The following is a 56,283-nucleotide window of genomic DNA, read 5'->3' as shown; positions in this document are numbered from 1 at the left end:
TGACCAGGTCCACGACGAGGAAGGCCACGGCCATCATCACCAGGCCGAGCAGTCCGAACGCGGCCGTGGAGACGAGTCCCTTGCCGAAGTTCTCGTACGTCGTCCAGATCGAGGTGAACACGATGCCGCCGATGCCGAGGAGCGCCGAGCTCAGCAGGATCGAGGCATTGCGGTTGCGGTCCTCCCAGATCTGCCGCCGGAGCTTCCCGGGGGTCAGCAGATCCACGAGGACTATGCCGAGGATCAGCAGGACCACGCCGAGGGCGCCGTAGGCGCCGGCCCGGCCGAGGCCGTTGACGATGTCGCTCATGGTGTGCCGGTCTCCGGGAAGTCACGATCACGGGGGATCGGTGGTCAAGGACCGGCAAAATGTAGCGCACGCGTCAACAGCGCTCGCCGTCCGCCCGGGGATCGGGCGGACGGCGAGGGGCCGGACGGGGGAGGCGCGGACGCCGTCAGGCGCCCGGCGGCAGCGACTTGGCGCGTGAGCGCACCTGGAAGGCCGTCACGATCTCGACCGCGCCGACGGCGAGGAGCCAGATGCCGCCCAGGACCATCAGCACCGCCGCCGACTCCAGCGGGGAGACGATGAGGACCACACCGGCGAGCGCGTTGACGATGCCGAGGAAGATGTGCCAGCCGCGCGCCGGCATCGCGGCGTCGGAGGCCGCCGCGATGGTCTCGGTGATCCCGCGGAAGAGCCAGCCGATCCCGATCCAGAGCGCGAGCAGCAGAATCGACTGCGTCGCGCCCCGGAAGCAGAGCAGGCCGAGCAGGATCGAGACGGCGCCGCTGATGAAGGCCATGACACGGTGCGCGGTCGTGGTGTGCGTGCCGAAGGCCGCGACCAGCTGCAGCACACCGCTGAACAACAGGAAGAGGCCGAAGAGCAGTCCGGCCACGAACAGTGAGGCGTCCGGCCAGACCAGCACGATGACGCCGAGGACCAGCGACGCGATTCCGGCGACGAGGAGCGCCTGCCAGGCGGCGCCCGCGAGCGCGCTCAGCGGGCCGGGCGGTATGTCCTGGTGTCTCGGGCCGTCTTGAGTCTGTGCCATGGACGGTTCCCGTCCTTCCGTGCATGGGGTGGGCGGAGCTGGGGCCGGTCAGAGCGGGGTGGCGTAGGTGCTGAGGAAGAGCGCCTCGGCCAGCGCCATGTGCTCGATCTCGGAGGGGTCGACACTCTCGTTGGGCGCGTGGATGAGACAGCCGGGTTCCTCGACGCCGATCAGGGCGATCTCGGCGGTGGGGAAGTGGTCGGCGAGCACGTTGCAGAGCGGGATCGAACCGCCTTGTCCCGACTGGACCATGTCCTTTCCGTACGCCTCGCGGAGTGCCGCCGCGAGCGCCCGGTAGGCGGGGCCGTCGGTGCGCGCCCGGAAGGGCTGGCCTGAGCTCTCCGGCTCCACCTCCACCCGGGCACCCCACGGCGCGGTGCCGACGATGTGGTCGGTGAGGGCGCGCAGGGCGTCCTCGGCGTCGATCCCGGGCGGGATCCGCAGGCTGACCCTGGCGCGTACCTTCGCCTGCACGGCGGCCGAGGAGCCCACCACCGGCGGGCAGTCGATGCCGAGCACGGTGACGGCGGGCCGCGCCCACAGTTCGTCGGCGACGGTGCCCGTCCCGACGAGGGACACCCCGTCGAGGACGCCCACATCGGCGCGGAACTGTTCGGCCGGGTAGTCCACGCCGTCCCAGACGCCGTCGCCGGGCAGCCCCTTGATCGCGGTGTTGCCGTCTTCGTCGCGGAGGCCGTCGAGGATCCGGACGAGAGCGGCCATGGCGTCGGGCGCGGGGCCGCCGAACATGCCGGAGTGCATCGCCCCCTTCAGGGTGGAGACGGTGACGACGACGTTGGTGAGCCCGCGCAGTGAGGTGGTCGTGGTGGGCAGGCCGCGCGCGAAGTTTCCGGTGTCGCAGATCAACAGGGTGTCGGCGGCGAAGAGTTCGGGCTGCAGGGGGACGAGCTGCTCCAGACCGCCCGTGCCCTGTTCCTCCGAACCCTCCGCCACGAACTTGATGTTCACCGGGAAGCCCCGGCCGTCCGGACCGCCCAGCGCGCGCAGCGCCGTGAGGTGCATGGCGATGTTGCCCTTGCAGTCCGCCGAGCCGCGCCCGAACCAGCGCCCGTCGCGCTCGGTGAGCTCGAAGGGAGGCGTCTCCCAGGCGGCGTCGTCGAGCGGCGGCTGTACGTCGTAGTGGCAGTAGAGGAGCACGGTGGGCGCCCCCTCGGGGCCCGGCGCGTGTCCGACGACCGCGTCCGTGCCGTCCGGGGTCGTCACCCGGCGCATGTCGCGGAGTCCCGCCTCCGTGAAGGCCCGTACGAGGAAGTCGGCGGCCTTCGCGCATTCCTCGGGCGGGAACTGCCGCGGGTCGGCGACGGAGCGCATCGCCACGAGCGCGGCGAGGTCCTCCTTCGCCCGGGGCATCAGCGCCCGGACCTTCTTCCGCAGGGCTGCGGTCTCGGTGGACTCGGCGGTCATGCGTACCCACTTCCCTAGGGCCGCCGCGGGGGCGCGGCACGCGAAACCCCGGACGGCGAAAGCCCTCCCACCAAAGCATCGGCGGACAACCGCCGCAAAACGTGACTCGTCCGGAGTATTCGCCGGGGTCCCGGGCGGCGCGGACCGGAGAGGGCGACGACAGTGGAGGCGTACGTGTCCGCCCCCTCAGCCTCCCCGCACCTGGAGAACCACATGGGCCACCTCAACCGACGCGACCTCGGGCTCCTCGTGCTGCGGGTCGGCACCGGAGCCGTACTCGCCGCCCACGGCACCCAGAAGCTCTTCGGCTGGTTCGGCGGCGGGGGCATCGAGGGCACCACCAAGGGGATGGAGGCCATGGGCTTCCACCCGGGCCGCGAGAGCGCCATCGCCGCCGGTCTCGGCGAGGCGGGCGGCGGCGCGCTGCTCGCCCTGGGCCTCGCCACCCCCGCCGCCGGAGCCGCGGCGGCCGGGGCCATGACCGGCGCCGTCGCCGTCCACGCCCCGGCCGGATTCTTCGCCCAGGCCGGCGGCTACGAGTACCCGGCATTCCTCGGCTTCGTCGCCGCGGCCATCGGGGTCACCGGCGCGGGCCGGTACTCCCTCGACCACGCCACGAACCACGTCCTCGACCGTCCCTGGGTGGTGGCCACCGCCTTCATCGGTACGGCGATCGCCGCCGCGGCCGTGGTCAACCGGCGCGCCGACGAACAGGCCGCCGGCCGGGCCGCCGCGGAGGAGGCGGAGCCGGAAGCCCAGTGACGCCGGCCTCCGGCGGGGGTCCGCACGCGTCCGCCGCGCGGGAGGGTTAGGCTCGCCGCAGAGGAAGGGACGGTCGCCGCGCATGAAGATCGATCTGACGGACACCAACTCCAGCAAGATCAACAAGGCGATCCTGGAAGGCCGCAGGGCCGTCGGCACGCCCGCCGCCGGCGCCGTGCTCACCCTTGTCGTCGTCACCGACGAGGAGAACGCCTACGACTCGGTCAAGGCCGCCAACGACGCCTCACGGGAACACCCCTCCCGTACCCTCGTGGTCATCAAGCGCCACGGCCGCACGCCCCGCGATCGCCATGAGACCCGGCTCGACGCCGAGGTGCGCCTCGGCAGCGACGCCGGTTCGGGCGAGACGGTCCTGCTGCGGCTCCACGGCGAACTCGGCGCCCGCGCCGACTCGGTGGTCCTTCCGCTGCTCCTGCCGGACGCGCCGGTCGTCGTCTGGTGGCCCGTCGACGCCCCCGAAGTACCGTCCCGCGACCCGCTGGGCTCACTCGCCCAGCGCCGCATCACCGACATGTACGCGGTCGAGGACCCGCTCGCGGCCCTGGAGGCCCGGGCCGGCTCCTATGCCCCCGGCGACACGGACCTCGCCTGGACCCGGCTCACGCCCTGGCGCTCGATGCTGGCCGCCGCACTCGACCAGGCCCCGCTCGCCGTGACCTCCGCCGCCGTCGAGAGCGAGGCGGAGAACCCCAGCGCCGAACTCCTCGCCCGCTGGTTCGAGGTCAGGCTCGGCGTGCCGGTGGACCGGATCGTCACCGACGGCCCCGTCGTCACCGCCGTCCGCATGGGCACCGCGGACGGCGAGATCCGCATCGACCGGCCCGAGGGCCCGGTGGCCCGGCTCGCGATCCCCGGCCAGCCCAGCAGGGTCCTCGCCCTGAAGGTCAGGACCACCGCCGAGCTGATCGCCGAGGAACTGCGCCGCCTCGACCCCGACGAGGCCTACGCGGCAGCCCTGCGAGGCCGGGCCTGACCCGGGGCCCGACGGGCCCGCCGCCGCGGGACCTGCCGCGGCCACCCGCTCAGGGCTTCTCGAACTTCATGACGTAGTCGGCCATTTCCCGTACGCGGGGAACGTCCGGGTCCGGCAGCGCGAGGAGCCGCTCCTGGGTCTCGGCCACCAGGCGGGTGGCATCGCCCGTGACCGGCCAGGCGCCGGTGAAGAGGCCGCCCGACAGGGAGCGGGCCATCGCCCGGGGCGACACCCGGAAGGTCATGGGCCGTTCGGAGGCCCTGCCCAGGTAGACGAGCCCCCGCGCCTCGGCGATCGGCGCGAGGGTCCACGGCCCGTCCTGGCGGGTCCTGCCCGGGTCGAGCAGGTCCTCCAACTCGCCCACCACGACCCCGATGTCGTCCGTGGGACGGGTGCCCCCGGCCGGGATGACCAGATAGCGGCCGCCCGGGCGCAGCACCCGGGCGACCTCGTCGAAGACCCCGCCGTGGTCGGGCCCGGCGTGCAGCAGCCAGGTCGACACCGCCTGGCTCACCGAACCGGTCCGCACCGGAAGCCGGCAGGCGTCCGCCACCGCCACCCGCGGACCGAGCCGGTCCAAGGCGTGGGAGAGCATCCCGGACGAGAGGTCCAGCCCGTACACCACGTGCCCGCGTGCCGCCAGTTCGGCCGCCACGATGCCCGTGCCCACACCGATGTCGAGCACCGGGCGGGCGGGGTCGAGCAGCGGCGCGAGCTGCTCGGCGAAGCCCGCCGCCCGCGCCGTGCCCCCGCGCGAGGCGTCGTACCCCGGGGCGATCGCGTCGAACTCCGCGGTACCGGAGGCCGATGTCATCCGTATGTCTCCGTTCGTCTCTCCGCCGTCGGTACGGCGGTTCGGGTCCAGGCGGTTCAGCCTCGGCCGGTTCGACCTCGGCCGGTTCGACCTCGGCGGTTCAGGCCTCGGGCGTGAATGCCACGGGCAGGGTCGCCATGCCGCGCAGGATGCCCTCGCGCCGGCTCAGATCCGCGTCCGGGTCGGCGAGCCGCAGGTCGGGGAAGCGGCGTAGCAGGCTGCCGATGGCGATCCTTGCCTCGGCGCGGGCCAGCGGCGCGCCCAGGCAGAAGTGCACACCGTGGCCGAAAGCGAGCTGTTGCGGAACCTCGCGGCGTGCCACGTCGAGGATGTCGGGACGGTCGTAACGGCCCGGGTCGCGGTTGGCCGCGGCGAGCCCGATGATGATCATCTCGCCGGGCGGGACGGTGACCCCGCCGATCTCGTACGCGTCGGTGGTGAAGCGGGCGACGCCCCGGCTCACCGGGCCCTCGTAGCGCAGGAGTTCCTCGATCGCGCCCGGCAGCAGCGAGGGGTCGTCGCGCAGGGCGGCGAACTGGTCCGGGTGGCGCAACAGGGCGTGGACGCCGTTGGCGATGAGGCTCGCCGTCGTCTCGTGTCCGGCGAGCGTGAGCAGGATCGTCATCGCCGTCAGTTCGCGGTCGCTGATCCGCTCCTCCGCCTGTGCGGCACACAACGCGCTCAGCAGATCGTCCTTCGGCTCCTTCTTGCGCTCGGCGATCAACGGCTCGAAGAACTCCGTGAGTTCGGCGCGCGCCGCGGCTCCCTTGGCCAGTCGCTCCGGGGTGTTGGGCGGCATGATCAGGCCGACCGCGAGACGGGCGAAGTCCGGCTGTCCCTCGGCCGGGATGCCGATGAGTTCGCTGAGCACGGCCATGGGCAGCGGCAGGGCGAACTCCGCGACCAGATCGGCGGTTCCGCGTGCCGCGATCGCGTCGAGGAAGGCGTCGGTGTGCGCCTGGACGCGGGGTGCGAGCTGCTCCACCCGTCGGGCCGTGAAGGCCTTCGAGACGAGGTTGCGCAGCCGGGTGTGGTCCTCGCCGTTGGCGACGAGCATGCTGGCCATCAGGACGTTGGTGCGCTCCTGATGGGCCATCTCCTCCTCGAGTCCGGTCACCCCGACGGGACTGCTGCTGAGCCGGGGGTCGGTGAGGGCGGCCACAGCCTCGTCGTAACCCGTGACCATCCAGACTTCAAGGGTGGGATTCAGCCGCACGCGCTGGACGACACCGTGCTCGCGGATGCGCTCGAAGAGCGGGTAGGGGTTGGGCTGTTGAGCAACGTTTACCGGGACATCGTGAACGATTGTCTGCTCTTGACCGGTCATCTTCCGTAACTCCCCGAAGCTTTGTGAAAGATCTCTGGCAAGTAGTCATACCAGCCACCCAAGTTGCGTGGTAGCGTCACCGGCGCTCGGCTCGAACGATGTACGGCGAAGGACCGGCGAACAGTCGGTGACAAGATCGACGAGGCGCTCCACCCACCGGTGTCCGGTGCCTCGTAAGGCTCGACTCGGTAGCAGCCAAGGCCTCAACCAGGCCCTATGCGCAGGGGGAGACGTTTCGTGGAGCAAGCGGCAGCCGTGGACCCGATTCTGGATCTGGCCCGCCCGTCGATCCTGCGGAACCCCTACCCCTCGTACGCCCGGATGCGTGAGACCTCACCCGTCTTATGGCACGAACTGCTCGGTTCCTGGGTCCTGACCCGGCACGCCGACTGCCTCGCCGTGCTCACCGACAGCAACCGTTTCGCCTCCGACTGGCGCCGCGCCGGGGAGGACATCCCCGCACCGCTCCTCAGCGTGCAGACCCTCGACCCGCCCGAGCACACCGCCATCCGGCATCTGCTGCTCGACGGCTTCCGGGCACAGGACCGCCGGGCGCTGCACGACGGTCTGGAGGGGCAGATCGACGACCTCCTCGCCGAGTTGGCCCGGCGTCCCTCCTTCGACCTCGTCGGGGAGCTCGCGGAACCGGTGGCCCTCCGCTTCGTGACCGCGTTCCTCGGCGTTCCGGCCCCCGAGCTCGACTGGTTCGTGCCCATGTCCCGTACCGTCGTCGACGGCATGGACGCCGGGCTCTGGCCCGAGAAGCACGAGCCGGCCGTCGCGGCCCGCGCCCGGCTCGCCGAGTACGCGGGCGGGTGGCTGGCCGATCCGCCCAAGGCGGGTCTCATCGCCTACGTCGCCGAGCACGCGGCGGACACCGGCGTGGCAGAAACGGTTCTGCGCAACAGTCTGCGCGCCGTCCTCCACGCGGGCTACGAATCGGCCTCCCGGCTGCTCGGCAACGCGGCGGCCGCCCTCCTCACCACCCCCGGAGCGCTCGGCGCGTTCCGGGCGACCCCGGCCACGGCCGTGGACGAACTCATCCGGTACGACGCACCGGTCCAGGCGGACGCCCGGGTCTGCGTCACCGACACCGAACTGGGTGGCGTCACGATGAAGGCGGGTGATCCGGTCACGCTCTTCCTGGGCGCGGCCAACCACGACCCGCTCCGTTTCGACCACCCCACAGAGCTGCGACTCGACCGCGCCCCGAACCCGCACCTCGGGTTCGGCCGCGGGGCCCATGCCTGTCTGGGCGCGTCCATGGCGATCCGGCTCACCGGATCGGTCCTCGGATCCCTGGCCAGGGACTATCCCGACGCACGGGCAGTCGCGGAACCCGACCACCGGCGCAATCTGACCCTTCGCGGTCTCGACCGCTTCGAGGTCACCCTGCGTCCACACACGGGGGAGGAGGTACGACCATGAAGTACTGGCACTGAAACCGGTGAGCGTGCGGCCCGTCCTGGAGGCGGGCACCACGCCCGTGCACGACACCCGTGCACCCCGCCGGAGCCCGAGCCCGCTGCACGGCTCGGGCTCCGGCCCATCCGCTCCGTGCCTCGACGAGGGCCGGGTCGGCGCGTCAGGTCGTCCTCGGCACCACGCGCGCGTCGTCGACGAACAGGCTCAGCGCGCCGTCGGCGGGACACCGCAGGCCGACCGACAGGCGCCGGACGTCCCCGTCCGCACCGAGCGTGTACGCGGCGGCCACCTGGAACAGGTCGTGGCCCGCAGGACACCTGACCATCGCCGGTGACGGGCCCGGTTCGGGAAGGGCGGAGGGTTCGAGGCCCCAGGCCGTGGTCTCGGAGCGGACGTCACCGTCCCGCACGCCGATCGGCAGGCAGCAACCGTCGCAGAAGCACTCCCACGCGGTCACCTCGAACCGGTCCGCGCCGCAGTACCGGCAGACGAGGGCGCCGGTCACGATCCGCCGGTCCGGCACCCCGGGTCCCGCCCCGCCCAGCAGCCGGGACAGGCCGCCGTCCGCCGCCTCGTCGCCCACCGGTCCGTCGCTCCACCCACGCACGCTGTTCACGCCGGTGATCATTTCACCCGGAACACGGCGGCACCGCCGGGTCAGCCGCGCAGCTTCCCGGGCAGCCAGCGGAGCTGGGCCGCCTGCTGGAAGGCGCCGCCGCCCTCGTGGTCGTTGAAGTCGTACACCTCGATCGCCTTCTCGTCCCCGGCGTACGCGTTGAAGGCCGCGAAGACCGTCGACGGCGGGCACGTCTGGTCCTCCAGGGCCGTCGAGAACAGGGCCGGGGCCGTGGCGCGGGCCGCGAAGTGGACCCCGTCGAAGTAGGAGAGCGTCTCCTGGACCTGCCGTACCCGGCCGCGATGCGTCTTGAGGTAGTTGCCTATCTCGCGGTACGGCGCGCGGTCCGTGATCGTCGTCGCACGCGGGAAGTCGCACAGGAACGGCACGTCCGCCGCGACCGCCACCAGGTTCCGTGCGAGTCCCGCCACGGCGAGCGTGATCCCGCCGCCCTGGCTGACGCCGGTCACCGCCGTGCGGCTCGCGTCCACCAGCGGGTGCGAGCGGGCGGCCTCCACGGCGCGGACCGCGTCCGTGAACAGCCGCCGGTAGTAGTAGGCGTACGGATCCTCGACGCCCCGGGTCATGAAGCCGGGGAACGAGGGCGCGCTGCCCACCGGGTCCGGGGTGTCGCCGGTGGCCCAGCCGCTGCCCTGCCCGCGCGTGTCCATCACGAAGTGCGCGAATCCGGCCGAGGCCCAGAGCAGATGGGTGTGCGGAAGGCCGCGCCCGCCGCCGTAGCCGAGGAACTCCACCACGACCGGCAGCGGTTGGGAGGCGCCGGCGGGCAGGACGAACCAGCCCTTGACCGGCTGCCCGTCGAATCCGGCGAAGGTCACGTCGAAGGCCTCCACCGTGGCGAGCCCCGTCGGGACGGCCACGAAGCGCGCGTCCAGCTCATGCGCGCGGGCCTCGCCGAGGGTCTTCGCCCAGAAGGCGTCGAAGTCCTCGGGCTCCACGGACGCGCTCCGGTACGTCCGGAGTTGGTCGAGGGGCAGGTCGAACTGGGTCATGAACACCGCCTGGTGGGTCGCCCGGTGAGGGGAGGTCACGTTCGAAATACCGACCGGTTCACCCCGGCCTGCTTCACCCTAGTCTCCGGGTCGCCCGGATTCATATACGTGAATTCGAGGTGCCCCGGGCGGACACTCCACGCCGTCGGCGCCACGAGAGCGCCACCGGACCGGTCCCCGTGACATCCTCGGACGAACCGCCCACAGCGTGTCCAGTTGTGGGCCTTCGTCGTCCTGCGCGGAGGGACACCATGCTCATCAGTCACGCCGTACGTCACCATGCCCTGCACGTGACGCTCCACCGCGACCTGGACGTCACCAACCGGGCCGCCGCCGCCCTCCAGATCCAGGCCCTGGTCCAGGCGCACCGGCCGACCCGGGTGGTCGTCGCCGTCCCCACCGCCGAGCCCACCCCGGCCACCCTCAGCGCACTCGCCCGCGCCCACCGCATGTGCGCGAGCCTGGGCATCCCGCTCGCACTCAGCGGGGCGAGCGCCCGCACCCGCCGACTCCTGGACGTGACCGGCGAGTGAACGGCCGCCGCGTCTCCGACCGGGCGGACGGCCGCCGCGCTTCCGACCGGGCGGACGCAGGCCCGTGTCGAGGAAGGGGTCGCGCTGCGGTGACCTCACATCGTCATCAGCATGGTGAGCATGCCGACGCCCATCGAGAGCCGGCAGGCGTACGCCAGGTCCGCCCCCACCAGCCGGAATCCGGCCCACAGCACGTACCCGGCGTAATAGGCCAGCAGCAGACCGGTCAACAGCCTTGCCCCGCCGGGCCCGTGCCCGGCGTGGGCGCCGTCTGCGGACGTGGCCATCACGACGGCCATGTAGACCATCGCCAGGGAGCCGACGGCATGGTGCAGATGGCGCCGCTCGCCGCGCGCCGACCACAGGGCCCTCAGTGCCGCGCCGCCGAAGACCACCCCGTACGCCGTCCAGACCCACGCGGGCGGCGTGAACGCCAGGGCGGGTACCGCCATGGCCGCCATCCCGAAGCCCATGAGGGCCTCGTCGCCCGCCCTCGCGGGGCTCTCCCCGCCGCCGCGCCACCGCAGCAGACAGGCGGTGGTCCCGACCACCGCGCACAGGGCCACCAGCAGCCAGCTCGCCGTCACCGGTCCGTGCATCACGCACCTACCCGTCCGCCGACGAGCCGAGGTGTTCGGCGGCGTGCAGATCCTGGAGCAGGGAGGTGCGGGCGCGCGACACGCGGGAGCGCACCGTACCCACCGGGCAGCGGCTGACCAGCGCCGCCTCCGCGTACGGCAGGCCCAGCAGCTGGGTGAGGACGAACGCCTCGCGGCGTTCGTCGGGCAGCGTGGCGACCAGGGCGGAGAGCGCGACGCCGTCGTCGAACCCGGGGACGTTGCGCGGCTGGGCCCGCTCGGCGGCGGACTGCCAGTCGTCGGCGGGGGAGAGGCGGGGCAGGGTGGCCGAGCGCCGGTAGCTGTCGACCACGGCGCGCCGGGCGATGGACAGCACCCAGGTCCGCGCGGACGAGCGGCCCTCGAAGCGGCGCAGCCCCACGAGCGCGCGCAGGAAGGTCTCCTGCGTCAGGTCGTCGGCCGACTGGGCGTCGGAGCTCAGATGGGCCACGAACCGCCACACGTCATGGTGCACGGCGCGGAAGAAGCGGTCGACGGCTTCGGGATCGCCGCCGCGGGCGGCGAGTGCCCAGCCCGTCACCGTGGCATCGGGCGGCGCCGTGGCGGTCTCGCGCGGACCGTGGGTCACGGGCATGACAGCTCCTCGTCGTACGAACGTGCGGGAGGGGAGGCGGGAGGGAGGCATGAGGAAGGCGGTAGGAAGGCCTGAGGGAGGCGGAAGGGGCGACGGGAAGGGCTCCCGCTTGGGTCAGCGCTCGGGCTCCCGCGCGTACAACCGTTGCTGCAGGGAGAGTTCGACCTGGCTCAACGGCACATCGGGGGTGAGTCGTTCGGGGTGGCACGCGGGCGGCTCGGCCATGAGGACGGGTTCCGCCGCCGGGGGTGGCCAGGACGGCTCCAGGAGCTCCGGCACCACCTGGGGGGTCCACAGGCTGCCGTAGCCGACCAGCGCTCGCATGACCGGCCGCCAGCAGCGGGAGAGGAGGGCCGGCAGGCGGCCCATGGCGTGATGCCTCTTCCACGTGCTCATCGACGGGGTCCCGTGGAGCCGTGGCCCGGGACGCCGCCGAACGGCGCCAGCACGCCCTCCACCCCCAGTTCCCGCAGCACCACCTGTCCCGGCGCCGTGCCGCGCACCGCCGCGGCGACATGCGCCGTCCCCACGGGCAGGTCCGTCAGCTGCCAGCCGGCGGGCGGGGCCGGTGCCCCCGGATCCCCGCTCGTGCAGTCGAGGTTCGGCGCACGCCCCAGACCGCTGCCGAGGCCTTTGAGATAGGCCTCCTTGCGCGCCCACAGCCGGGTGAAGACCGCGGCCCGCCGCTCCGGGGCGGCCGCCGCGATCCCGTCGCGTTCACAGGGATGCAGCAGCCCGGATACGGCGTCGACCGTGTGCGCCTGGGGACGGCGTTCGACGTCGACACCGATGGGCACCCCCGCCACCCCGATGAGCACCAGGTCACCCGCGTGGGAGAGCGAGAAGTACGGCGGGGACGAGGCGAGCAGCGTGGGCCGGCCGTGCGGGCCGCCGCAGCACGGGCACGGGTCCCTGCGATAGCGCACCGACCGGGCGGAGACGCCGAGATAGGCCCCCAGGAGCCGGCGCAGGGCGACATGGGCGGCCACGTATCCGGCCCGGTCGGCCGGGTGGATGAAGGCCGCCGCGCGCCGCCGCTCGGTCCCGTCCAGGACGGCGTCGTTCAGCGGGGTCTCCGTCAGCCAGGCCGACGGCACCCGGAGCAGCCAGATGTCCGCGTCGCTCCCCGTGGGGACGGCCAGGGCGCCAGGCCACGCGGCGGGCTCGAACACGCCGACCGTCTCCTCCGCGGCCGCGCAGACGGGCTCGAACACGCCGACCGTCTCCTCAGCGGCCGCGCCGACGGGCGCGGCCGCGGCGACCGACGGCCCGGCCTCGAAGTTCTGCAAGGTCATCGACGGCTCCTAGGGGGTGTCTTGTCGATCAGGCCGGGCTCGCCGGGACCCCCTAGGCGTCCGCGCCCGGGGCGGTCGGCCACTCGCCCAGGCGCCGGCCGAGGGTCTTCTCGGAGATGCCGCTGTCGTCCAGACGGGGCGTCACGCCGCCGAGATGGAAGGGCCAGTCCCCACAGGTGAGCAACGCGAAGTCCACGTCCCGGGCGTCCGCGACGACGCCCTCGTCGACGAGCAGCCGGATCTCGTGGGCGAGGGCGGCCAGCGCGCCGTCCAGCGGGGCGCCGGGCGTGATTCCGCCACCGGGAAGGTCTCCGGGCATGGTCTCCAGGAGCCGGCCGACGGTCTCCTCGCCCAGCTCCCGCAGCACGCGCGACGGCGGCACGGGCAGGGCCAGTTCCTCGCACGCCCCGTCGATCGCGGCGGCCGCGTCTCCGGTCCCGGCCGACTCCCCGGTCGCGGCGAGCAGGGTGCCGAGGAATCGGGCCCGCAGCCGGTTCACCACGAGCCCGGGGGAGTCGGCCACCGGAAGACACTGCATGCCGAGCTTGCCCGCAAGCTGCCCTGCGGTGGCCCGGGCGGCCTCGTCCACCTCCCGCGAGCCGGCCAGTTCGGCCAGCGCCCCCGTCTCACCCACGTTCGGGAAGTGCAGCCGCACCAGCCGCTCGGGGGACTTCAGCCCCGCCGCCAGTTCGCTCCGGGACCACACGGGCGTGGTGGACACCAGCGGACACGTCACGGCGACCGCGTTCTCGGCGCGGCGTAGCGACTCCCGCACGGCCTCCAGGTCGCCCGGCGTCGCCTCGATCACCGCGTCGGCCGCCGCCAGAGCGGTCGCAGGCTCCGTGCTCGCGCTGATCAGCCCGGCGCAGCCGTCGGCTCCGTCGGCGCTGATCCTGCCCTCGGCGGCCAGCCGGTCCAGCTCCTTCCGTACGTGGGCGAGCGCGGCGTCCACCGCCTCCTGCTCGTCGTCGACCAGCACGACGGGGATGCGGAGCTTCGTCAGGCACAGCAGAGCGAGACGCCGGGCCGTCGCTCCCGAGCCGAGGATCCCGATCCGCCCCACAGGTCGTGCCCGGCGCGGGTCGGGCTGCCCGGGATGGCCGGCGGCGTGCGTCTGAGTGAGCCGGAGGGCGTAGAGGCTCGCACGGAACTCCCGGCTCATGAACAGTTCGGTGGCCGCTTCCTCGGCCGCGGCGAACACCTCGTCCCGCTCGCCGCGGCGGGCGAGTTCCAGCAGTTCCAGCAGGTGTCGCGGCGCGGGCAGCACGTCGTGGGTACGGGCCGCGACCACCTCGCGGCCGCGGTCGAGCGCGCTGTCCCAGGCCGCGTCGTCGAAGGTGCCCGCGCGTTCGACGACGGTGGTCCCGGACAGCACGTCCGCCGCCCACTGCAGCGAGAGCTGGAGGAACCCGCCGGGATCCACCAGCGTGTCGGCGAGACCGAGGCCGTGTGCGGTCGGCGCGTCGAGCATCCGGCGGCCGGCCAGGGGGTGGTCGAGCAGGAGGGTGACCGAGGTGTCCGGACCGACCAGCCGCGGCAGCAGCCAGGCGCCGCCCCAGGCCGGGACGAGACCGAGCGAGCACTCGGGCAGCGCGAGGGCCGGAGCGCTGCGGGACAGGGTCCGGTACGTGCAGTGCAGCGCCAGTTCGAGCCCGCCGCCGATGGCCACGCCGTTGACGAACGCGAAGCTGGGCACGGGGAGTTCACCCAGCCTGCGGAAGACCCGGGTGCCCTGGCGGAGCGTCGCGGAGGCTTCCTCGCGGGAGGTGACGCCCGCCGCGAGAGCGAGATCGGCGCCGGTGCTGAACACGAACGCCTTGCCGGTGATCCCGACACCGGCGATCTCGCCCGCACGGGCCGCGGCCGCCACGGTGTCGAGCGCCGCGTCGAGGGCGGCGAGTCCTTCGGGGCCGAACGTGGCCGGCCGCATCGCGGGACCCATCGGGGGAAGGCCGTTGTCGAGCGTGATCAGCGCGAGACGTCCCGCCTCCCCGGGAAGGTCCAGGAAGCGGACATGGGCCGCGGTGACGGTCTCCACCGCGGGCTGTCGCATGGTCGTCACTGATCCTCCAGGGCTGATGTGGGCGAGGACTGCGCACGTGCACCGGCCGCGAGGAACTCCCCGATCAGGGACAGGAGTTCGGTCGGGCGCTCGACCGGCGGGGTGTGGCCGGTGTCCGGGAGCTCGACGAGCCGGGCGTGCGGGAGGAGCGCCGTGTAGCGGGCGGCGACCGGAGGCCGGATCGGTACGTCGCCGCTCCCGTGCACGACCAGCGTCGGGACGGTGATGCCCGGCAGCAGGTCCGCGATGTCGCCGCGCGTGTAGACCGAGTTGCAGGCCTGCTCGATCCGCTCACCCGTCAGAGTCTGGAAGTGATCGATCCAGTACCGGGCGGAGTCGCTGCCCTGGAACGAGCGGTGGAAGTTCAGCCGAGCGACCATCCGGGCGAGATCCTCGCTCATCCCGTAGCTGAGGACGGTCTCGACCATCGCCAGGAACGGCCGGGCCGTGGACTCCGGCTCGGAATACGGCTGTGTGTCGACGAGCACGAGTCCCGAGACCAGGGAGGGATGCCGCAGCGCCATCCGCAGCGCTTTCATCCCGCCCATCGAGTGGCCGACCCAGACGGTGGGGCGGCCGTCCCCGAACGCCCGGTAGGCATCGGCGAGCCGGTCCACCTCCTCCTCCAGGGTGTACGGGGTGTCACGGGCCGGGGCGAGACCGTGCCCGGGCCCGTCGATCGCGACGACGGGGTGCTCGTGACGGAGCCCGGCCATGACCGGGAGCCAGACCCTGCTGTCGGTGAGCAGCCCGTGCAGCAGCACCACGGGCGTCCCGGTGCCCTGCCGGTGGACCCCGAACGACCAGTCGCCGGAGGCGACGACCTCGGACACGGTCCCGGGGCCGAGGGGTTCGAAGGTCCTCGACGGATCAGCCGCATCCACCCGCATGGCCGATGTCACCTCCCGGGCGGACGTCCGCCTCCGCCAGGACCGACTCGGAAGCGGAAGCGGAGCCGGAACCGGAACTGGGACCGGGACCGGGGCCGCCGCCCGCGTCGCCGTCCGGGGCCAACGAGGCGAGGAAGGCGGAGAGCCGGTCGACGCCCCAGTACTTGTCGTGACCGTTGACGAAGAAGGGAACCCCGAACACGCCTTCGCGGATCGCCGACCGCAGTGCCTCGGCGCCTTCCTCGCGCAGCCCCGGATCGTCGACGGCCTCGGTGAGGACGTCCCGGGCCAGGCCCAGCCGGTCCGCGATGCCGGCCATGGTCGCCCGATCGCAGATGTCCAGCCCCTCCTGCCAGCGGGCCTGTTGGGCCTGCTCCACGAAGGCCGGTCCGAACCCCCGGCGGCGGGCGGCGAGATACGCCAGGTGGGGCACCTCCCACACCGGTGTGTGATCGACCGGCCAACTGACCTTCAGACCACGGGAGGTCGCAAGTCGACGCACATCGGCGAGGATGTAGAAGTGCTTGGCCCGCGACATCTGCGTGTACACGAACGTGCTGCCCGTGTCCGCGAGAAGCGCCGTGGTCCGTTCGTCGGGCTCCCAGTACGGCACCCACTCCAGGGTGTCGGCCGACCCGGCATGGCGGTTCATCAGATCATGGTGGGCGAGCCAGGAATAAGGGCTGCGCAAGGAGAAGTAGAAGCGGCGCTTCGGTACGGCCGTCCGGCCCGCACCGCGGTCGGGTGGTGCCATCACCGTCCCCTTTCGGAGGTCAGAGAGAGATGCCGCCGTCGATCTGGACGACCTGGCCCGTGATGTACGCGGCACGGTCGGAGACCAGGAACGACACCAGGTCCGCGACCTCTTCGGGCTCGCCGAAACGGTCGAGCGCGATGCGCTCCCGCATCTGCTCGGCGACGGCACCGCTCAGTTCCGCGGTCATGTCGGTGGCGACGAACCCCGGCGCGACGACGTTCGCGCGGATCCCGTAGCGCCCCAGCTCCTTGGCCACGGACCGGGTGAAGCCGATGATCCCGGCCTTGGTGGCGGCGTAGTTGGACTGCCCGACGTTGCCGTACACACCGGCCACCGAGGAGAGGGTCACCAGGGATCCGGCGCGGCGCTTCATCATCGGGAAGACCGCGGCCCGGCAGATGTTGTAGGTGCCGTTCAGATTGACGTCGACGACGTCCTGCCAGTCCTCCTGGGCCATCAGCACCAGGGGCTTGTCGCGGATGATCCCCGCGCAGCTGACCACCGTGTCGACCGGCCCCACCTCCTTCTCCGTCAGCGCGACGAAGGCCCGGGCGGCGGCCGGATCGGCGACGTCGGCCCGATGGGCGAGGACGCGCGCCCCCGTCGTACGGGCAAGCTCCGCGGTCTTCTCGGCCGACTCGGGCTGGGAGCGGTAGCAGAACGCGATGTCGTAGCCGTCCTGGGCCAGCCGTTGTACCACCGCGCGCCCGATCCCCCGGGATCCACCGGTGACCAGGGCGACGGGACGGTCCTGTCCGGGCATGCTCGTGACTCCTCAGTGAAGGGGCTGGGGATGGGCGAGATCGGAAAGCGGGCGGAGGGCGACGATGAAGTTCCCGACCTCCAGCGCCGTGGAGCCGCCGACGAGGGTCCGTCCGGCGAGCAGGGTGGTGTCACCGACCGCGCGGACGACGTGCACCTCGTGTTCGAGCACATCACCCGGATACACGGGGTGGCCGAACCGCATCCGGTCCAGCGCTCCGGCGAGTTCCACCTTGCCGGTGGTCACATCGGGGTTGGGGGTGTCCCAGACGGCCAGCAGGACCGCCGCCTGCGCCCAGGACTCCACGAGCAGCGGCAGCGGATAGCGGAACCCGGCCGACGGGGCACCGGCCGGCACCCTGCGGTAGTGCGGTTCGTTCACCGTGACGGCCTTGACGGCGGTGAGCCGCTCCCCGGGCACGGCGGCGGTCACCCGGTCGACGAGCAGCATCGGGTACCGGTGCGGAATGATCCGGGTGATGCCGGCGACGTCCGCCGACTCCGGCTGCCTGGTCACACCGCACCTCCGGGCCCGGCCGCCGGCCGGTGCTCGTGGACGATCCGCAGGTCGGCGGCTCGGCCCCGCCCCGTGTCGATCGCCACCGTGGAGCGCACCCCGGAGTCGCCCGCCGGCGGTGCCTGGTACGTCACCCGGATCGTCAGTTCGTCGCCCGGGAAGACGGGTTCGCGGAACCTGCAGAGCTCCACGCCGACGAGCTCCACGGTGCGGCCCCGGCGCTCCTGGTCGGCCGTCACCGTGCCGTCGGCCAACTCGAGGAGGCCGACCCCGGGGAACACCGGGAACCCGGGATAGTGCCCCGGGAACGCCTCGTACCCGGGATCGACCGTGGCCAGAGCCGTCACCGTGTCGTCCGTGAACTCCACCGTCCGCGAGGCCAGTCCGAGCAGCGAGGGCGCCGTCGCCGTCATGAGGCGGCCCGCAGCGTCTCTTCGAGGAGTGCGTGGGTCGTCGCCAGGGTGGAGATCTTCTGCAGCTCCTCCTCGGCCAGCGTGACGGAGAACTCCTGCTCCAGGCGGACGGTGATCTCCAGGGCCATGAGCGAGTCCACGCCCAGGTCGTTGACGAAGTGCGCGTCGTCGGAGACCTCCGCGACGTCGACGTCCAGGATCTCGGCGATCAGGACGCGCAGCGCTTCCAGGTCCAGTTCGGTGCCGGTCTGCTCGGACATGGGCTTCCTTTCCGGGGGAGGGACGATCGGGGGTGCGGTGGGCGGGCCACGGCACGGTCGGGGGTCACAGCAGGCGCAGGACCGTACAGGCGACGAGGCCGTCCCCGTCGAGGGAGGTCACCAGGGCGACGCCGCCGTCACCGGGCCCGGTCGGGCCGACGGCGAGCACGGCGGCCAGCTGCAGGGCGGCCGACGCGGCGGAGGCGTCGCCGAACAGGTCGCGGACCCGCACGAGTTCGGCCTCGGTGCCGTCCATCGCCTCGGCGAGGGCTTCCGCCTCGACCCCGGGCGGGCCGCCGGTCGCGTCCGACGGAGCCGCGAGACGTACCTCGGCGGGACTCACTCCCGCGTCCCGCAGGGCGTTGCGGATGCACCGGACGAGCGTCGGGCGCAGGTCCTCCGGCGAGTGGAACGCGGCGAACCGCGCCGAGAGGATCTCCGCGCGCGGCCGACGGCCCTGCCGCGCCGCGGAGTCCGCGTCCTCCAGGAGGAACATGGCGCAGCCCTCGGCGAGCGGGGTCGCGCCCCTGTCGCGGGGATCGCCGGTGTGCCAGTCCAGCCAGGCGCGCTGCACCGAGAACTCCTCGACCGCACCGCACAGCACGGCCTCGCAGTGCCCCCGCTCGCGCAGCCGTGTCGCGTAGCGCAGGGCCTGCAGGCCGGTCAGCGGGCCCCCCGCGAGGGTGGCGTTCGGTCCCTTGAAGCCGTACCAGATGGCGCTCTGGCCGGCGGCCCGGTTCATCACCGTGTTCGGGAAGCGCGCCGGGTCGACGTAGAAGGGCTTGGCGCCGGTGAGGGAGTCCCGGGTGAAGTCCATGGTGCTCTGCACGCTGCCGGAGCCCGTGCCGAGGACGAGCCCGACCCTCTCGGGGGCCGAGGGAAGCGGCTTGCGCGACCCGAACGGTTCGAGGAGCGAGCCGAGCGTGGCCACCGTGATGCCGGTGAGCCGGTCCATGGAACGGGTGCCCCGGCTGCCCAGCGCCTCGACCACGTCGAAGCCCGGGACCAGGCAGACCTGGTCGGAAGGGGCCTGCCATTCCTCGCTGTTGAGCCGGGGGACGACGGTCCGTCCGGCCCGCACCCCTTCCGTGAACGCCTCGCCGCCGATGCCGTACGGCGACAGCGCCGACCAGTCCGAGATCACGGTGGACCTGCGGGCCGGTGAGATGACAGCCATCAGTGGGCGCCCCTTCCCTCGTGCGGCGCGTCGTCGCCGCGGTTCCTGTTCCAGGTGGTTCCCGCGGCGACCAGCTCCGCGCCGTCGACGCCGATGGTGTTGCCGGTCAGCCACGAGGACTCGGCGCGCGAGAGCATGACGACCACGTCGGCCACGTCCTCGGGCCGGGTCAGCCGGCCGTGCGGGTTGACCGAGGCGGACCGGTCCACGAACTCGGCGTGGCCCGGGATGCGCAGCAGCGACGGGGTGACGGTGACACCCGCCCGCAGCGCGTTCACCGAGACGCCGCGCGGCGCCAGTTCGCAGGCGAGCTGACGGACATGCGACTCCAGTGCCGCCTTGGCCGCCGACACGGCCCCGTAGCTCGGCAGCACCTGGCTCGTCCCGGCGCTGGTCATGGCGAGGATCTTCGCGCCGTGGCACAGCAGCCCCGCCGCCATCAGATCCTGCGTCCAGTACACGAGGCTGTGCGCCATGACGTCGAGCGTCATGTCCATCTGCCGCGGGGTGAGGACGGTCTTGTCGTCGTCCCGCGGAAGGAACGGCACGAGGGACCCGAAGGCCAGCGAGTGCAGCACCGTCAGCAGACCCGCACCGCCGGTCAACTCCGTGATGGTGGGGATGAGTCGCTGTCGGGTGCGGGCGGCGGCGGCGTTGGCGTTGAACAGGTGGGCCCGGGAGCCGAGCGCCCGGAGCTCGCCCTCCAACTCCTTGGCCCGCGCCGCCGCTTCACCGTGGTCGAAGTGCACCCCGATGATGTGGGCGCCCTCCTCGGCCAGCGCCAGGGCGGTCGCCCGGCCCATGCCGCTGGAGACCCCCAGTACCAGACACCAGCTGTCACGCAGAGACTTCGGCATCGATCCCTCCCGCCGGGTGATGGTGAGTGGCGGCGCCGCCGACGCGGGCCGCCGCGAGCTGTCCGGTCGCCGTCGCGGTGACGACGACGCAGTCCTCGGCCCCGGTGGAGAGCAGGGCCGCCGCGTGCAGCAGCGGGGCGAGGCACCCCGCGCCCGCGGTCCTCTCGTGCAGCGGCCGGGCCCCGGCGGTCAGCGACGCGAGTTCCCGGGCGACGGCCCGGCCGCGCGCCGAACCGTCGAGGACCGCGTACACCGGCAGGGGGTGCCGCTCCCACTCCGGGCACAGCGCGTGGACCAGGTCCGCCACGCGGCGGCTCAGTTCCCCGCCCGGTGCGTCCCGCCCTCCGGCCGGAGGCACGAAGGCCGAGCGGACCCGGCACACCCCCTGGATGTGCGCTCCGCGCCGCTCCGCGTGGGCCCGGGGTTCGAGGACGAGCCCCACGGCGCCCTCCTCGCCGCTCCCCGCGCCGGGTTCCCCCGGCGGGACCCGGTCCTCGGCCGCGGTGACGAGCACAGTACGGGCCCGGCCGAGGCGCAGTGCGCGCGTCGCGACCTCCACCGCCTCCAGGCCGGCCACGGCCGGGGAGGTGAGCGTCAGACTGAACCCCTTGAACATCTCCTCCGAGGCGAGCCTGCTGGCGAGGACGTTGATCGCGAAGTAGGGAGCGGTCGCCGGACTGAGACGCTCCGCGCCGCTCTCGATCACCGTCCGGTCCATGTCCCGGAACAGCGGGGCGAGGGCGCTGTTCGTCCCGAGGACCAGACCGCGCAGCTCGGGCGGCACCCCGTCCGCCGGGCCGGCCGCACGCAGCGCCCGACGGCCCGCGGCCAGCAGATAGCGGGCCCCGGGCGGCAGGTACTTGTGGCCGCGCGGCCCCAGCTCGGCCCGCGCGTCGAACCACTCGGCGTCCGCTTCCGTGGGAGCGGGGTCCAGCACACCGGCCGGGGTCCGCCGGGGCGACACCAGGCCGACGCCCGTCACCACCACCTCGTCCTGGGCGACCGTCAGCACGGGACCGCCTCCCGGACCACGAACGAGGCGTTGTTGCCGCCGAACGCGTAGGCGTTCACCAGCACCGCCGGGTTCCCGAGCGGGACCGGGGCCGGGAACACCGGGACGGCGCACTCCGGGTCCTGCCGGCCCAGCGGCACATTGCCGGGTACGGACCCGTGCCGCACGACGAGCGTCGCGGCGACCGCGGCGAGCCCGGCGGCGGCGCCACCGGTGTGGCCGATGAGCGCCTTCAGACTGTAGAGCGGCGGCACCCCGCCGTCCGCGCCGGCGAACACGCTGTTCAGCGCAGCGCTCTCCACCTGGTCGTTGAGCCGGGTGCCCGTTCCGTGCGGGATGACACAGCCGATGTCGCCGGGACCGAGCCCTGACGCCCGAAGCGTCAGCCGCATCGTCCGGGTGATCTGCTCGCCGCCCGGCTCGGGCGCCGTCGGATGGTGGGCGTCGCAGCTCCAGCCGCAGTCCGCCAGCTCGGCCGACGGGCGCGCCCCGCGGGCCGCGGCGTGCGCGGCCGACTCCAGGACCACCACGGCGGCACCCTCGCCGAACACCGTGCCCGCCCGGTCCACCGCGAACGGGCGGCAGCCCCTGGCGTCCACGGCTCCCATCCGGTTGAAGCTCGCCAGCGCGATGCGGGAGTAGGCGTCGGCTCCGCCGCTGATCACCACGTCGGCCTCGCCGCAGCGGATGAGGTCGGCGGCGATGCCCAGCGCGAAGCCGCTCGCCGCGCAGGCGTTGCTCACACTCGTGACGACACCGCCGACGCCGAGGGCCGCCGCGAGCCCGGTCGCGACGTCGAAGCCGGGACGCCACTCCTCGCCGTCCGACGACGCCCGGGCGCGCCCGTCCTCGACCCGGTCCCGTTCCTGCTCCCCGGTGGACCCCATGCAGGTGCCGAGGACGACCGCGGTCCGGCTCGCGGGCAGGAGCCCCGGCTCGATCCCGGCCTCGGCGAGCGCCTCCCGGGCCGCGGCGAGCGCGAACGACGTCGCCCGTCCGGCCCCGTCCGCGGACCGGTGCCCGGCCCGGTCCGCCGGCCCGTCCTCGGGCACCAGATACATCAGCGGCAGATCCATCCGGGCATGCGGATCGGGGAGCTTGTCGGGCGGCCGGGCGGCGCCCGTCGTCATCGCGTCCCACAGCGCGCGCGTCCCGGGGCCGTGACAGGTCACGGCCCCGGTGCCGGTGATGAGGACGGGCTCCATCAGCCCTGCTGCCCGTTCAGGCCGCGGATCATCCGGTCGTCGAACTCCGCCAGGCTCCAGTCGTGACGGCTCTCGATCTTCGCGTACCCATGGGTGATCCGGCCCGTCGCCGTGTGCACCGGAACGCCGTCGCGCAGCACGTAGCAGTCCATCCGGGCCGTGTAGGTGAGCCGCTTGAACACGTTCTCGACGGTGAGGACCGTGTACAGCTCCTCCTCCATCCCCACCTCCTCCAGCATGGAGACCGAGTTCTGCGGCACCACCGGAATCCAGTCCTGCTCGTCGAGCAGCCGCTTGATGGAGATGCCGCGGTCCTCCAGGAACAGGTCGACCGCCTCCTCCATCAGACGCAGATAGCCGGACATCTGCAGACGCTCGGTGAAGTGGCAGTAGAAGTAGGGGACCCGCCACTTCCACCCGTACGCGTTGGAGTGGCCGGTCAGCTCGGCGAGCAGCGCCTCACCGTCCTCGGCCTTGGCCGGCGGCGCGGCGGCGAGTGGCACCTGGACGAGCGCGGAGCGGGCGATCCGGTCCACGGAGAACGGTTCGACCGGTGCGGGGACCGGTGCGGCGGCGCCCCCGCGCGGGTCGACGCGCAGGGCCACCCGTACCTTCGCGGCGACGGTCTTCACCGGCGTCGGGCCGTCCACATGAAGGGTGACGGAGAGCGCCATCTCCCCGTCGACGGGCTGCTCCTCCGGCACGACCTGCGCCGTCACGTCGTCGTCGATGTGCGTGGCGGACAGGATCCGGGCGTTGATGTCCACGATGTCGACGCAGAGCCCGTAGTCCTCGTACAGCATCCCGGCGGCCCAGCCACCGCGCCGGAAGTGTTCGAGCACGGCCTCCTCCACCAGGTAGTTGACGTGCTTGAAGCCGATCCAGGTACAGATGTTCGACCCCTCGAAACGGGGCCTGAGCCGGACCGTCGTGGTGCGCCGGGTCACCGGGGAGGCGGTGGGCAGCGGGCGGGCAGCAGAGACAGAGGCCTCTATCACGTCATCTCCAGTGAGGTGATGGCCGGCGGCGGGCCGCCGGGGGGATGGGGTGCGGCGGTGAGCGAACCGAGGAAATCGGTGAGGAGTCCACCGAACCGGGCGGGCTGCTCGGCCATCGGGAAGTGCCCGCAGGACGGCAGGAGTTCGAGACGTCCGGCGGGCAGCGCCCGGTCGAGCGCCGCCGCGTCCGTGGGGCGCGCGGCGAAGTCGTTCTCGCCCGCGACGATGAGCACCGGGAGGCGGACGCGGTGTACGGCGAGATGGGGGGTCCGCAGGTACGCGCCGAAGAAGTCCATCCATCCGTACGGCCCGATCCGCTCCCGTACCCGGAGGGCCATGGACTCCCGGGTCGCGGGCGGCAGCCGGTCGCCGGACGAGACGCTGAGCCCTTCTTCGAGGATGAGATGGAAACGGTTGAAGTAGTAGGAGATCGCCGACCAGTCGAAGTCCCGCTGCCGGGGCCGGTAGAACGGCGACACGAGCACCGCGCCCCGCAGACCGCTGTCGTGCTCCCGGACGAGGAACTCCAGCAGGGCGTTGGCCGCGAACGAGTGCGCCACCACGACCTCGGCCCCGGTGGTACGCACCGCCCGCGCGACCAGCTCCGCGGGATCGCCCGGCCCCTCGGGGTGCGCGGAGCCGTCGACCGGCCAGTCGATGTCGACGGGAAGCAGCTCCACCCCGTCGGGCGGCTGTGCGCACCACGGCTGCCACAGCGCGGTGCTGCCCGCGAGGCCGTGCAGCAACGCGACCCTCAACTCCGTCACGGCGCACCCCCCGACGCGGACGAGGAGAGAAGCAGCAGTGCCGCCGCCGCGTCGTCACCCGTGCCCTGCCGCCCCGGCCCGGTGCCGTGGCCCGCCGAGGCCAGCACGGACGTGTGCCCCGTCCGGACCAGCTCGGCGGTGGCAGCCACGCACTGCAGGACGCCCAGCGCTCCCGAGCAGCGGCCGAACCGCGCACTCAGGTCGTGGGTCGGCACCGAACCCTGGTCCGGACGGGCCGGCGCGACGGCCCCGAGCGGCGGCTCGGGCAGGTACCACAGGCCCGGCGGCGCCGTCTCGTGCCGCCGGACCTCCGACACGGCCGCGCCCAGGTCGGAGCGGCGCGCGTAGGGGCCGACGGCGGCGAGAGACCGGCCCCCGCGGGCCAGCACGGCCTCCTCCGCCTCGGCGACGAGCGCGACGGCGCCGTCCAGGAGCGGGACGCCCTCGTCCCCGGCCCCGCCGACGAGCCGCTCGACCGGTGCGTTCACCGGCTCGACGCCGATCACCAGGGCGCGGGTCAGACGGCCGGAGGCGATGAGGTTGCGGGCCCAGTGGACCGCGTCGAGCCCGGACGTGGGCCCATTGCACAAGGTCACGTTGGCGCCGCGCAGCCCGTGGGTGATCGCCACCCAGGAAGCGGTGACATTGCTCGCCGTGTTCGGCAGCAGCATCGGACTCGTCGCCGCGTAGCCGCGCTCCCGGATGGTCGCCGAGGTGTCGCAGACGGTGTCCACGTTCCCCCAGTTGGTGCTGACCACGACACCGAAGTCCGGCCGGTCCGCGCCCGAGCCGTCCTTCTCCGAGCCGTCGGACACCGCGCCGTCCGCGTCGAGCAGCCCCGCGTCGCGCAGCGCCCGCTCGGCCGCGCACAGCGCGAGCTTGGTGGCACGGTCCTTGTACCGCAGGCCGGGACCCCGCAATGTGCTCACCGGGTCCGGGCCGGCCGCGGGGGCCCCGGCTCCGAGCAGCGCGCCGGGACCCGACACGCCGGCCAGAGCCGTGCCCAGCCCGCTGATCACCACGCGTGTGCGCACCTCAAGCCATCCTCTCCACCACGGCCACCGCGTTGAGGCCGCCGAACCCGAACGAGTCGACCTGCGCGAGGCGCAGCTCCGGGTCGGTCGCCGGCTCCCGGCTCAGCCGGAAGTCGGCCACCTCCTCGATGGGCAGTTCCAGACCGAGCGTCGGCGGCACCCGGCCCGAGCGCAGCGCCTGGACGGCCGTGATCAGGCTGTGCAGCCCGGACGCCCCCGCGGTGTGCCCGATCATCGACTTGATCGCCGTCATCCGGGGCGAGCGCGACGCTCCGGAGAGAACGGTCCTCAGCGCCACCGCCTCGGCCTCGTCGTTCAGCGGCGTCCCGGTACCGTGCAGCAGCACCAGATCGATGTCGCCCGCCTTGACGCCGGCCCGTCGGTACGCCTCCCGCATGGCCCGCTCGATGCTCGCGCTGTCCGGCGCGGAGGGGTGGTAGGCGTCGCAGTTCAGCCCGACACCACGGACCCGGGCGTGCGCCCGCGTCCCGTACTCCCCGGACTCGCGGCGCAGCACCACCGCCGCCGCCCCGTCGCCCTGCAGCATCCCCCGCCGGTCCCGGTCGAAGGGACGCACGGACTCCGGGGCCTCCCGGTAGACCCGGTCGAGGAGCCCGTAGGTGCTCTCCGTGATGGTGTCCACGCCGGCCACGACGACGGTGTCGGCCTCACCGAGCGCGAGCAGGTCCGCACCGAGGCCCAGGGCGTAGAGGGAGGCGGAGCAGGCGTTCGCCACCGTGTACGTGCTGTCCGCCCCGAACCGCTCGCGCAGCGCCGTACCGAAGTGCAGCTCCGCCGGGTCGAACGGGGCGGCCTCGCACCAGCCGAGCTCGACCGACCGCAGCTCACGCAGGGTCGTGCCCACCAGCACCGGGACGCCGGCGAGGTCCTCGGGCAGCTCCGCGTCGCGCAGTGCGGCCGCCACCGCGTCGAGCAACCAGCCCGTCGCCCGCAGCGGCACATCCGCACCCGGGGCCGGCCGGTCGTCGATCTCGTAGGCGTGCCGCGCCCGGAACTTCGTCCGGTCGAAGCCGCGCAGCTCGGCCACCCCGCTGCGCCCGGCGCACAGCGCGTCGAACGTGTCGTCCACGCCGGCACCGACGCTGGTGACCGCGCCCATGCCGGTGATCAGGACACTCATCCGCCGCCTCCGCCCGTACGGGCCGGGCCGGCCGGGTAGGCGCCGAGGATCAGCACCGCGTTGTTCCCGCCGAACGCCAGGGCGTTGTTCTGCACGACCCGCAGCTCGGCCGGCCGGGGTGCGTTGGGCACACAGTCCAGGCCGCACTCGGGATCGGTCTCGACATGGTTGATCGTCGGCGGGATGAACCCCTCCGAGATCGCGAGAGCGCACGCGGCGGAGGCCAACGAGCTCGCGGCACCCATCGTGTGGCCGATCATCGCCTTGATGGAGATGGTGCTGGGCGGACCGTCACCGAACACCTGGCGGATCGCCGCCGCCTCCGTCACGTCGTTGGCCCTGGTGCCGGTGCCGTGCGCCGAGATGAAGTCGATCTCGTCGGGCTTCACCCCGGCGCTCGCGTGCGCCAGTTCCATGCACCGGGCGATGCTGTCCCGGTCCGGCGCCACCGGGTGGTGGGCGTCGCAGTTGAGCCCGTATCCGAGCACCTCGGCGTAGATCCGGGCGCCCCGGGCCAGCGCGGAGTCCAGCGTCTCCAGGAGCAGGACGCCCGCGCCCTCACCGGTGAGGATCCCCTTGCGGTTGACGTCGAACGGCTGGCAGGCCTCCGGAGCGATGGTGCCCAGCCGGTAGAAACCGGTGAACGTCTTGCGGCACATCGCGTCGGCACCGCCGACCAGCGCCACGTCGACATCGCCGCCCCGCAGGGCGTCCAGCCCGTATCCGATGGCGTAGTTGCCCGCGGCGCAGGCCGTCGCCAGGGTCGTGGCCTCCACGTCCACCAGCCCCAACTCGCCCACCACCGCGGCGGTGAGCCGCCCGGCCGGCACCCGGCGGGCGACCACCGGGTCGAGCCGCTCGGGTCCGTCGGTCAGCTGGGCCTCCACCAGGCGGTCGAGATCCGCCGACTCCCCGTCGGTCGTCCCCACGCACACCAGGGCACGGCGCTCGCGCAGCTCCTCGACGGGCATCCCGGCGTCCCGTACGGCCATCACGGCCGCGGCGACCGAGAACTGCGTGGCCCGGCCGAGCGTCTCGGGAGCGACATGGGTGATCCACTCGGCGGGGTCGAAGCCGGTGACCTCGCAGCCGTTGGCGTAGTCGAAGCCGGTGGTGTCGAACGCGGTGATGGGCTGAGCGCCGTTACGGCCCTCGCGCAGCCCCGCGAGGAACTCCCCGACCCCGATGCCGATGCTGGTGACGGTGCCCAGACCGGTGATGACCACCCGGACGGGCTCGTGCCGTTCCCGGTCGTTCCCGCCGGGCGGGCTGGTGGACACGGGGGTCACCGCGCCGACTGAGCCTGGTCCACGACCGACTCGACGCCCTCGAGATTGACCATGCGGCTGAGCTCGGCCTGGTCGATCGTGATGTCGAAGGTGCGCTCCAGGGCGGCGAGGATCTCGATCGCCCGGAGCGAGTCGGCCCCGTGGTCCTCCTTGAACAGACTGGTCTCGGTGATCTCCGCCGGGTCGATCTCCAGGATGTCGCAGAGCAGCTTCGTGATCTGCTCGCGGCGCTCGGAGGTGCTGGCGGCGTTGTCCGACGTGGTCATCTCATCTCCGTAAGTGAGTGGTCGAGGGTGCGGCGGGTGACGTTCACAGCTGCACGAGGACGTCTTTGACCAGCCATTCCATGGTTTCGACGATCTCCGAGGGGCGCATGGACAGGTCCAGCACCATCATCGAGACGCCGCACGAGCGATATGCGTCCAGCTGCTCGGCCACCTGCTCGGCCGTGCCCCGGATGCTGACCCGGTCGGACATGAAGTCCATGACCTCGAAAGGCGGGACGAGCGCACGGCGCACCGTGATCTCGATGGCCGCCGGGTCGCGGCCCGCCTCCTCCGCGAAGCGCGCGAGGGTGTCCCGGGCCGCCGGCAGTTCCTCCGGATAGACCTCGTGGGCGAGCCATCCCTCGCCGTACCGGGCCACGCGTCGCAGAGCGGGATCGGTGTTGCCGCCGACGTAGATCGGCGGTCCCTTCGCCGTGTACGGCCGGGAGGCCAGCCACATGTCGTCGAAATCGGTGAACCGGCCGTGGAACGAGGTCGGATGCTTGGCGGCCCACAGCGTCCGCATGACCTCGATGGCCTCGTCCGTGCGGACCCCGCGCTCCTTGCGCGGAACGCCGACGGTCCGGAACTCCTCGTCCATCCAGCCGATTCCGGCGCCCAGGATCGCCCGGCCCATCGACAGCTGGTCCAGCGAGGCGAGTTCGGAGGCCAGGATGACCGGGTTGCGGTACGGCAGTGCCAGGACGTGGGTGCCGATCCTGACGCGCTCGGTGGCGCCGGCCACCAGGCCCATCACGGCGATCGGCTCCAGCCAGGCGACACCCCAGTTGTAGGCGTCCGCGGTCTTCGCCCTCGGATACAGGCAGGTGCTCTCGCGCTGCCGGGGGAGGGCGACATGGCTGCTGACCCAGACGGAGTCGAAGCCCAGCCGGTCGGCGGCGCGCGCGACCTCGAGTACATAGCGGCGGCGGCCCGGCGGACCGACGGTGGGAAGTGCGATGCCCAGTTTCATGGCGTCCCTTCGGCGCGTGGAGTGGTACCGGGTCAGGCCGGCCGCTCGAACCAGTGCTCCAGCTTCGCGGCGTACAGCGTGTTGCCGGAGAGCTTGACCTTGCCGCCCAGGAAGGCCTGCATGCCGTTGAGCCGGCCCGTGAGCAGCTTGAGGAAGGTGTGCAGGGCGAGCGAGGTCGTCAGCTTCGGCGACTCGACCCGGCCCCGGCCGGTCTCGCAGGCGTCGCCGGAGATCTTCACGAAGTACTCGTGCACTCCGTCCGGGGTCCTGACCTCGTACTGGAAGGAGGCCTCCTGGCCCTTGGCGCGGTCCGCGCGGAAGGCGTCGGGCATGTTGCCGAAGACATCGTCGAGAAGTCCGGCGATGCCGCCCTCCTGACTCCGGGCGAAGGCCAGGACGTCGTCCTCCTTCTTGCTTCCCGCGATCTCCTTGATCTGTTCGAACCTGCTGGTGTCCAGAGCCATGGCCACACTCCTCGTGATCGCCTGCGTCCGGGGCGACGGCCCCGGCCGGAGTCCCGACGCGGGTCGGACGGTCCCTCACGCTGCCGGTCGCGGGGAGCCGGTGGCAGAGCCGTCAGGGCGGTGGATCTGTGCCCCGCCGGGAGCGGCTGGTGCGCCCGACCGATGGGCCCGCCCGAGTGGGCACCCCCTTGGGGGCTGTGGGCGTGCCCCGGGCGCCGCTTTGCTGTGCGGGGCACCGGCGGTCGTCGAGCCGCCCGCGGGGCGGCCGCCGCCTGGACGTACCCGCGGAGGTTGTATGTACGACGTCATTGTCGTGGGAGCCCGCTGTGCGGGATCCCCCCTCGCGATGCTCCTCGCCCGCAAGGGGTACCGGGTCGTCGTGCTCGACCGGGCGTCCTTCCCCCGCGACACCGTGTCGACCCACTACGTGCAGCCGAGCGGCCTCGCCCGGCTCCGACGCTGGGGCCTGCTCGACCGGTTGACGGCCACCGGCTGTCCACCGGTCACCGAGGCCCTGTGGTGGTTCGGGGAGACCTCGGTCCGCGGCTTCGCCCCGCCGCACGGCGACATCGCCATGGCCCTCGCACCGCGCCGTACCGTCCTCGACGCCCTGCTCGTCGACGCCGCACGGGAAGCCGGCGCGGAGATCCGGGAGAGCTGCACCGTCCGGTCCCTCGTCCGCGACGACGACGGGCGGGTCACCGGCGTCCGCTGCCAGGAGCAGGGCGGCGCCGAGCACACCCTGTCCGCGCCGATCGTGATCGGCGCGGACGGACGGGACTCCCTGGTCGCCCGGGAGACCGGCGCCGAGAAGTACAACAGCCGGCCGCCGCTCACCGTCGTCTACTACACCTACTGGCGGGGGCTGCGGCCCGAACGCCGTCACCGCAACGAGGTGTTCCTGGAGGGCGACAAGCAGATCGGGGTGATCCCCACCCACGACGACGCCTATCTCATCCAGGCGGCGCGCCCGCACGACTTCTTCGGCGAGTACCGCTCGGACATCGAGCGCCACTACCTCAAGGCCATCGAGGAGGCGGCACCCGCCCTGGCGAGCGAACTCGCCGACGGCGCCGAACGCGTGGAGCGCTTCCGGGGCAGCGCGTCGCTGGAGAACTTCTACCGCAAGCCGTACGGGCCCGGCTGGGCCCTGGTCGGCGACGCCGGCTACCACAAGGACCCGCTGACGGGGCAGGGCATCAGCGACGCCTGGCGCGACGCCGAGCTGCTCGCCGACGCCGTCCACGAGGTGCGCTCCGGCCACACCGACTGGGACACGGCGATGGCCGGCTACGAGCGGCTCCGCAACGCCGCCTCGGAACTCATCTACGAGTTCACCTGCGAGGCGGCGAGTTTCGAGTTCGACCCCATGACGCGACAGCTCGTCCGGGTCCTGGCCGAGAACCGCGACGAGGCCGACCGGTTCTTCGGAGTCATCGCCGGCACCGTGCCCGCCGAGGAGTTCTTCGCCCCGGACAACCTGCTGTCCATGCTCGCCCGGCTGCCGGCAGAAGCGCTGGCCGAGATCACCGGTACGGAAGGGACCCGATGACCGACCACCAGGACCACGACCTCCCGCCCTCCCTGAAGGACTTCGACCCCTACACACCGGAGTTCCGCGCCGATCCCTACCCCGAGTACGCCCGGATCCGCGACCTGGGCGGGCCCGTCCACTGGGACTACCTCGACTCGTACGTCGTGAGCGGCCACGCGGACGCCTCCGCGGTGCTCGCGGATCCGCGGCTGCTGCTACGGCCGCCCGCGCCGGTCGCCGAGCTGCTGGCCACGATCGTGCCCGAGTCGCTGCGCTCGATGAACCAGACGCTGCTGTTCCAGGACCCGCCCGACCACACCAGGCTGCGCAACCTGACCCGCCGCCCCTTCGCGTCACCGCGGCTCCAGGGCGTCCTGGCCGACGCGCGGGAGGCGGCCGACCGCATCCTCGGCGAGGCCCTGCGCCGAGGCGGCCTGGAGGTGGTCGACGACCTGGCGTTCCCCGTGTCGCTCCAGGCGATCGGCGATCTGCTCGGCATCCCGCGCGAGGACCTGCCGCAACTGCGGGACTGGGGCCAGGCGATGTCCCCGGCCGCCGACATCCCGGCCGACCCGGGTTCGATCGAGCGGGCCGTCGAGGCGTTCGAGGCGTTCGACGCCTACATCGGGCGACTCGCCGAGCGGCGCCGCGCCGACCCCGGTGACGACCTCTTCTCCTCGCTCCTGGAGGCCGAGCGCGAGGGACTGCTGAGCCGCGACGAGCTGCACGCCAACGTCATCCTGATCTTCATCTCGGGGCACGAGACGCTGGTGGCCTTCACCGCCAGCGCCGTCCTGACCTTCCTGCGCCACCCGGACCAGCTGGCCCTGCTGCGCGCCCGGCCCGAACTCGCCGCCACCGCGGCCGAGGAGGTCATGCGGTACGAGAGCCCGCTGCAGCTCGCCACGGCCGGCGGCGGGCGCTGGACCGCCGAGGACATCGAAGTGGGCGGCAGGGTCATCCCCGCCGACAGCCGGGTGCTCACCTTCATCGGCGCCGCGAACCGGGATCCGGCGGTCTATGCGGACCCGGACCGCTTCGACATCACCCGCTCGGGGGCCCGCCATCTCGCACTGGGCCACGGTCTGCACTACTGCCTCGGGGCAGCCCTGGCCAAGCAGCAGGGCACGCTGATGATGGAGGCACTCGCGGCCTGGCCCGTCGCCCTGGAGTCGGAGTCCGTCGAACGGCCCCGGTGGCTTCCGCTGTTCATGCAGCGCCGGCTGGCCGAACTGCCCGTGACGGTGACCCCGCTCGGCTGAACCCGGGCGTTCCCGTACGCCGCGGCAGTACGCCACGTACGCACGGCGCATCGGTACCGCGCAAGAAGGCCCCGGAATCATCCGGGGCCTTCTTCCTCGTGGTGGCCGTCAGCCGTTCTGCGGGGCGACCCCGAAGTCGGCGACCGCCGCGTAGTCCATGACGTCCCAGTGCTCGGCGATCAGCCCGTCCTGGACGCGCAGGAGATCGGCGGTGTGCAGCAGCAGTTCACGGCCGCTGGACGCCTCGTGACCCCGCCAGACGCAGAAGACGCCCACCAGGTCGTCCTGCGCGACGATCTGGGTGATCTCCCCGGTCAGATCGGGCGCCAGCGCGAACAGGCCGGCGAAGAAGTCCTTCATCCCCTTCAGCCCGCCTCCCGACTGGGCGGCGAAGGCGTTGTGCTGGATGTAGTCCTGCCGGTAGTAGTCGTCCGCACGGTCGAGCAGGTGCTGCTGCATCAGCTCGTCCCAGACCTTCAGGACCAGACGCATGTTGGCCTGCTCGGTCTCGGTGGCCGCCCAGTCGGGCTTTCCGGCGGGCTGGGTCTGGTCGCCCGCCGGCATGCCGAACCGGGTGAGCCCGGACTGGTCCACCACGCTCCAGTGCTCGGCGATCTCGCCGTCCCGGACCCGGTAGAGGTTGGCCGTGAAGAGCGTCATCTCCTCCTCCGAACCGGTCAGATGACCGGTCCAGCGCAGGAACACCAGCACCCGGTCGTTCTGGGCCACGATGTGCTCGACCTCGGCCACCGCGTCGGGGAACGCGGTGAACATCATGCCCACCCGGTTGCGCAGGGCGTCCGCGCCCACCTCGCCCTGGCCGCCGTGGTTGAGGACGTCCTTCGCGTAGAACTCGGGCATGCGGTCGAGCCGGTGCACGTTGTACACCTCCGCGTAGAGCCGCTCGATGAGCTCGGCGTTGCTGCTGCGCGTCGTATCGGTCATGTCGTCCTCCCGGCACTTGCCCGTTCGATGAGTTCAGGGGTGAAGAACGCGTCCCAGGTGAACTGGCCGGCGATCAGGCCGAAGAACCGGTCCACCTGGTCCTGGTCGCCGGAGATCACCCGCAGGATGTCCAGCAGCTCCGGCATCGGATCCAGCTGGGCCGCCTGGAGGTTGAAGAAGTACTCCGGCATGGCGTCCTCGTCGCGCTCGACGGCGAACGTCTCCAGGGCCTGGTCCAGCGGCAGTTCGCCGCCCAGGGCGGGGCTCAGCAGCCCCGCGAGCAGCTCGGCGTGCCGGATGGCGTCACTGATGCCGAAGGCTCCCACGGGGTCCTTGTGGAATCCCGAGTCGCCCACCAGCACCCAGCCCGGCCCGCTCGCCTGCCGGAAGAAGTTCGGCAGCCGGCCCGTGCCGTTGAACCGGGCGGTGCGCTCCCCGGCCCGCGCCCGCTCGGCCAGCTCCGGCGCGGTCGCCTCCAGCGCCTTGAGGTAGGAGCCCTCGACGTCCTTGCGGACCTCGTCGAACTCCGCCCGCGGCCACTGGATGCCGATCATCACGTTGTCGTCGTTGGTGGGGACGACTCCGATCGCGCGGCGACCCGTCACGTACACCTCGTAGTCGGCCTTGAGACCGCCCCAGTACGTGTAGTAGAGGCAGTTCAGCGTCGGGGCCTCCTCGTACTTGCGGGCCCCGACCGCGCGGGCCACCGTCGAGTCGACACCGTCCGCCCCGATCACCACCCGCGCGTGCTCGGTGTACTCCCGGCCGTCCGTGCCGCGGGCCCTGACGCCCACGACCCGGTCGCCGTCCCGGAGCACCTCGGTCACCTTGGTCTGCTCCCGCAGCTCGGCGCCGGCCTCGCAGGCCGCGTTCACCAGCAGCGTGTCGAGGACGAACCGGCGCGGACCGTACGCGGTCCTGATGCCGTCCACCGGCGGCGCGCAGCCGGTGATCGTGACGTCGTTCAGGGTCCAGCGGGCGATGTCCAGCGGGGGACAGCCGGTGGCCGTGAGGCGTTCCAGCAGGCCCCAGCGGGCCAGCCGCGCGACCGTGGGCTGATGGACGTAGTGGGTCGACATGGTGTCGCTGGGGAACTGGGCCCGGTCCAGGAGCAGAACCCGGTGGCCGGCCCTGGCCAGCAGCATGGCAGTGGTGGCTCCCGCGCACCGGGCACCGACGACTATCGCGTCGTACATCAGGTATCACGCCTCCTCGGCGTTGGTGGCGGACGGCTCCGCCGGACGGTGGGTGATGCCCTTCCGGGAGCCGGAGCTCACCGCAGCACCGCGGCGACGGACCTGCGCGGCGCGGCGGCCGCCGGCTGTGCCGGGTGGCCGATGCGGAAGGTGACGAGGGTCTGCCGGTCCGGGTCGCCGACGAGCTCGGCGAGCACGGAGTCGAACCGGGGCGGCTGCCCGGTCTGGCGCTCGCGATCGGCGCGGACCGTCATCATGTTGAGATGCCCGACGGCGAGCCCCCGGGCGGTCGCGAACAGATGGATGCGCTGGAGCAGCCGGCCGCCCTGGATCCGGTCCCGGAGGCTCGTCGCGTCCGGGACCGTGACCATCCCGAACGCGGCCGCGGTGGGCAGATGGACCTCGCGGGTCTGGCGCAGCCAGAACCGGTCGGCGGTACGCCGGGACGGCGAGGGCAGCCGCTTGCCCAGGGCGCTCAGCAGCGGTGGCATGCCCTGGGTGTCGACGGTCATCCCGTCGGGGCTGCGCTCGATGTCCCGGTCGCTCTTGCGGAACCACCGGTGTCCGGCGAGGGACTGGTCCTCGTCGGCGATGATCGCCTCCGTCGCGGCCGTCAGATGCTCGGCGACCCGCGCACGGTCCTTCTCCTCGGAGAACCAGAGCAGCGCCGGCGCGGGCAGATCGGCCCGGCCGAGACCGGCGATCTCCTGGAGCAGGGGCTCGGGCATGGGCTGCGGACGGAACGGGCCGCGGTTGGTGTGCCGGTAGGGGATGGCGTCGTACAGCTCGGACGCCGTCGCCTCACCGCGCTCCAGCCGTACGGTGGCGGCGTGTGCCGGATCCCCGTCGTCGGGGAGCAGCTCCACGTGCGGGGCGAACCCGCGGGCCCGGGCGGCCAGCACCATGTTCTCCAGGGCGCAGCCGAGGCCCACGTACAGCTCCCGGTCGAACGGATCGAGAGCACCCTGACGGCGCGACAGGTCGGCGTACAGACGCAGTCGGGCGCCGCCCTCGTCGTCCGCGTCGACGGCGAACCGCCACGGCTGTACGTTGCGGGCGTTGGCGGCCAGGATGCCGGCGGCGACGATGCCCTCGGCACCCTCGTGGTCCCGCCAGTTTCGCCAGGCGTCGAAGGCCGTGCCCTTCGGCGGCCTCGCTGAGTGTGTGGTCATCGCGGAACTGAGCGCAACGGATCCCATGGACGGCTACCCTGCGGCCGTCCCGGGAGTCACGGGAGTCCCCTTTGGGGGGTGCACGCGAGGTGCCCGAACGACCACGGCGTCGGTGGGTGTCTCCCGGGGCGCCCCGGGAGACACCCTCGGGCTCATGACGCAGACGACCCCGGCCCAGACACCGGAAGACCACCTGGCAGCCTTCTTCGATCCGGCCAACCGCGCCGACCCGTACGCCCACCTGCATCAGCTGCGCGAGGCGTCGCCGTTCCTGGCCATGGACGGGGCGCTGATGGTGCTGGGGCGGCACAAGGACGTGGACGCCATGCTGCGGCATCCGGCGGCCAGCGCCGACCGCAGCAAGTCCAAGATCCTCAGCACGGACGCCGTGGAGTCCCGCAAGGAGGTCATGACCTTCCTCGACCCGCCGGACCACACCCGGCTGCGCGGGCTGGTGACCCAGGCGTTCACCCCCCGCATGGTGCAGAGCCTGGAGACCCACATCCGCGGCATCGCCGACGACCTCGTCACGCAGGTCGCGCGGTCCGGATCGCCGGTCGACATCCCCAGCGTCTTCTCGTACCCCGTGCCCGTACGGGTCATCTGCGAGATGCTCGGCGTCCCCTCGGAGGACCACAAGGTCTTCGGCACCTGGTCGACGGTCCTCGGGCGGGCACTCGACCCGCTGATGGCCGCCAACCGCTCGCCGGAGATCGACAAGGAGGACACCGAGACCAGGGCCGCCTTCTACCAGTACTTCCGCGACCTCATCGCCGACGGCGGAGCCGACGACGACGGCCTCCTCGCCCGGCTGGTGCGCGCCGAGGCCGAGGGCGACCGGCTCACCGAGACCGAGCTGCTCGCGACGCTGGCGCTGCTGGTGATGGCCGGCCACGAGACCACCGCCAACCTGATCACGCACGGCATCCTGCTGCTGCTGCGCCACCCGGAGCAGCTGGCCATGCTGCGGGAGGACCCCTCGCTGGCGTTCGCCGCGGTCGAGGAGATCCTGCGCTTCGAGCCGTCCGTGCAGATGCTGCACCGGATGGCGAAGGAACGCATCGTGCTGGACGACTTCGAGATCCCGGAGGGCATGGACGTCCTGCTCCTCGCGGCGGCCGCGAACCGGGACCCGGAGGTGTTCCCGGACCCCGACCGGTTCGACATCACCAGGGCCACCGGGCAGCGTCTGGACCACCTGTCGTTCTCCAGCGGTCCGCACCGCTGCCTGGGCGCCAACCTGGGCAAGCTGGAGGCCGTCATCGCCCTCCAGGCGTTCGTGACCCGGGTCGTCGACCCCAAGCTGGTCGAGGAGTCGCTCGAATACCGGCCGCACGTCATCCTGCGCGGCCCCGAGAAGATGTCGGTCTCCTTCTCCGGCATCCGCTGACCCGTCCCACCCCGGCCCGGCAGCCCGCGGGGCCTGTCCGACGACTCCCGTCGGATCAGGCCGGCGGCTGCCGGGCGCCGGTGTCCGCGCTCACCCGGGGAGATGCCCGCGCAGCTCCCCGGTCTCCACCGGGGCCACCGCCGGGCCGTTGGCCAGCTGCTCGACCAGCTTGCGGAAGCCGGGGCACTCGGTGAAGTCCTTCGCCTTGCATTCGAGGGCGTGCTCGATCAGCGTCTTCGACGCCGCGATCTCCTCCATGCGCCGCTCCAGCTCGGCGCGCTGCTCAAGCAGCAGCACCCGCCGCTCCGCCGCGTCGGACGCGTCCAGCACGGCGCGCAGCTGCTCCAGGCTGAAGCCGGCGGCCTTGCCCCGGACGATCATCGCCACCCGGGCGATGTGGCGCGTGCTGTAACGACGGCGCCCGTTCACCCGCTCCGCGGGGGACAGCAGCCCCGTCGCCTCCCAGTGCCGCAGCACATGGGTGCGCAGGGCGAACCGGTCGGCCAGCTCGCCGATGGTCATGGATGTCTCGTCGGCACTTGACTTCATGTTGACATTAACTTGCAGAGTTGGGTCCAGGTCAAGGGGACGCATCACGTCTCCGCTGAGACAGGAGGAATCATGCTTGACGTGATCATCGTCGGCGGGGGACCCGCCGGAATGTCCGCAGCGCTGACCTTGGGGCGGGCCCACCGCACGGTGCTGCTCCTGGACAGCGGACAGGGCCGCAACGCGCCGGCCGACGCCGTGCACAACTTCCTCACGCACGACGGCACGCCCCCGCAGGTCCTGCGCGACCTGGGCCACGAGAACCTGCGGCAGTATCCGACGGTCCGGTCCGTCGCCACGGCCGCGACCTCGGTGCGCCGCCTCGGCGACGACCACTTCGAGGTCCGGCTCGAAGACGGCGCACTGCACGAATCGCGCCGGCTCCTCCTGGCCACCGGACTGCGCGACGAACTCCCCGACGTCCAGGGCGTGGACGTGCTGTGGGGCAAGAGCGCCTTCCACTGCCCGTACTGCCACGGCTTCGAGGCGAGCGGCAGCCGCATCGCCGTACTCGGCGCGGCACCGGAGCGGGTCAGGCTCGCGCTCCACCTGAGCCGCTTCACCGACGACATCGCCCTGTGCACCGGCGGGGCCTCCCTGGAACCGGTCATGCAGAGCGTCCTGGAGGCCAACGGCGTCGCCGTGCGGTGCGCCCCGGTCGCCCGGCTGGAGCACGAGGACACCCGGCTCCGCCGCATCGTGTTCGACGACGGCACCTCGCTCGACCGGGACGCGGTGTTCATCAAGACCACGCTCCACCAGCGGTCCGACTTCGCCGAGCGACTCGGCTGCGCCGACTTCCCCGACGGCTGCGTCGAGGTGAACGAGTTCGCCCAGACCAGCGTCCCCGGCGTCTACGCCGCGGGGGACATGGCCCGACGCGCCACCGTGCCCATACCGCTCGCCGCCGTCGTCGCGGCCGCGGCCAGCGGCACCGTCGCCGGCAGCGTCATCGACCAGGACCTGGTCAGTGCCGACTTCAAACTTCCCAACCCGTTTGCGTCCGGGAGGGCGTGACCCACGATGTCAGAACGCACCACCGCCGAACCCTCCGCCGACCGGCCCGGGGACACCGGCTCCGGGGAACCGGCCCACCGCAGCATCGTGCCGCTCGCCTCCGCGGGCCTCGTACTCGGCATGCTGCTCTCCGTACTCGACCAGACGGTCGTAGCCATCGCCCTGCCCGACATCGCCGCCGACATCGGCGGCGCCGACTCCTTCAGCTGGGTCGTCACCGCCTACGTCCTCGCGTCCACCGCGACCGGCACCCTGTACGGGCGGCTGAGCGACCGATACGGGCGGCGACCCCTCTTCGTCATCGCCGTCCTCCTCTTCGTCGTCGCCTCCCTGCTGTGCGGCATGGCCCAGACCATGCCCCAGCTGATCGCGGCCCGGGTGCTCCAGGGCATCGGCGCCGGCGCCCTCTTCGTCATCCCGACCGTCACCCTCTCCGAGCTGTACCCGAAGCACCTGCGCGGCAAGGTCCAGGGCCTCACCGGAGCCGTCTTCGCCATCGCGAGCGTCGGCGGCCCCCTGGTCGGCGGAGCCATCACGGACTCCGCCGGATGGCGCTGGATCTTCTACATCAACGTGCCCCTGGGCATCATCTCGGTGCTCCTGTGCGCCTTCGCGCTCCGGCTGCCGCGCGCCGCCGCGGGCGAGAAGGTCGACCTGGGCGGCTCCGCGCTGCTCATCGGCGGCGTGGTGAGCCTGCTCCTCATCACCGAGTGGGGAGGACGGGACCACGACTGGACCTCCGGGCTCATCCTCGGCCTGATCGCCGGCTGCCTCGCCCTCTTCGCCCTGTTCGTGTGGTGGGAGGGCAGGGCCGAGAACCCCCTGCTGCCCATGCGGCTGTTCACCAACCCCTCACTGCGGCTGGTACTGCCCGCCACGGCCATCCTCGGCATGCTCCTGTACGGCTCCGTCGTCTACATGCCGACCTTCCTGCAGACCGCGTACGACATGAGCGCCACCGAAGCCGGCCTCGCGCTCAACCCGTACTTCATCCCGTTCCTCGTGGTCTCCGCCGTCGCGGGCGGCAAAGCCGGCGCCAGCGGACGCTTCAAGCCCTATCTCCTCACCGGGGCCGGGGTGCTGGCCGTCGCCTTCCTGGTGCTCGGCATGCTCGACCTCGACAGTCCGTACCTCGTGGTCGCGGGCGCCATGGCGATCCTCGGCGTCGGGTTCGGCCTCCTCATGCAGAACCTCGTGGTGGTCTCCCAGAACGCCGCCGCGCCGCCCGACCTCGCCGCCACCACCGCCGCCAACCTCTCCATCCGGGGACTCGGCATGGCGATCGGCGTCGCCCTCTTCGGCAGCCTGCTCAGCCGCGAGATCGGTGACGGCCCGGTGACCCCGGAGTCCACCGCGGCCGCCATCCCGGAGGTCTTCGTCTGGGGCGTGCCCCTGGCCCTGCTGCTCACCCTCCTCATCGGTCTGCTGCCCCGGACCGGCACCGCCCAGCAGGGCACCGACCAGGACTCCGACGACCGGAACCCGGCCGGCAGCACGCCCGAACCCGGCACCGCCTGACCACCAGGCAAACGGCGGACGAGAAGCCGTGCGGGCTTCTCGTCCGCCGCCCCTCCACACCGAAGGCCAACCAGATGCGTTCCCTCTTCCACGCCGCCCACCGGGGGCTCCATCGCCTCGCCGCCCGGGGCCACGACCACAGTCGCCACGAGGCCGAGCCCGGAGGCATGGGCATCAGCGGCGAGGCGTACGACCGCCTCTCCGGGCGGCTGCTCAGCGGCCTGTACCGGCGAGCCGCCGACGACGTCTGCCGCGCCCCGAAGGACGCCCTGGTGGTCGACATCGGCACCGGACCCGGCAGGCTCCTCCTCGACATCGCCCGCAGGCGCCCCGACCTGCGCCCGCACGGGGTGGACGTCGCGCCGTCCATGACCGAGCGGGCCCGCCACAACGCCCGGGCGCACGGCTACGGAGACCGCATCACCGTCCACACCGCCTCGGCCGACGCCCTCCCGCTCGCCGACGCCAGCGCCGACGTCGTCGTCTCCACGCTGAGCATGCACCACTGGGCCGACGTGCCCCGGGCCGTCACCGAGATGGCGCGGGTCCTGCGCCCGGGAGGGCGGCTCGTCATCTACGACTTCCGCGCCACCTCGGACGCACCGCTCCACCGGACCGTCGCCGAGCGCCCCGAGTTCACCGGCAGCACCGTCGAGCGCACCCTCGTCACCGCTGCCCCCTGGATCCCCTTCCCGCTGTTCGCCCGGATGACGGTCGAACGCGCCGCGGCCCCCGCGAACCCGCCCCACGCCACGGCCGGGAACTGACCGGTCGGCCACCCCCGAAGGCCGGGCCTTTCGTGCCTGGCACCCCATCCACCCACGGAGGTTGACTCCCCGCATGGCCACTCAGGAGAACTACGGACCGACCAGCTACGGCGACGAGCTCGCCGACATCTACGACAACTGGATCGTCCGCCTCCAGGACGACACCGAGGACACCGTCCGGGTCCTCGGCGAACTGGCGGACAGCGCGGCCCGCGCCTCGGGCGCGAAGCGGATCCTGGAACTGGGCGTCGGCACCGGCCGGGTGGCCCTCCCGCTCAGCGAGCGGGGTCTGGAGATCACCGGCATCGACGCCTCGCCCGACATGCTCGACCGGCTCCGGGAGAAGCCCGGCAGCCACCGGGTCACCCTCGTCCAGGGCGACTTCGCCGACCACACCGCCGAAGGACCCTTCGCCCTCGTCTACATCGTCTTCAACACGCTCTACAGCCTCTCCTCCCAGGAGGAGCAGCTCAACTGCCTCTCCAACGCGGCCCGACTCCTCCCCGACGAGGGCCTCTTCGTCGTTCAGGGCTTCGTGCCGGACACCGCGCGCTTCGAGATGGCCCGCCAGAGCCAACAGCTCATGGAGGTGGCCAGGTCCGAGGAGAGCAGCCTCAACCTCGGCGTGGCCCGCCACGACCCGGTGACCCAGCGGATGTGGCCCCACTACAGCCTCCGCGACTCCGCCAACTCCCGTGACCACATCGTCCAGTTCCGCTACGTGTGGCCCAGCGAGCTGGACCTCATGGCCCGGCTGGCCGGCCTCACCCTGGAACAGCGGTACGGAGGGTGGGACCGGTCCCCCTTCACCGGCGAGAGCCAGCAGCACGTCTCCGTCTACCGCAAGACGGGCGCCGCGCGGCCGTGACCGAGGAGCGGAGGCGCCACACACAGGTCGCCGTCATCGGCGCCGGGATAGCCGGGCTCGGCGCCGCGATCCAGCTCAAGCGGCGCGGCCTCGACTCCTTCACGGTCTACGAGAAGGGCGAAGACCTGGGGGGCACCTGGCGCGACAACACCTATCCCGGCGCCGGCTGCGACATCCCGTCCCATCTCTACTCGTACTCCTTCGCCCCCTACCGGGACAGCGCCGTCCGCTACCCGCGGCAACGCGAGATCCTCGCCTATCTGCACCGCTGTGCCGCGGACAGCGGACTCGCCCCGCACCTGCGGTTCGGCACCGAGATCACCGAGCTGCGGTACGAAGACGAGACCGGGCGCTGGCGGCTGCGCACGACGGGCGGGGAGGAGTACACGGCCGACGTGGTCGTGACGGCCGTGGGGCAGCTGTCCCTCCCGAAGTACCCGGCGCTCGAAGGGGTGGACGAATTCGCCGGCAACGCCTTCCACACCGCCCGCTGGGACCACGGCCACGACCTCGCCGGCCGTGACGTGGCCGTCATCGGCACCGGATCGAGCGCCGCCCAGGTCATACCCGAAATAGCCCCACTGGTAAGGAAGTTGTACGTGTACCAGCGCTCGGCGAACTGGGTGCTGCCCAAGCCCGGCGAGCGCTTCCACCCCCTGATGGCCGCGCTGCTGCGCCGGGTGCCCGGCGCCCACCGCGCGTACCGCTCACTGCTCTTCCGGCGCTCCGAGGCCGTCCTGCTGCCCGCCCTGCGACGCAGCAGGATCTCCGGCCTGTTGCGCATGATGGCCGGACGGCATCTGAAGTCCCAGGTGACCGACCCGGAGCTGCGCGCCAAGCTCACCCCGGACTCCGCCATCGGATGCAAACGGATCGTGCTCGCGGCCGACTACTACCCCGCGCTCGCCCGCGACAACGTGGAAGTCGTCACCGACCCCATCGAGCGGGTCACCGAGAAGGGCATCCAGACCCGGGACGGGACCCACCGCGAAAGCGACACCATCGTCTACGCCACCGGGTTCCGCACCACGGAGTTCCTGGCCCCCCTGAAGGTCACCGGCAGGGACGGCCAGGACCTCCACGAGACCTGGAGCGACGGCGCACGGGCCCATCTCGGCATCCACGTGCCCGGATTCCCGAACCTGTTCCTCATGTACGGCCCCAACACCAACCTCGGGCACAACTCCGTGACCCTGACCCTGGAAGCACAGGCCGGGTACATCGCCCAGTGCGTGGAGCTGATCGCGGAGCGAGAGGAACGCTCCGTGCTCGACGTCGGCCAGGAGACCCTCGACGCCTGGCAGCGCCAGGTCGACGAGGGCTCCCGGCGCACGGTCTGGACCGACAGCTGCACCAACTGGTTCAAGACCGACGACGGACTGCTCACCAACAACTGGCCCCACCCCACCACGCTCTACCAGCGCCTCACCGCACGTCCCGATCCCACCGCCGTCCGGCTCCTCCCGGCCGGCCGACCACTCCACCCCTGACCGTCGCGCACCCACGGACCGCACCCCGACACACCGCCGGGGCGCGGTCCGTCCGCGGTTGCGGCCAGGACGCGGACCGCCCTGCCCGACCTACCCGATCAGGTCGCCCGAACGGATCTGGGGGCCCCCGATGACCCGCCCTAACGTGCTCTGCATGACAACTGAGCAGGCCACCAACGGCCTTGAGGCCGCACAAGCCGTCCTCGCGGACGAACAGGCCCACCTCTTCCGGGGCTGGGTGCAGCAGGGCGCCTACCGCGGAATGCCCGTACAGGGGGCGCAGGGCTCCTGGTTCTGGGACTACGCGGGCAACCGGTTCCTCGACTTCTCCTCCCAGCTCGTCTACGCCAACCTCGGCCACCAGCACCCCCGTCTGGTGGCCGCCGTCAAGGAACAGGCCGACCGGCTCTGCGTCATCGCCCCCCACTTCGCGGAGGCCAGCCGCTCCACCGCCGCCCGGAAGATCGCCGAGGTCGCCCCCGAGGGCCTCGACCGCGTCCTGTTCACCAACAGCGGCTCCGAGGCCATCGAGAACGCCGTACGCCTCGCCCGGCTGCACACCGGCCGGCACAAGCTGCTGTCCGCCTACCACTCCTTCCACGGAGCCACCTCGACGGCGATCCACCTCACCGGGGACCCGCGCCGCTGGCGCAACGACACCGGAGCGGCGGGCGTCAGCCGCTTCTTCGCCCCGTACCTCTACCGCTCCGCCTTCTACTCCGAGACCGAGGAGCAGGAGTGCGCACGCGCCCTGGACCACCTGGAGCAGGTGATCGTCCTGGAGGGCGCGCAGACCATCGCGGCCATCGTCTTCGAGCCCATCGGCGGCACCAGCAGCGGCGTCCTCATCCCCCCGGACGGCTATCTGGCAGGTGTCCGCGAACTCTGCGACCGGTACGGCATCATGCTCGTCCTCGACGAGGTCATGGTCGGCTTCGGTCGCACCGGCACCTGGTTCGCGGCCGATCACTGGGGCGTCCGCCCCGACCTCATCACCTTCGCCAAGGGCGTCAACTCCGGCTACCTGCCGCTGTCGGGCGTCATCATCTCCGACGAGATCGTGGAGACCTTCTCCAAGACCCCCTACCCGGGCGGCACCACCTACTCAGGACAGCCGATGGCCTGCGCCGTCGCGGTCGCCGCCATCGACACGATGCGCGACGAGGGCGTCCTGGAGCACGCGGCCAGGCTCGGCCGGGACGTCTTCGGCCCCGAACTCGCCAAGATCGCCGAGCGGCACCCCTGCGTCGGCGAGGTGCGGGGTATCGGCGCCATGTGGGCGATCGAGCTGGTGAAGAACAAGGAAACCCGCGAGATGTACATCGGCTACGACGCGCCCGACCGGTTCAGCCCCCAAGGAGCCGAACTGATGGGCGCGTTCATGTCCCGCGGCCTCAACCTCATGGTCTACCTCAACCGCGTCAACATCACCCCGCCGTGCAACATCAGCGAGGCGGACGCCCGCGACGGCCTCGCCCGCATCGACGACGCGCTCAGCGTCGCCGACCAGCACTGCACCTGATCCCGACTCCCGCCATCCCCGCGTCCCGGCGGCCACGCGGCCGCCGGGACCGTCGGGCCGTCGGGACCGCAGGACCTCGGCGATCGCTAGAACAGCGGAGTGAACAGGCCGCGGCCGGCCGCGGCCACCGTTCCGTAGACCAGCAGACCGCCGACCGTGCAGAGCAGCAGCACCGCCCGCCGCAGCGAATGGCAGCGCAACGCCCTGGACAACGGCTTCGGCCCGTGCTCCAGCTGATGCACACGCGCCTCAAGCGTCGTCGTATCACCCATCAGCGTTCCCGCGGGAGCCACTTCGGGCTCCGCCAGGGCCTTCACCAGAGCACCCGCCAGCGTCGAGGGCGCGGCGTGGGACAGCGCCGCCCGGTCGGCCGACAGCTCCTGCCGTACCGCCGCGTGCCGGCCGACGGTGCGCAGCGCGGGCAGGAACCACAGCGCCGACGAAGCGAGTTCGGCGGCGAGACGGCCCAGCGGATGCCGACGACGGGCATGGTGCACCTCATGGCGGAGCACCGCCGCCAGCTCCGCGTCGGAGGTCCGTGCCACCAGCATCGAACTGATCGCGATCCGCGGACGCCACGCGCGATGCGTCACGGCGACGGCGTGCGCCACGTCGATCTGCGCCACCTGGATGTCACCGGCGACCGACCGGGCGATCCGCGAAAGCCGCTCACAGGGCGGCACCGAGTTCTCGCTCACCCACCGGGAAAGCGCCGCCGAGTCGAGCAGGCACCGCAGCATCGTCCGGGATCCGGCCAGCACGCTCACCAGTGCGACGGCGAGCCCGCCGGCGATGGCCAGCGTGTCCACCATCCCGATGAAGCCCGACTCCCCGCCGGCTCGCGCATGCCGTGGAAGCTCCGCACCGATGTGCCAGGCCTCCAGACCGCAGGCGATCGTGACGCCGAGGCAAAGGACGAGCCCTACCAGACAGGTAGGGCTCCGTCGTATCTCGCCGAGGTGTTTCACCGATGAGTCCCCCTGAGAACACGCTGAGTTGGCGGAGCAAGAGACGATGATGCGTCAGCCGGGTTCGACACCTTCCGAATCCGGCTGCATGAGGTTGAGCAGTCGGGACCGCAGCTGCGGTTCCGTCCGGCACTGGTCGACGAAATGCGCGACCGCGGCGACCCCGTGATCCCTGATCACGTCCCGCACGGCCACTTCGGCGGCGTCGGCGACGAGGGGCTCGTACAGGAATCCGCGGCCGGCCGGCGTCCGCCGCAGCACGTTCCTCGCCGCGAGCCGGCTCAGCACGGTCATCACCGTGGTGTAGGCGAGCGGCTCGGGGCGGTGCCGGTTGAGCTCCTCCTGAACCTGCCGGACGCTGAGCGGCCGGCCGTTGCGCCACAGGGCCGTGAGGGCCTCGGCCCCCAGCGGCCCCAAGAGCTTGCTCAGCGTTCCGGCTGTCTTCTCGGTCATGAGAACCACGGTCCTCGGGTCAGTCCGAACGATGGGCGTCACTCACGTGGATGCGACGCATCGCTTCCATACGCACCGTACCGACAACGACGAGGCCAAATCCATACCAGACGAGATCGTGGTAGAAGTCGACCGACGTGCCCTGCGAGTGCTTCCACATGTCGAGGAAGAATCCCGCCAGTTCCACCCCGCCACCCGCCGCGAGCAGCACCCCGGCCACCCGGAACCCCGCGCGGAACGCCAGCGCCCCGCCGGTCGCCAGCACGATCGCCGCGCCCAGGTAGATGCCGAGATGGATCGACCACAACGCGCCGGGAGGCTCAGGGACGAAGGAGACGTTCTTGGCGTGCCAGTACGTGTCGAAGGCCTGGCCGAAAAGATAGATCGCCACGGCCGCGAAGGCGACCGTACGGAGTCGGCCGGTCGGATCGGCAGGAGGTGCGGAGTTCCCCGTGTCGTGTTCCAAGGCCGACCGCGTCTCTGTGGAGTCCATGCCCCTTACGGTGCAACACGCGCGTCCACGGTGAGACCCGACTCCGGACGAGGAGAACGACCGCCTGATCGGCCACCCCGTTCAGGCCCCCCGCGTTCGTCGAAGGTACGGCCGACGGAGTCTCGCCCCGCACCCCGCCGGGCCCGATCGTGACGGGATGTCCTACGACGTCTATCTTGCCCATGTCGTCGGTCACCGCGACGGCCCCATCCCTCTTTCCTACGCCCTCGTGGCCGGAACGACCGCCCTCTACGCCTCGTTCGACGCCCTGCGGCTGCGCTGGCACGAGCGCCGCTTCGACGCCCGGCGGGTCTGGCGCGCCCTGCCCCGGTTCACCCAGCGACTCTGCGACCACCCCCTGCTCCGGCGCACGCTGCGGCTGTTCGGTCTCGCCCTGACCGTGCTCACCCTCACCGTGCTCACCACGGGATACGGAGGCAAGGAGCTGGGACCGGGCATGGTGTTCGTCCTGTTCTGGGTCGGACTCGTCCCGGCCTCGCTGCTGTTCGGACCGGTCTGGAGGCTGCTCAACCCCCTGCGCACCCTCCACGAGCTGCTCGCCCTGCTGATGCGCACCGACCCCGACAAGGGCATCCGGCCCCTGCCCGACCGACTCGGCCACTGGCCGGCCGCGGTCGGGCTCCTCGGCTTCGCCTGGCTCGAACTGGCCGCGCCGGCCCGTGGCTCCGCCTCGACGGTCCTGCTGGGGCTCTGGCTGTACGCCGCCGTCCAGCTCACGGCGGCCGCCGTGTTCGGCTCACGCTGGTTCGAGCGCGGGGACGCCTTCGAGGCGTACTCCTCCCTGATCGCCTCCCTCTCGCCGCTGGGCAGGTCGCCAGCCGACCGCCGACTGGTGCTGCGCAACCCCTTCAACGGGCTGAGCGCGGTGCACGCCCGGCCGGGCCTGACGGCGACGGTCGCCGTGATGCTGGCGGCCACCGGCTTCGACAGCCTGGCCAACCTCGGCTGGTGGAAACGGCTCACGGAAGACGTCCCCGAGCCGCTCGCCCGCTCGGCGGGGCTGCTGGCCACGGTGCTCTTCGTGCTGGGACTGCTGTGGGCCTCGGGCCGGGCGTCCGGACGGCTCTCCCGCGACGGCTCGTGGACGTCCGCGTTGATGGCCCCCTCACTGATCCCGATCGCCATCGGCTACGTCATCGCCCACTACTCCTCCGTCCTGGTCCTGGAGGTCCAGCGCTTCTTCGACGTCTTCTTCGTCACCGGGGAGCACGGTTCCACCCACGACGGCGGCATGGCAGCCGCGTCCTACGCGGTCCCCGGCGCCACCCTGATGTCCCTCGTCCAGGTCACCGCCGTGGTCACCGGCCATGTCCTCGGGGTCATCAGCGCCCATGACTCGGCGGTGGGGGTACTGCCCCGCGACCGCAAGGTACTCCCGCAGGTTCCGCTCTTCGCCGGCATGATCGGCCTGACACTGGGCGGTCTCGCGCTCCTCTACAGCAGCTGAGAGCAGACGGCACGGCACGAGAGGTGGGGGCCGCTCCGGGAGCGGCCCCCACCTCTGTCATACCGGCGCCGTGCCGGCTACTTCCCGGTCTCCGGTGCCTCCCGTGCCCAGCGGGCCAGCTCCGTCAGTTCCGCGACGAGTCCGTCGACGATCCGGCGCGTGGTCTCCGGCCGATGGCGGTTGCCGCTGAACCCGACGGTGAGGTTGAGCCGCCCCGCGACGACGAAGCCGATCACGTCGACCAGCCGGAACCGGGTGCCCACATCGCTGCGCTGACGGCCGTACGCCATCCGGGGAACGCTCAGCAGATCGCTGCGCATGAACACCTCGTCGACCTGCCCCAGATAGTTGACGCCGATCTCCGCCTGGGGCAGGGAGCGCAGCACGGCGGCCTCCGGATCACCGGACACGTACCGCAGCAGCCCGTGTCCGGCACCGCGGCCCGGCTGCGACCGGGCCTGGTCCACGGTCCGGTGCAGCGCGTCCACCGCCGACTCCGACGGATCGAACTCGAACAGCACGGGGACGAGCGTCGAGAACCGCCCCACGGTGCGGCTCACGTCCGCGCCCGCCACCGGCAGGTCGCGTCCGTGCCGCTCCAGATCCAGCAGGACCCGCCGCGCGTCCTCCCCGCGGCCCTCGTCCTCGAAGGGCAGGGACCGCAGGAGCGCGGAGCAGAGGACCTCCGACAGATCGGCCCGCACCCGCCGCGGCAGCAGCCGGACCAGCGCCTCCGTCACCTTCCGGTCGAGCCGCACGGTGTGGTTGTCCAGCGACTCGAGCGAGTTGGCACCCTCGGTGCCGTCCAGCCGGATCACCGACGGCGACCGGCGGTCCTCGCCGGCCCAGTAGTCGAGCTCGGCCCGTACCTCCGGCCCCTCCGCGTACGCGCGCAGCCCTTCGGTCCAGGACCGGAAGGACGAGGACTTCGGCGGCAGTCCGCCCTCCTCGCCGGCGGCCAGGTCCGCGTAGCAGCCCAGCAGGTCCTCGAGGACTATCCGCCCCGAGTAGTGGTCGACCGCCAGCCAGTGGGCGAGGAAGAGGATGCAGTGGGGACGGTCGCCCATGTCGAAGTAGGCCATGCGCAGCAGCGGCCCCTCGGCGAGGTCGAGGCTCGACTGGAGCGAGTCGCTGATCTCGGTGCTGCGCAGCTTCTGGGCGCGGCTGTCGAGCCCGGACAGGTCGTACGTGGTGAACGGCAGCGCGTCCGACTCCTCGTACGGAGCGACCTCGGCCTCCCAGCCGGCCCCCGGGGCGGACTCGCGGAAGCGCAGCCGCAGGGCGTCGTGGTGTTCGAGGACGCGACGCAGCGCGTGCGCCAGCCTGGCGGGCTCCAGCGGACGTTGCAGCGACAGCAGGAACGAGGCGTCGTTCCAGTGGTGGCGCTGCGGCAGGTCCTGCGAGAGGAACCAGTGCTGCGAGGGCGTCATCCCGGTCGGCCCCACGGGGACGTCTTCGGCCGTGCGGACCACGGCGGAGCCGACGACCAGTGCTTGTTGGGTGATGGTGGGGTTTTGGAATATGTCGGGGAGTTGGAGGTGGAGTCCTTGGCGGTCGGCTGCGGCGGTGGCGCGGAGGGCGAGGAGGGAGTCGGCGCCGAGTTCGAAGAGGTTGTCGGTGGTGGAGAGGGGTTGGGTGGGGTTGAGGAGTTCGGTCCAGATGGTGGTGAGGGTGTGTTCGGTGGGGGTGTTGGGGGGTGTGTGGGTGCGGTTGGTGGGGTTGGTTGTGGGGTCTGGGAGTGCTTTGTGGTTGATTTTTCCGTTGGGTGTGAGGGGGATTTCGTTGAGGGTGATGATGGTGTTGGGGATCATGTAGTGGGGGAGTTTTTCGCGGAGCCAGTTCTGTATGTCTTGGGTGGTGGGTGGGTTTTCGGGGTGGGTGGGGACGATGTAGGTGATGAGTCGTTTGTTTTCGCGGTTGGTTGTGTGGTGGGTGGTGGTGAGGGTGGTGTGGATGTGGGGGTGGGTGGTGAGGGTGGTGTCGATTTCTCCGAGTTCTATGCGGTAGCCGTTGATTTTGACTTGGTGGTCTTCGCGGCCGAGGAATTCGATGGTTCCGTCGGGCCAGTAGCGTCCGAGGTCGCCTGTTTTGTAGAGGCGTTGTTTGGTGTGGGGGTGGGTGGTGAAGGCGTTGCCGGTTTTTTGGGGGTCTTTCCAGTAGCCGAGTGCGACGCCGGTGCCGCCGATGTGGATGTGTCCGGTGGTGTAGGGGGGTCGGGGGTTTTGGTGGTGGTCGAGGATGTGCATGGTTTGGTTGGTGAGGGGTTTTCCGTAGGGGATGCTGGTCCATTCTTCTGGGGTGGTGGTGATGGGGTGGTGGATGGACCAGATGGAGGCTTCGGTGGCGCCGCCGAGGCTGTGGAGTTGGAGGTGGGGGAAGGTGTTTTTGGCGCGTTGGGGGAGGGTGAGGGGGATCCAGTCTCCGGAGAGGAGGGCTGTTTTGAGGGTGGTGTTGGTGGGGGTGTTGTTTTGGTTTCGGTGTTCGGTGAGGAGTTCGAAGAGGGCGGGGACGGAGTTCCAGGTGGTGATGTGGTGGTGGGTGATGAGGTGGTTCCAGTGGTGGGGGTCGCGTTGGGTTCCGGGGTTGGGCAGGACGAGGGTGGCGCCGGCGGTGAGGGTGCCGAAGATGTCCCAGACGGAGAGGTCGAAGGAGAGGCTGGAGATTCCGAGGATGGTGTCGTGGGGGGTGAGTTGGGTGCGGTTGTTGATGTCGTGGATGGTGTTGAGGGCGCCGCGGTGGTCGATCATGACGCCTTTGGGCTGGCCGGTTGAGCCGGAGGTGAAGATGACGTAGGCGAGGTCGTTGGGGGTGCGTGTGGGGGTGTGGGGTGTGGGGGTGTGGTACCAGGGGGCGTTGTCGTGGACGGTGAGGGGGGTGATGGTGGTGGGCCAGTCGATGCTGGTGGTGGTGTCGGGTTGGGTGAGGACGGTGCGGGTGTCGGTGTGGGTGAGGAGGTAGGTGATGCGTTCGTGGGGGAGTTCGGGGTCGATGGGGAGGTAGACGGCGTCGGCGTGGAGGATGCCGAGGACGGCTGCGATCTGTTCCCATCCCTTGTGCATGCTGATGGCGACGAGTTCGCCGGGTCGGACGCCGTGGGCGCGTAGTCCTTGGGCGATGTGGAGTGCGTGGTCGGTGAGTTCGGCGTAGGTCAGGGTGCGGGTGGGTGTGATGACGGCGGTGGCGTGGGGAGTCCGGGCGGCCTGGGCGAACACCGGCTCGTGCAACAGACCCTCGGGAAGGGACGCGACCGTGTCGTTCACCCGGGAGACGACCTCCAGGTGCGAGGCCGGCGCACGGACCGGAGCGGGCTGTGCCCAGGCCTCCGAAGCGTCGACCAGCGTTTCCAGGAACGATGTGTAGGCCGAGAACGCGTCGTCGAGCACGCCGGCCGGGAACAGTCCCTCCACCGCGTCCCAGGTGAGCAGGAGTTCACCTGCGATCTCCACCACCTGGTGGTCGAGATGGACCTGTGGCGTCTGCGAGATTCCGTCCAGCAGCCGGCCCAGTCCGGGCAGCGTGCCGTCGGAATCGCCCGGCATGTCATGGCCGAGGACGCTGGTGAAGACGACGGGCATCGCGGCCCGCGCGGGCCCGTGCTCCCGGGCCAGTTCACGGATCAGACGCACCCCGCCGAACGCACGGTGCTCCAGATCCCGCATCAGCCGGCTCTGCAGGGCGCGCGCACGGTACTCGAACCCCTGGTCCGTGTCCCGGTGATCGGACTCCAGGAGGACGAGGTTGGTGAAGTCGCCGATGAGGTGCTCGGCGTCGGGGTGCAGGGGGAGGCGGTCGCCGATGGTGACGTTGAGGGTGAAGTGGGGTTCCTTCGCCCAGGTGGCGAGGGTCTCGGCATAGGCGGCACACAGCAGGGTCGACGGGGTGAGTCCGCGTTGGTGTGCCTGGTTCTTCAGGCGGGCCCACTGGTCGGCGGGCAGGGTGTGGGTGCGGCGGGTGAAGCGGGTCGGGGTGCCCGGGGGGATCGGGAGCGTGGGCAGTTCGGGTGCCGGCGGGAGGGTGTGGAGGCGTTCGGTCCAGTAGTTGCGGGCGGTGGTGTTCTCCAGGCCGGTGGTGGCGGTGCAGTAGTCCCGGAAGGACAGTCCGATCGGGGGGAGGACCGTGTCGGGGTCGGCGTAGAGGGCTGCCCATTCGGTGAGCAGGATGCGGACCGACGCGGCGTCGGCGATGAGCATGTCCAGGCTGAGGTGGAGACGGGTGGTGCCGCCGGGCAGGCGCTGTGCGCGCAGTTCGAACAGCGGCCACTGGTCGGCCGGCCGTACCTCGTGGGACAGGGTGTCCCGTACGGCGGTGATCTCGGCCTCGGCCTCTTCGTCGCTCAGCTGTGAGAGGTCCTGGTAGGCGATGGACGCCTCGGGGACGGTGTCGAGGATCTGCTGGCGTCCGTCCGGGCGGACGATCGCGCGCAGCATGTCGTGACGTGCGACCAGCCGGCGCAGGACGGTGTTCCCGCGCTCGGGCTCGAAGTCCTCCGATTCCAGCTCCAGATAGAGATGTGTCGACACATCACCGAGCTCGAACAGACCCGAGCGGCCCAGCCAGTACGCGTGCTGCACGTCCGTCAGCCCGAACGGCTCGTGCAACCCACCGGGATCGGGCACGAGGACGACCGCGGCCGCCGAGGATCCCGCTGCCTGAATCACCAGTGCTTGTTGGGTGATGGTGGGGTTTTGGAATATGTCGGGGAGTTGGAGGTGGAGTCCTTGGCGGTCGGCTGCGGCGGTGGCGCGGAGGGCGAGGAGGGAGTCGGCGCCGAGTTCGAAGAGGTTGTCGGTGGTGGAGAGGGGTTGGGTGGGGTTGAGGAGTTCGGTCCAGATGGTGGTGAGGGTGTGTTCGGTGGGGGTGTTGGGGGGTGTGTGGGTGCGGTTGGTGGGGTTGGTTGTGGGGTCTGGGAGTGCTTTGTGGTTGATTTTTCCGTTGGGTGTGAGGGGGATTTCGTTGAGGGTGATGATGGTGTTGGGGATCATGTAGTGGGGGAGTTTTTCGCGGAGCCAGTTCTGTATGTCTTGGGTGGTGGGTGGGTTTTCGGGGTGGGTGGGGACGATGTAGGTGATGAGTCGTTTGTTTTCGCGGTTGGTTGTGTGGTGGGTGGTGGTGAGGGTGGTGTGGATGTGGGGGTGGGTGGTGAGGGTGGTGTCGATTTCTCCGAGTTCTATGCGGTAGCCGTTGATTTTGACTTGGTGGTCTTCGCGGCCGAGGAATTCGATGGTTCCGTCGGGCCAGTAGCGTCCGAGGTCGCCTGTTTTGTAGAGGCGTTGTTTGGTGTGGGGGTGGGTGGTGAAGGCGTTGCCGGTTTTTGGGGGTCTTTCCAGTAGCCGAGTGCGACGCCGGTGCCGCCGATGTGGATGTGTCCGGTGGTGTAGGGGGGTCGGGGGTTTTGGTGGTGGTCGAGGATGTGCATGGTTTGGTTGGTGAGGGGTTTTCCGTAGGGGATGCTGGTCCATTCTTCTGGGGTGGTGGTGATGGGGTGGTGGATGGACCAGATGGAGGCTTCGGTGGCGCCGCCGAGGCTGTGGAGTTGGAGGTGGGGGAAGGTGTTTTTGGCGCGTTGGGGGAGGGTGAGGGGGATCCAGTCTCCGGAGAGGAGGGCTGTTTTGAGGGTGGTGTTGGTGGGGGTGTTGTTTTGGTTTCGGTGTTCGGTGAGGAGTTCGAAGAGGGCGGGGACGGAGTTCCAGGTGGTGATGTGGTGGTGGGTGATGAGGTGGTTCCAGTGGTGGGGGTCGCGTTGGGTTCCGGGGTTGGGCAGGACGAGGGTGGCGCCGGCGGTGAGGGTGCCGAAGATGTCCCAGACGGAGAGGTCGAAGGAGAGGCTGGAGATTCCGAGGATGGTGTCGTGGGGGGTGAGTTGGGTGCGGTTGTTGATGTCGTGGATGGTGTTGAGGGCGCCGCGGTGGTCGATCATGACGCCTTTGGGCTGGCCGGTTGAGCCGGAGGTGAAGATGACGTAGGCGAGGTCGTTGGGGGTGCGTGTGGGGGTGTGGGGTGTGGGGGTGTGGTACCAGGGGGCGTTGTCGTGGACGGTGAGGGGGGTGATGGTGGTGGGCCAGTCGATGCTGGTGGTGGTGTCGGGTTGGGTGAGGACGGTGCGGGTGTCGGTGTGGGTGAGGAGGTAGGTGATGCGTTCGTGGGGGAGTTCGGGGTCGATGGGGAGGTAGACGGCGTCGGCGTGGAGGATGCCGAGGACGGCTGCGATCTGTTCCCATCCCTTGTGCATGCTGATGGCGACGAGTTCGCCGGGTCGGACGCCGTGGGCGCGTAGTCCTTGGGCGATGTGGAGTGCGTGGTCGGTGAGTTCGGCGTAGGTCAGGGTGCGGGTGGGTGTGATGACGGCGGTGGCGTGGGGAGTCCGGGCGGCCTGGGCGAACACCGGCTCATGCAACAGACCCTCGGGCACAGGAGCCACGACGCTGTTCACCGCCTCGACGACCCGCAGATGAGCCGCGGGTGCGGAGACCGGATGCGTCAGATCCCAGGTGTCCGGCGTTTCGGCGAGAGCACCGAGCAAGGCCGTGTACGCCGAGAACGCGTCGTCGAGCACACCTGCCGGGAACAGCTTCTCGACCGCGTCCCAACTCACGACCAGGGCCTCGTCCTGCTCCACCACCTGGCAGTCGAGATGGACCTGCGGCGTCTGCGACAGCGCGCCGACCGCATGGCCGAGACCCCGAACCGGCCGGCCCGGCGACCCCGGCATCTCGTATCCGAGGACGCTGGTGAAGACGACGGGCATCGCGGCCCGCGCGGGCCCGTGCTCCCGGGCCAGTTCACGGATGAGACGCACCCCGCCGAACGCACGGTGCTCCAGATCCCGCCAGAGCTGACGCTGCAACATCCCCGCCCGCTCGGTGTACGAGCCCTCCGTCCGGTGGTCGGTCTCCAGGAGGATGAGGTTGGTGAAGTCGCCGATGAGGTGTTCGGTGTCGGGGTGCAGGGGGAGGCGGTCGCCGATGGTGACGTTGAGGGTGAAGTGGGGTTCCTTCGCCCAGGTGGCGAGGGTTTCGGCGTAGGCGGCGCAGAGGAGTGCGGAGGGTGTGAGTCCGCGTTGGTGTGCCTGGTTCTTCAGGCGGGCCCACTGGTCGGCGGGCAGGGTGTGGGTGCGGCGGGTGAAGCGGGTCGGGGTGCCCGGGGGGATCGGGAGCGTGGGCAGTTCGGGTGCCGGCGGGAGGGTGTGGAGGCGTTGGGTCCAGTAGTTGCGGGCGGTGGTGTTCTCCAGGCCGGTGGTGGCGGTGCAGTAGTCCCGGAAGGACAGTCCGATCGGGGGGAGGACCGTGTCGGGGTCGGCGTAGAGGGCTGCCCATTCGGTGAGCAGGATGCGGACCGACGCGGCGTCGGCGATGAGCATGTCCAGGCTGAGGTGGAGGCGGGTGGTGCCGCCGGGCAGGCGCTGTGCGCGCAGTTCGAACAGCGGCCACTGGTCGGCCGGCCGTACCTCGTGGGACAGGGTGTCCCGTACGGCGGTGATCTCGGCCTCGGCCTCTTCGTCGCTCAGCTGTGAGAGGTCCTGGTAGGCGATGGACGCCTCGGGGACGGTGTCGAGGATCTGCTGGCGTCCGTCCGGGCGGACGATCGCGCGCAGCATGTCGTGACGTGCGACCAGCCGGCGCAGGACGGTGTTCCCGCGCTCGGGCTCGAAGTCCTCCGATTCCAGCTCCAGATAGAGATGTGTCGACACATCACCGAGCTCGAACAGACCCGAGCGGCCCAGCCAGTACGCGTGCTGCACGTCCGTCAGCCCGAACGGCTCGTGCAACCCACCGGGGTCCGGAACCAGCGCCGGACCGTCAGCCCCCTCCACGAGGGCCTCGTCGGGGGAGGTCAGCCTCAGATCGATCGCCTCCGCGAGCGCACGCGGGCTCGGTGCCTCGACGAGGTCGGCGAGCGAGACCGACACGCCCAGCTCGGACTCGACGGTGAGCTGGAACTCGGTCGCGTGGAGCGACTCCAGGAAGAGCTGCTCGTCCGGATCCGACGGCCGCTCCCTGTCGGTGATCGCCGCATAGCGATCGCAGAGGTAGTCGCTGATCGTGCCGAGCCGTTGTGCGGGTTCAAGGGAGAGCAGGACCTCACGGTCCACCACGCCGATGCCGACGTGTCCGCTGCTGGTCGGATTCACTGGATCCCCTTCGGAGTGCCATTCGGCGAAGCGTCCCTGCACGTGCCTGTCGCGGGCCACCCTCCCTGTCCGGGAGGCAGGCCCACGAGACCCGAAGGACACCCGGGTCGGCCGGGCAGCTGGTGACGTGGAGCAGTGTCCGTTCGAGGGGGACGTGAGGTGGGGCCCTTCGGCTGCGCCCTGCTGGGCTGTGCGGCACCGGGAACGCCCGCGAGTGTGCAGGGG

At 71.5% G+C, this 56,283-nt stretch carries 53 protein-coding genes (1 of these 53 running past the window's edge); 14 read left to right on the top strand and 39 right to left on the bottom strand.

Translation table 11 applies throughout. From position 1 onward, the window contains the following. The 3 genes from OG259_RS06075 to OG259_RS06065 form a co-directional block, all read right to left on the bottom strand. A protein-coding gene (locus tag OG259_RS06075) for a DUF350 domain-containing protein (protein WP_266899369.1) crosses the window boundary here: on the bottom strand, positions 1 to 310 show its 5' portion. It extends 113 nt beyond the left edge of the window; only the first 310 of its 423 coding nucleotides appear in the window; its start codon is at positions 308 to 310; its stop codon lies off the left edge, out of view. A gap of 145 nt (positions 311 to 455) precedes the next feature. Further along, the gene (locus tag OG259_RS06070; protein WP_328941253.1) at positions 456 to 1,058 is read right to left on the bottom strand and encodes an HdeD family acid-resistance protein; all 603 of its coding nucleotides are present in this window, start codon (positions 1,056 to 1,058) and stop codon (positions 456 to 458) included. Between the two features lie 48 nt (positions 1,059 to 1,106). After that, positions 1,107 to 2,483, bottom strand: a complete 1,377-nt coding sequence (locus OG259_RS06065; protein ID WP_328941252.1) for a dipeptidase — start codon at positions 2,481 to 2,483, stop codon at positions 1,107 to 1,109. A gap of 213 nt (positions 2,484 to 2,696) precedes the next feature. Between OG259_RS06065 and OG259_RS06060 the strand changes: the two genes are divergently transcribed. After that, entirely contained in the window at positions 2,697 to 3,245 is a 549-nt protein-coding gene (locus OG259_RS06060) for a DoxX family protein (protein WP_328947006.1), read from the top strand. Between the two features lie 82 nt (positions 3,246 to 3,327). After that, the gene (gene opcA, locus OG259_RS06055) at positions 3,328 to 4,239 is read left to right on the top strand and encodes a glucose-6-phosphate dehydrogenase assembly protein OpcA (protein ID WP_328941251.1); all 912 of its coding nucleotides are present in this window, start codon (positions 3,328 to 3,330) and stop codon (positions 4,237 to 4,239) included. A gap of 49 nt (positions 4,240 to 4,288) precedes the next feature. Here opcA and OG259_RS06050 read toward each other — a convergent pair whose 3' ends face one another. Continuing rightward, a complete protein-coding gene (locus OG259_RS06050) occupies positions 4,289 to 5,053 on the bottom strand; it encodes a class I SAM-dependent methyltransferase (protein WP_328941250.1) in 765 nt (254 codons plus the stop codon). A gap of 100 nt (positions 5,054 to 5,153) precedes the next feature. Beyond that, positions 5,154 to 6,269, bottom strand: coding sequence for a cytochrome P450 family protein (locus tag OG259_RS06045; RefSeq protein WP_328941249.1), 1,116 nt, complete (start codon positions 6,267 to 6,269; stop codon positions 5,154 to 5,156). A gap of 348 nt (positions 6,270 to 6,617) precedes the next feature. Between OG259_RS06045 and OG259_RS06040 the strand changes: the two genes are divergently transcribed. Continuing rightward, on the top strand, positions 6,618 to 7,808 hold the full coding sequence (locus OG259_RS06040) for a cytochrome P450 (protein ID WP_328941248.1): 1,191 nt from the start codon (positions 6,618 to 6,620) through the stop codon (positions 7,806 to 7,808). Between the two features lie 157 nt (positions 7,809 to 7,965). Here the strand turns inward: OG259_RS06040 and OG259_RS06035 are convergent, their stop codons facing one another. Both OG259_RS06035 and OG259_RS06030 read right to left on the bottom strand, forming a co-directional pair. Continuing rightward, on the bottom strand, positions 7,966 to 8,421 hold the full coding sequence (locus tag OG259_RS06035; RefSeq protein ID WP_328941247.1) for a hypothetical protein: 456 nt from the start codon (positions 8,419 to 8,421) through the stop codon (positions 7,966 to 7,968). 41 nt (positions 8,422 to 8,462) lie between these two features. After that, entirely contained in the window at positions 8,463 to 9,434 is a 972-nt protein-coding gene (locus OG259_RS06030) for an acetylxylan esterase (RefSeq protein WP_328941246.1), read from the bottom strand. A 251-nt stretch (positions 9,435 to 9,685) separates the two neighbouring features. Between OG259_RS06030 and OG259_RS06025 the strand changes: the two genes are divergently transcribed. Continuing rightward, a complete protein-coding gene (locus OG259_RS06025; RefSeq protein WP_328941245.1) occupies positions 9,686 to 9,967 on the top strand; it encodes a hypothetical protein in 282 nt (93 codons plus the stop codon). 95 nt (positions 9,968 to 10,062) lie between these two features. Here OG259_RS06025 and OG259_RS06020 read toward each other — a convergent pair whose 3' ends face one another. The 23 genes from OG259_RS06020 to OG259_RS05910 form a co-directional block, all read right to left on the bottom strand. Then, on the bottom strand, positions 10,063 to 10,566 hold the full coding sequence (locus OG259_RS06020) for a DUF5134 domain-containing protein (protein WP_328941244.1): 504 nt from the start codon (positions 10,564 to 10,566) through the stop codon (positions 10,063 to 10,065). A 7-nt stretch (positions 10,567 to 10,573) separates the two neighbouring features. Then, positions 10,574 to 11,179 (bottom strand): sigma-70 family RNA polymerase sigma factor, encoded by a 606-nt coding sequence (locus OG259_RS06015; protein WP_328941243.1) that lies wholly within the window; start codon positions 11,177 to 11,179, stop codon positions 10,574 to 10,576. A 114-nt stretch (positions 11,180 to 11,293) separates the two neighbouring features. Beyond that, on the bottom strand, positions 11,294 to 11,575 hold the full coding sequence (locus OG259_RS06010; RefSeq protein ID WP_328941242.1) for a DUF6059 family protein: 282 nt from the start codon (positions 11,573 to 11,575) through the stop codon (positions 11,294 to 11,296). Further along, positions 11,572 to 12,474 carry a 4'-phosphopantetheinyl transferase family protein gene (locus OG259_RS06005; protein WP_328941241.1) on the bottom strand — a complete coding sequence of 301 codons (903 nt, stop codon included), beginning with the start codon at positions 12,472 to 12,474 and terminating at the stop codon, positions 11,572 to 11,574. The genes OG259_RS06010 and OG259_RS06005 overlap by 4 nt, the downstream gene beginning before the upstream one ends. 52 nt (positions 12,475 to 12,526) lie before the next feature. Next, positions 12,527 to 14,527 (bottom strand): 3-hydroxyacyl-CoA dehydrogenase NAD-binding domain-containing protein, encoded by a 2,001-nt coding sequence (locus OG259_RS06000; protein ID WP_328941240.1) that lies wholly within the window; start codon positions 14,525 to 14,527, stop codon positions 12,527 to 12,529. Positions 14,528 to 14,532: 5 nt separating this feature from the next. Then, positions 14,533 to 15,426 (bottom strand): alpha/beta fold hydrolase, encoded by an 894-nt coding sequence (locus tag OG259_RS05995; protein ID WP_328941239.1) that lies wholly within the window; start codon positions 15,424 to 15,426, stop codon positions 14,533 to 14,535. Beyond that, entirely contained in the window at positions 15,407 to 16,180 is a 774-nt protein-coding gene (locus tag OG259_RS05990) for a 2-hydroxychromene-2-carboxylate isomerase (protein ID WP_328941238.1), read from the bottom strand. The genes OG259_RS05995 and OG259_RS05990 overlap by 20 nt, the downstream gene beginning before the upstream one ends. Positions 16,181 to 16,199: 19 nt before the next feature. Then, on the bottom strand, positions 16,200 to 16,946 hold the full coding sequence (fabG, locus tag OG259_RS05985; protein ID WP_266899401.1) for a 3-oxoacyl-[acyl-carrier-protein] reductase: 747 nt from the start codon (positions 16,944 to 16,946) through the stop codon (positions 16,200 to 16,202). A gap of 12 nt (positions 16,947 to 16,958) precedes the next feature. Further along, positions 16,959 to 17,462 (bottom strand): 3-hydroxyacyl-ACP dehydratase FabZ family protein, encoded by a 504-nt coding sequence (locus tag OG259_RS05980; RefSeq protein WP_328941237.1) that lies wholly within the window; start codon positions 17,460 to 17,462, stop codon positions 16,959 to 16,961. Then, positions 17,459 to 17,875: a 3-hydroxyacyl-ACP dehydratase FabZ family protein gene (locus OG259_RS05975; protein WP_328941236.1), complete on the bottom strand. Its 417-nt coding sequence runs from the start codon at positions 17,873 to 17,875 to the stop codon at positions 17,459 to 17,461. Before OG259_RS05975 ends, OG259_RS05980 begins: the two co-directional genes overlap by 4 nt. Continuing rightward, complete coding sequence (locus tag OG259_RS05970) at positions 17,872 to 18,135, bottom strand: acyl carrier protein (RefSeq protein ID WP_266899407.1); 264 nt, start codon at positions 18,133 to 18,135, stop codon at positions 17,872 to 17,874. Before OG259_RS05970 ends, OG259_RS05975 begins: the two co-directional genes overlap by 4 nt. 64 nt (positions 18,136 to 18,199) lie before the next feature. After that, the gene (locus tag OG259_RS05965) at positions 18,200 to 19,312 is read right to left on the bottom strand and encodes a beta-ketoacyl synthase N-terminal-like domain-containing protein (protein ID WP_328941235.1); all 1,113 of its coding nucleotides are present in this window, start codon (positions 19,310 to 19,312) and stop codon (positions 18,200 to 18,202) included. Continuing rightward, complete coding sequence (locus tag OG259_RS05960) at positions 19,312 to 20,169, bottom strand: SDR family oxidoreductase (RefSeq protein ID WP_328941234.1); 858 nt, start codon at positions 20,167 to 20,169, stop codon at positions 19,312 to 19,314. The genes OG259_RS05965 and OG259_RS05960 overlap by 1 nt, the downstream gene beginning before the upstream one ends. Then, positions 20,150 to 21,181 (bottom strand): beta-ketoacyl synthase N-terminal-like domain-containing protein, encoded by a 1,032-nt coding sequence (locus tag OG259_RS05955; protein ID WP_328941233.1) that lies wholly within the window; start codon positions 21,179 to 21,181, stop codon positions 20,150 to 20,152. The genes OG259_RS05960 and OG259_RS05955 overlap by 20 nt, the downstream gene beginning before the upstream one ends. After that, entirely contained in the window at positions 21,175 to 22,386 is a 1,212-nt protein-coding gene (locus OG259_RS05950; RefSeq protein WP_328941232.1) for a beta-ketoacyl-[acyl-carrier-protein] synthase family protein, read from the bottom strand. The genes OG259_RS05955 and OG259_RS05950 overlap by 7 nt, the downstream gene beginning before the upstream one ends. After that, positions 22,386 to 23,384 (bottom strand): hypothetical protein, encoded by a 999-nt coding sequence (locus OG259_RS05945; protein ID WP_328941231.1) that lies wholly within the window; start codon positions 23,382 to 23,384, stop codon positions 22,386 to 22,388. The genes OG259_RS05950 and OG259_RS05945 overlap by 1 nt, the downstream gene beginning before the upstream one ends. After that, positions 23,381 to 24,151, bottom strand: coding sequence for an alpha/beta fold hydrolase (locus OG259_RS05940; protein ID WP_328941230.1), 771 nt, complete (start codon positions 24,149 to 24,151; stop codon positions 23,381 to 23,383). The genes OG259_RS05945 and OG259_RS05940 overlap by 4 nt, the downstream gene beginning before the upstream one ends. Beyond that, entirely contained in the window at positions 24,148 to 25,185 is a 1,038-nt protein-coding gene (locus OG259_RS05935; protein WP_328941229.1) for a beta-ketoacyl synthase N-terminal-like domain-containing protein, read from the bottom strand. Before OG259_RS05935 ends, OG259_RS05940 begins: the two co-directional genes overlap by 4 nt. A gap of 1 nt (position 25,186) precedes the next feature. After that, positions 25,187 to 26,326: a beta-ketoacyl synthase N-terminal-like domain-containing protein gene (locus tag OG259_RS05930; RefSeq protein WP_328941228.1), complete on the bottom strand. Its 1,140-nt coding sequence runs from the start codon at positions 26,324 to 26,326 to the stop codon at positions 25,187 to 25,189. Beyond that, on the bottom strand, positions 26,323 to 27,606 hold the full coding sequence (locus OG259_RS05925) for a beta-ketoacyl-[acyl-carrier-protein] synthase family protein (protein WP_328941227.1): 1,284 nt from the start codon (positions 27,604 to 27,606) through the stop codon (positions 26,323 to 26,325). Before OG259_RS05925 ends, OG259_RS05930 begins: the two co-directional genes overlap by 4 nt. A 5-nt stretch (positions 27,607 to 27,611) precedes the next feature. Further along, complete coding sequence (locus OG259_RS05920; protein ID WP_266899425.1) at positions 27,612 to 27,881, bottom strand: acyl carrier protein; 270 nt, start codon at positions 27,879 to 27,881, stop codon at positions 27,612 to 27,614. A 43-nt stretch (positions 27,882 to 27,924) separates the two neighbouring features. Next, on the bottom strand, positions 27,925 to 28,854 hold the full coding sequence (locus OG259_RS05915; RefSeq protein WP_266899427.1) for an LLM class F420-dependent oxidoreductase: 930 nt from the start codon (positions 28,852 to 28,854) through the stop codon (positions 27,925 to 27,927). 32 nt (positions 28,855 to 28,886) lie between these two features. Next, positions 28,887 to 29,318, bottom strand: a complete 432-nt coding sequence (locus tag OG259_RS05910) for an SCP2 sterol-binding domain-containing protein (protein WP_328941226.1) — start codon at positions 29,316 to 29,318, stop codon at positions 28,887 to 28,889. Positions 29,319 to 29,613: 295 nt separating this feature from the next. Between OG259_RS05910 and OG259_RS05905 the strand changes: the two genes are divergently transcribed. Then, complete coding sequence (locus OG259_RS05905) at positions 29,614 to 30,870, top strand: NAD(P)/FAD-dependent oxidoreductase (protein WP_328941225.1); 1,257 nt, start codon at positions 29,614 to 29,616, stop codon at positions 30,868 to 30,870. Beyond that, the gene (locus tag OG259_RS05900) at positions 30,867 to 32,114 is read left to right on the top strand and encodes a cytochrome P450 (protein ID WP_328941224.1); all 1,248 of its coding nucleotides are present in this window, start codon (positions 30,867 to 30,869) and stop codon (positions 32,112 to 32,114) included. The genes OG259_RS05905 and OG259_RS05900 overlap by 4 nt, the downstream gene beginning before the upstream one ends. 108 nt (positions 32,115 to 32,222) lie before the next feature. Here the strand turns inward: OG259_RS05900 and OG259_RS05895 are convergent, their stop codons facing one another. From OG259_RS05895 to OG259_RS05885, 3 genes are all read right to left on the bottom strand, one after another. Continuing rightward, entirely contained in the window at positions 32,223 to 33,059 is an 837-nt protein-coding gene (locus tag OG259_RS05895) for an ester cyclase (RefSeq protein WP_328941223.1), read from the bottom strand. After that, a complete protein-coding gene (locus OG259_RS05890; RefSeq protein WP_266899432.1) occupies positions 33,056 to 34,255 on the bottom strand; it encodes an NAD(P)/FAD-dependent oxidoreductase in 1,200 nt (399 codons plus the stop codon). Before OG259_RS05890 ends, OG259_RS05895 begins: the two co-directional genes overlap by 4 nt. 77 nt (positions 34,256 to 34,332) lie before the next feature. Beyond that, positions 34,333 to 35,427 (bottom strand): hypothetical protein, encoded by a 1,095-nt coding sequence (locus OG259_RS05885; protein WP_328941222.1) that lies wholly within the window; start codon positions 35,425 to 35,427, stop codon positions 34,333 to 34,335. 154 nt (positions 35,428 to 35,581) lie between these two features. On the opposite strand from OG259_RS05885, the gene OG259_RS05880 reads away from it, so the two are divergent. Then, a complete protein-coding gene (locus OG259_RS05880; protein ID WP_328941221.1) occupies positions 35,582 to 36,817 on the top strand; it encodes a cytochrome P450 in 1,236 nt (411 codons plus the stop codon). 90 nt (positions 36,818 to 36,907) lie between these two features. Here OG259_RS05880 and OG259_RS05875 read toward each other — a convergent pair whose 3' ends face one another. Next, entirely contained in the window at positions 36,908 to 37,339 is a 432-nt protein-coding gene (locus tag OG259_RS05875; protein WP_328941220.1) for a helix-turn-helix domain-containing protein, read from the bottom strand. A gap of 99 nt (positions 37,340 to 37,438) precedes the next feature. Here OG259_RS05875 and OG259_RS05870 point away from each other — a divergent pair, with 99 nt between their 5' ends. From OG259_RS05870 to OG259_RS05845, 6 genes are all read left to right on the top strand, one after another. Continuing rightward, entirely contained in the window at positions 37,439 to 38,383 is a 945-nt protein-coding gene (locus OG259_RS05870) for an NAD(P)/FAD-dependent oxidoreductase (protein ID WP_328941219.1), read from the top strand. 6 nt (positions 38,384 to 38,389) lie between these two features. Then, positions 38,390 to 39,901, top strand: coding sequence for an MDR family MFS transporter (locus OG259_RS05865; RefSeq protein ID WP_328941218.1), 1,512 nt, complete (start codon positions 38,390 to 38,392; stop codon positions 39,899 to 39,901). A gap of 74 nt (positions 39,902 to 39,975) precedes the next feature. Further along, on the top strand, positions 39,976 to 40,668 hold the full coding sequence (locus OG259_RS05860; RefSeq protein WP_266899438.1) for a class I SAM-dependent methyltransferase: 693 nt from the start codon (positions 39,976 to 39,978) through the stop codon (positions 40,666 to 40,668). Positions 40,669 to 40,741: 73 nt separating this feature from the next. Next, a complete protein-coding gene (locus OG259_RS05855; protein ID WP_266899439.1) occupies positions 40,742 to 41,536 on the top strand; it encodes a class I SAM-dependent DNA methyltransferase in 795 nt (264 codons plus the stop codon). Next, positions 41,533 to 43,026 (top strand): flavin-containing monooxygenase, encoded by a 1,494-nt coding sequence (locus tag OG259_RS05850; protein WP_328941217.1) that lies wholly within the window; start codon positions 41,533 to 41,535, stop codon positions 43,024 to 43,026. Before OG259_RS05855 ends, OG259_RS05850 begins: the two co-directional genes overlap by 4 nt. A gap of 154 nt (positions 43,027 to 43,180) precedes the next feature. After that, the gene (locus OG259_RS05845; protein ID WP_328941216.1) at positions 43,181 to 44,548 is read left to right on the top strand and encodes an aspartate aminotransferase family protein; all 1,368 of its coding nucleotides are present in this window, start codon (positions 43,181 to 43,183) and stop codon (positions 44,546 to 44,548) included. Between the two features lie 86 nt (positions 44,549 to 44,634). Here OG259_RS05845 and OG259_RS05840 read toward each other — a convergent pair whose 3' ends face one another. The 3 genes from OG259_RS05840 to OG259_RS05830 are packed head-to-tail and all read right to left on the bottom strand — an operon-like array spanning position 44,635 to position 46,360. Then, positions 44,635 to 45,516 carry a M56 family metallopeptidase gene (locus OG259_RS05840; RefSeq protein ID WP_328941215.1) on the bottom strand — a complete coding sequence of 294 codons (882 nt, stop codon included), beginning with the start codon at positions 45,514 to 45,516 and terminating at the stop codon, positions 44,635 to 44,637. A 54-nt stretch (positions 45,517 to 45,570) separates the two neighbouring features. Next, positions 45,571 to 45,969: a BlaI/MecI/CopY family transcriptional regulator gene (locus tag OG259_RS05835; RefSeq protein WP_328941214.1), complete on the bottom strand. Its 399-nt coding sequence runs from the start codon at positions 45,967 to 45,969 to the stop codon at positions 45,571 to 45,573. Positions 45,970 to 45,988: 19 nt separating this feature from the next. Continuing rightward, positions 45,989 to 46,360, bottom strand: a complete 372-nt coding sequence (locus tag OG259_RS05830) for a hypothetical protein (RefSeq protein ID WP_328941213.1) — start codon at positions 46,358 to 46,360, stop codon at positions 45,989 to 45,991. Positions 46,361 to 46,619: 259 nt separating this feature from the next. Here OG259_RS05830 and OG259_RS05825 point away from each other — a divergent pair, with 259 nt between their 5' ends. Continuing rightward, positions 46,620 to 47,930: a hypothetical protein gene (locus OG259_RS05825; protein WP_328941212.1), complete on the top strand. Its 1,311-nt coding sequence runs from the start codon at positions 46,620 to 46,622 to the stop codon at positions 47,928 to 47,930. A 77-nt stretch (positions 47,931 to 48,007) separates the two neighbouring features. Here the strand turns inward: OG259_RS05825 and OG259_RS05820 are convergent, their stop codons facing one another. After that, a complete protein-coding gene (locus OG259_RS05820; protein WP_328947005.1) occupies positions 48,008 to 53,086 on the bottom strand; it encodes a non-ribosomal peptide synthetase in 5,079 nt (1,692 codons plus the stop codon). 11 nt (positions 53,087 to 53,097) lie between these two features. Further along, the gene (locus OG259_RS05815) at positions 53,098 to 56,058 is read right to left on the bottom strand and encodes an AMP-binding protein (protein ID WP_328941211.1); all 2,961 of its coding nucleotides are present in this window, start codon (positions 56,056 to 56,058) and stop codon (positions 53,098 to 53,100) included. Positions 56,059 to 56,283 lie beyond the last annotated feature (225 nt).

The organism is Streptomyces sp. NBC_00250 (genome assembly GCF_036192275.1).
GTDB lineage: Bacteria > Actinomycetota > Actinomycetes > Streptomycetales > Streptomycetaceae > Streptomyces.
Note: the sequence above shows the minus strand (reverse complement) of the source record. Positions and strands in the feature narration are given on the sequence as shown.

Coding starts and splice junctions, on each gene's coding strand:
- OG259_RS05995 (WP_328941239.1), bottom strand. CDS start 15,426: ATGCGGGTGGATGCGGCTGATCCGTCGAGGACCTTCGAACCCCTCGGC.
- OG259_RS05875 (WP_328941220.1), bottom strand. CDS start 37,339: ATGACCATCGGCGAGCTGGCCGACCGGTTCGCCCTGCGCACCCATGTG.
- OG259_RS06065 (WP_328941252.1), bottom strand. CDS start 2,483: ATGACCGCCGAGTCCACCGAGACCGCAGCCCTGCGGAAGAAGGTCCGG.
- OG259_RS05865 (WP_328941218.1), top strand. CDS start 38,390: ATGTCAGAACGCACCACCGCCGAACCCTCCGCCGACCGGCCCGGGGAC.
- OG259_RS05900 (WP_328941224.1), top strand. CDS start 30,867: ATGACCGACCACCAGGACCACGACCTCCCGCCCTCCCTGAAGGACTTC.
- OG259_RS06015 (WP_328941243.1), bottom strand. CDS start 11,179: ATGCCCGTGACCCACGGTCCGCGCGAGACCGCCACGGCGCCGCCCGAT.
- OG259_RS05905 (WP_328941225.1), top strand. CDS start 29,614: ATGTACGACGTCATTGTCGTGGGAGCCCGCTGTGCGGGATCCCCCCTC.
- OG259_RS06000 (WP_328941240.1), bottom strand. CDS start 14,527: ATGCGACAGCCCGCGGTGGAGACCGTCACCGCGGCCCATGTCCGCTTC.
- OG259_RS05990 (WP_328941238.1), bottom strand. CDS start 16,180: ATGGCACCACCCGACCGCGGTGCGGGCCGGACGGCCGTACCGAAGCGC.
- OG259_RS06010 (WP_328941242.1), bottom strand. CDS start 11,575: ATGAGCACGTGGAAGAGGCATCACGCCATGGGCCGCCTGCCGGCCCTC.
- OG259_RS05975 (WP_328941236.1), bottom strand. CDS start 17,875: ATGACGGCGACGGCGCCCTCGCTGCTCGGACTGGCCTCGCGGACGGTG.
- OG259_RS05825 (WP_328941212.1), top strand. CDS start 46,620: ATGTCCTACGACGTCTATCTTGCCCATGTCGTCGGTCACCGCGACGGC.
- fabG (WP_266899401.1), bottom strand. CDS start 16,946: ATGCCCGGACAGGACCGTCCCGTCGCCCTGGTCACCGGTGGATCCCGG.
- OG259_RS05930 (WP_328941228.1), bottom strand. CDS start 26,326: ATGAGTGTCCTGATCACCGGCATGGGCGCGGTCACCAGCGTCGGTGCC.
- OG259_RS06060 (WP_328947006.1), top strand. CDS start 2,697: ATGGGCCACCTCAACCGACGCGACCTCGGGCTCCTCGTGCTGCGGGTC.
- OG259_RS05885 (WP_328941222.1), bottom strand. CDS start 35,427: ATGACCACACACTCAGCGAGGCCGCCGAAGGGCACGGCCTTCGACGCC.
- OG259_RS05920 (WP_266899425.1), bottom strand. CDS start 27,881: ATGACCACGTCGGACAACGCCGCCAGCACCTCCGAGCGCCGCGAGCAG.
- OG259_RS05890 (WP_266899432.1), bottom strand. CDS start 34,255: ATGTACGACGCGATAGTCGTCGGTGCCCGGTGCGCGGGAGCCACCACT.
- OG259_RS05835 (WP_328941214.1), bottom strand. CDS start 45,969: ATGACCGAGAAGACAGCCGGAACGCTGAGCAAGCTCTTGGGGCCGCTG.
- opcA (WP_328941251.1), top strand. CDS start 3,328: ATGAAGATCGATCTGACGGACACCAACTCCAGCAAGATCAACAAGGCG.
- OG259_RS06025 (WP_328941245.1), top strand. CDS start 9,686: ATGCTCATCAGTCACGCCGTACGTCACCATGCCCTGCACGTGACGCTC.
- OG259_RS05965 (WP_328941235.1), bottom strand. CDS start 19,312: ATGGCTGTCATCTCACCGGCCCGCAGGTCCACCGTGATCTCGGACTGG.
- OG259_RS06070 (WP_328941253.1), bottom strand. CDS start 1,058: ATGGCACAGACTCAAGACGGCCCGAGACACCAGGACATACCGCCCGGC.
- OG259_RS06020 (WP_328941244.1), bottom strand. CDS start 10,566: ATGCACGGACCGGTGACGGCGAGCTGGCTGCTGGTGGCCCTGTGCGCG.
- OG259_RS05970 (WP_266899407.1), bottom strand. CDS start 18,135: ATGTCCGAGCAGACCGGCACCGAACTGGACCTGGAAGCGCTGCGCGTC.
- OG259_RS05910 (WP_328941226.1), bottom strand. CDS start 29,318: ATGGCTCTGGACACCAGCAGGTTCGAACAGATCAAGGAGATCGCGGGA.
- OG259_RS05895 (WP_328941223.1), bottom strand. CDS start 33,059: ATGACCGATACGACGCGCAGCAGCAACGCCGAGCTCATCGAGCGGCTC.
- OG259_RS05845 (WP_328941216.1), top strand. CDS start 43,181: ATGACAACTGAGCAGGCCACCAACGGCCTTGAGGCCGCACAAGCCGTC.
- OG259_RS06050 (WP_328941250.1), bottom strand. CDS start 5,053: ATGACATCGGCCTCCGGTACCGCGGAGTTCGACGCGATCGCCCCGGGG.
- OG259_RS05870 (WP_328941219.1), top strand. CDS start 37,439: ATGCTTGACGTGATCATCGTCGGCGGGGGACCCGCCGGAATGTCCGCA.
- OG259_RS06030 (WP_328941246.1), bottom strand. CDS start 9,434: ATGACCCAGTTCGACCTGCCCCTCGACCAACTCCGGACGTACCGGAGC.
- OG259_RS05855 (WP_266899439.1), top strand. CDS start 40,742: ATGGCCACTCAGGAGAACTACGGACCGACCAGCTACGGCGACGAGCTC.
- OG259_RS06005 (WP_328941241.1), bottom strand. CDS start 12,474: ATGACCTTGCAGAACTTCGAGGCCGGGCCGTCGGTCGCCGCGGCCGCG.
- OG259_RS05915 (WP_266899427.1), bottom strand. CDS start 28,854: ATGAAACTGGGCATCGCACTTCCCACCGTCGGTCCGCCGGGCCGCCGC.
- OG259_RS05950 (WP_328941232.1), bottom strand. CDS start 22,386: ATGGAGCCCGTCCTCATCACCGGCACCGGGGCCGTGACCTGTCACGGC.
- OG259_RS05860 (WP_266899438.1), top strand. CDS start 39,976: ATGCGTTCCCTCTTCCACGCCGCCCACCGGGGGCTCCATCGCCTCGCC.
- OG259_RS05880 (WP_328941221.1), top strand. CDS start 35,582: ATGACGCAGACGACCCCGGCCCAGACACCGGAAGACCACCTGGCAGCC.
- OG259_RS05960 (WP_328941234.1), bottom strand. CDS start 20,169: ATGCCGAAGTCTCTGCGTGACAGCTGGTGTCTGGTACTGGGGGTCTCC.